Origin of the sequence: Halorubrum halophilum, from assembly GCF_000739595.1 — an archaeon.
Lineage (GTDB): Archaea > Halobacteriota > Halobacteria > Halobacteriales > Haloferacaceae > Halorubrum > Halorubrum halophilum.
In genome coordinates this window covers 55,061-111,447 of the sequence record NZ_BBJP01000036.1, presented here as the reverse complement: position 1 = coordinate 111,447, position 56,387 = coordinate 55,061, and the positions used below count along the sequence as shown (strand labels likewise).

Annotated in this window: 49 protein-coding genes (2 of these 49 running past the window's edge); 16 read left to right on the top strand and 33 right to left on the bottom strand. The window is 68.3% G+C overall.

Translation table 11 applies throughout. The annotated features are described in order from the left end of the window. The 4 genes in view from ACP96_RS12340 to ACP96_RS12325 are tightly spaced (at most 39 nt apart) and all read right to left on the bottom strand, a layout consistent with a single transcriptional unit that may run on beyond the window. Positions 1–1,308, bottom strand: the 5' portion of a protein-coding gene (locus ACP96_RS12340) for a DUF7846 domain-containing protein (protein ID WP_050033514.1). Its footprint begins 975 nt before the window's first position; the window shows 1,308 of its 2,283 coding nt (coding positions 1–1,308); its start codon is at positions 1,306–1,308; the stop codon falls past the left edge of the window. A gap of 21 nt (positions 1,309–1,329) precedes the next feature. Then, complete coding sequence (locus tag ACP96_RS12335) at positions 1,330–2,475, bottom strand: extracellular solute-binding protein (protein WP_050027108.1); 1,146 nt, start codon at positions 2,473–2,475, stop codon at positions 1,330–1,332. A 39-nt stretch (positions 2,476–2,514) separates the two neighbouring features. Beyond that, the gene (locus ACP96_RS12330; protein WP_050033513.1) at positions 2,515–3,696 is read right to left on the bottom strand and encodes an alpha-1 4-glucan-protein synthase; all 1,182 of its coding nucleotides are present in this window, start codon (positions 3,694–3,696) and stop codon (positions 2,515–2,517) included. Between the two features lie 21 nt (positions 3,697–3,717). Further along, the gene (locus ACP96_RS12325) at positions 3,718–4,911 is read right to left on the bottom strand and encodes a lysylphosphatidylglycerol synthase transmembrane domain-containing protein (protein ID WP_050033512.1); all 1,194 of its coding nucleotides are present in this window, start codon (positions 4,909–4,911) and stop codon (positions 3,718–3,720) included. Positions 4,912–5,170: 259 nt separating this feature from the next. Between ACP96_RS12325 and ACP96_RS12320 the strand changes: the two genes are divergently transcribed. Beyond that, positions 5,171–5,731: a rhomboid family intramembrane serine protease gene (locus ACP96_RS12320; protein ID WP_050033545.1), complete on the top strand. Its 561-nt coding sequence runs from the start codon at positions 5,171–5,173 to the stop codon at positions 5,729–5,731. A gap of 81 nt (positions 5,732–5,812) precedes the next feature. On the opposite strand, the gene rpsJ is transcribed toward ACP96_RS12320, so the two are convergent. From rpsJ to ACP96_RS18720, 5 genes are all read right to left on the bottom strand, one after another. Beyond that, positions 5,813–6,121, bottom strand: a complete 309-nt coding sequence (gene rpsJ, locus ACP96_RS12315; RefSeq protein ID WP_004048854.1) for a 30S ribosomal protein S10 — start codon at positions 6,119–6,121, stop codon at positions 5,813–5,815. A 3-nt stretch (positions 6,122–6,124) separates the two neighbouring features. Further along, positions 6,125–7,390: a translation elongation factor EF-1 subunit alpha gene (gene tuf, locus ACP96_RS12310; RefSeq protein WP_050025883.1), complete on the bottom strand. Its 1,266-nt coding sequence runs from the start codon at positions 7,388–7,390 to the stop codon at positions 6,125–6,127. 207 nt (positions 7,391–7,597) lie between these two features. Further along, positions 7,598–8,584 carry a homoserine dehydrogenase gene (locus ACP96_RS12305; protein ID WP_050033511.1) on the bottom strand — a complete coding sequence of 329 codons (987 nt, stop codon included), beginning with the start codon at positions 8,582–8,584 and terminating at the stop codon, positions 7,598–7,600. Beyond that, on the bottom strand, positions 8,581–9,177 hold the full coding sequence (locus tag ACP96_RS12300; RefSeq protein WP_050033544.1) for an amino acid-binding protein: 597 nt from the start codon (positions 9,175–9,177) through the stop codon (positions 8,581–8,583). The genes ACP96_RS12305 and ACP96_RS12300 overlap by 4 nt, the downstream gene beginning before the upstream one ends. Continuing rightward, the gene (locus ACP96_RS18720) at positions 9,174–9,335 is read right to left on the bottom strand and encodes a hypothetical protein (protein ID WP_154020466.1); all 162 of its coding nucleotides are present in this window, start codon (positions 9,333–9,335) and stop codon (positions 9,174–9,176) included. The genes ACP96_RS12300 and ACP96_RS18720 overlap by 4 nt, the downstream gene beginning before the upstream one ends. Before the next feature lie 277 nt (positions 9,336–9,612). On the opposite strand from ACP96_RS18720, the gene ACP96_RS12295 reads away from it, so the two are divergent. Further along, positions 9,613–10,095, top strand: a complete 483-nt coding sequence (locus ACP96_RS12295) for a DUF3592 domain-containing protein (protein ID WP_050025881.1) — start codon at positions 9,613–9,615, stop codon at positions 10,093–10,095. An 88-nt stretch (positions 10,096–10,183) separates the two neighbouring features. On the opposite strand, the gene ACP96_RS12290 is transcribed toward ACP96_RS12295, so the two are convergent. Beyond that, complete coding sequence (locus ACP96_RS12290) at positions 10,184–12,373, bottom strand: elongation factor EF-2 (protein WP_050033510.1); 2,190 nt, start codon at positions 12,371–12,373, stop codon at positions 10,184–10,186. 186 nt (positions 12,374–12,559) lie between these two features. Here ACP96_RS12290 and ACP96_RS12285 point away from each other — a divergent pair, with 186 nt between their 5' ends. Beyond that, entirely contained in the window at positions 12,560–13,201 is a 642-nt protein-coding gene (locus tag ACP96_RS12285) for a bifunctional 4-hydroxy-2-oxoglutarate aldolase/2-dehydro-3-deoxy-phosphogluconate aldolase (RefSeq protein WP_050033509.1), read from the top strand. 396 nt (positions 13,202–13,597) lie between these two features. Here the strand turns inward: ACP96_RS12285 and ACP96_RS12280 are convergent, their stop codons facing one another. The 4 genes from ACP96_RS12280 to ACP96_RS12265 form a co-directional block, all read right to left on the bottom strand. Then, positions 13,598–17,188, bottom strand: a complete 3,591-nt coding sequence (locus ACP96_RS12280) for a DNA polymerase II large subunit (RefSeq protein ID WP_050033508.1) — start codon at positions 17,186–17,188, stop codon at positions 13,598–13,600. A 16-nt stretch (positions 17,189–17,204) separates the two neighbouring features. Next, positions 17,205–17,624: a PPC domain-containing DNA-binding protein gene (locus tag ACP96_RS12275; protein WP_050033507.1), complete on the bottom strand. Its 420-nt coding sequence runs from the start codon at positions 17,622–17,624 to the stop codon at positions 17,205–17,207. A 223-nt stretch (positions 17,625–17,847) separates the two neighbouring features. Then, positions 17,848–18,225 carry an iron-sulfur cluster biogenesis protein NfuA gene (locus ACP96_RS12270; protein WP_050025877.1) on the bottom strand — a complete coding sequence of 126 codons (378 nt, stop codon included), beginning with the start codon at positions 18,223–18,225 and terminating at the stop codon, positions 17,848–17,850. A gap of 102 nt (positions 18,226–18,327) precedes the next feature. Next, on the bottom strand, positions 18,328–18,657 hold the full coding sequence (locus tag ACP96_RS12265) for a DUF5783 family protein (RefSeq protein WP_050025876.1): 330 nt from the start codon (positions 18,655–18,657) through the stop codon (positions 18,328–18,330). Positions 18,658–18,797: 140 nt separating this feature from the next. Between ACP96_RS12265 and ACP96_RS12260 the strand changes: the two genes are divergently transcribed. After that, entirely contained in the window at positions 18,798–19,757 is a 960-nt protein-coding gene (locus ACP96_RS12260; RefSeq protein ID WP_154020465.1) for a hypothetical protein, read from the top strand. A gap of 19 nt (positions 19,758–19,776) precedes the next feature. On the opposite strand, the gene ACP96_RS12255 is transcribed toward ACP96_RS12260, so the two are convergent. Next, positions 19,777–22,479 (bottom strand): heavy metal translocating P-type ATPase, encoded by a 2,703-nt coding sequence (locus ACP96_RS12255; protein WP_050033505.1) that lies wholly within the window; start codon positions 22,477–22,479, stop codon positions 19,777–19,779. A 497-nt stretch (positions 22,480–22,976) separates the two neighbouring features. Next, entirely contained in the window at positions 22,977–23,576 is a 600-nt protein-coding gene (locus tag ACP96_RS12250) for an AsnC family transcriptional regulator (RefSeq protein WP_050033504.1), read from the bottom strand. Between the two features lie 131 nt (positions 23,577–23,707). On the opposite strand from ACP96_RS12250, the gene ACP96_RS12245 reads away from it, so the two are divergent. Continuing rightward, positions 23,708–23,905: a CopZ family metallochaperone gene (locus ACP96_RS12245; RefSeq protein WP_050033503.1), complete on the top strand. Its 198-nt coding sequence runs from the start codon at positions 23,708–23,710 to the stop codon at positions 23,903–23,905. 29 nt (positions 23,906–23,934) lie between these two features. Here ACP96_RS12245 and lpdA read toward each other — a convergent pair whose 3' ends face one another. The 11 genes from lpdA to ACP96_RS12190 form a co-directional block, all read right to left on the bottom strand. Further along, entirely contained in the window at positions 23,935–25,362 is a 1,428-nt protein-coding gene (gene lpdA, locus ACP96_RS12240; protein ID WP_050033502.1) for a dihydrolipoyl dehydrogenase, read from the bottom strand. Beyond that, positions 25,362–26,972, bottom strand: a complete 1,611-nt coding sequence (locus ACP96_RS12235) for a 2-oxo acid dehydrogenase subunit E2 (protein WP_050033501.1) — start codon at positions 26,970–26,972, stop codon at positions 25,362–25,364. The genes lpdA and ACP96_RS12235 overlap by 1 nt, the downstream gene beginning before the upstream one ends. 2 nt (positions 26,973–26,974) lie before the next feature. After that, a complete protein-coding gene (locus tag ACP96_RS12230) occupies positions 26,975–27,961 on the bottom strand; it encodes an alpha-ketoacid dehydrogenase subunit beta (protein ID WP_050033500.1) in 987 nt (328 codons plus the stop codon). After that, positions 27,962–29,065, bottom strand: coding sequence for a pyruvate dehydrogenase (acetyl-transferring) E1 component subunit alpha (pdhA, locus tag ACP96_RS12225; RefSeq protein ID WP_050033543.1), 1,104 nt, complete (start codon positions 29,063–29,065; stop codon positions 27,962–27,964). Positions 29,066–29,353: 288 nt separating this feature from the next. Continuing rightward, the gene (locus ACP96_RS12220; RefSeq protein WP_004048800.1) at positions 29,354–29,758 is read right to left on the bottom strand and encodes a hypothetical protein; all 405 of its coding nucleotides are present in this window, start codon (positions 29,756–29,758) and stop codon (positions 29,354–29,356) included. Positions 29,759–29,861: 103 nt separating this feature from the next. Next, positions 29,862–30,527, bottom strand: a complete 666-nt coding sequence (locus ACP96_RS12215) for an RPA family protein (RefSeq protein ID WP_050026640.1) — start codon at positions 30,525–30,527, stop codon at positions 29,862–29,864. After that, positions 30,528–31,454 (bottom strand): replication factor A, encoded by a 927-nt coding sequence (locus ACP96_RS12210; protein WP_050026643.1) that lies wholly within the window; start codon positions 31,452–31,454, stop codon positions 30,528–30,530. 346 nt (positions 31,455–31,800) lie between these two features. After that, on the bottom strand, positions 31,801–32,703 hold the full coding sequence (gene azf / locus ACP96_RS12205; protein WP_050033499.1) for an NAD-dependent glucose-6-phosphate dehydrogenase Azf: 903 nt from the start codon (positions 32,701–32,703) through the stop codon (positions 31,801–31,803). A 78-nt stretch (positions 32,704–32,781) separates the two neighbouring features. Continuing rightward, positions 32,782–33,132 (bottom strand): cell division protein SepF, encoded by a 351-nt coding sequence (locus ACP96_RS12200; protein ID WP_004048756.1) that lies wholly within the window; start codon positions 33,130–33,132, stop codon positions 32,782–32,784. 71 nt (positions 33,133–33,203) lie between these two features. Beyond that, positions 33,204–35,972 carry a DNA mismatch repair protein MutS gene (mutS, locus tag ACP96_RS12195; RefSeq protein ID WP_050033498.1) on the bottom strand — a complete coding sequence of 923 codons (2,769 nt, stop codon included), beginning with the start codon at positions 35,970–35,972 and terminating at the stop codon, positions 33,204–33,206. Positions 35,973–36,133: 161 nt separating this feature from the next. After that, positions 36,134–36,547: a hypothetical protein gene (locus ACP96_RS12190; RefSeq protein WP_237561645.1), complete on the bottom strand. Its 414-nt coding sequence runs from the start codon at positions 36,545–36,547 to the stop codon at positions 36,134–36,136. Positions 36,548–36,761: 214 nt separating this feature from the next. On the opposite strand from ACP96_RS12190, the gene ACP96_RS12185 reads away from it, so the two are divergent. After that, complete coding sequence (locus tag ACP96_RS12185) at positions 36,762–37,643, top strand: methyl-accepting chemotaxis protein (RefSeq protein WP_050033497.1); 882 nt, start codon at positions 36,762–36,764, stop codon at positions 37,641–37,643. Between the two features lie 27 nt (positions 37,644–37,670). Here ACP96_RS12185 and ACP96_RS12180 read toward each other — a convergent pair whose 3' ends face one another. Beyond that, the gene (locus ACP96_RS12180; protein WP_050033496.1) at positions 37,671–38,225 is read right to left on the bottom strand and encodes a DUF7344 domain-containing protein; all 555 of its coding nucleotides are present in this window, start codon (positions 38,223–38,225) and stop codon (positions 37,671–37,673) included. A 347-nt stretch (positions 38,226–38,572) separates the two neighbouring features. On the opposite strand from ACP96_RS12180, the gene ACP96_RS12175 reads away from it, so the two are divergent. Further along, positions 38,573–39,463, top strand: coding sequence for a hypothetical protein (locus ACP96_RS12175; RefSeq protein WP_050033541.1), 891 nt, complete (start codon positions 38,573–38,575; stop codon positions 39,461–39,463). 388 nt (positions 39,464–39,851) lie between these two features. On the opposite strand, the gene ACP96_RS12170 is transcribed toward ACP96_RS12175, so the two are convergent. Next, the gene (locus ACP96_RS12170; RefSeq protein WP_050033495.1) at positions 39,852–40,415 is read right to left on the bottom strand and encodes a DUF7344 domain-containing protein; all 564 of its coding nucleotides are present in this window, start codon (positions 40,413–40,415) and stop codon (positions 39,852–39,854) included. Between the two features lie 461 nt (positions 40,416–40,876). Here ACP96_RS12170 and ACP96_RS12165 point away from each other — a divergent pair, with 461 nt between their 5' ends. The 8 genes from ACP96_RS12165 to ACP96_RS12130 all read left to right on the top strand — a co-directional run bounded on the left by ACP96_RS12165 (position 40,877) and on the right by ACP96_RS12130 (position 50,310). Then, complete coding sequence (locus ACP96_RS12165) at positions 40,877–41,728, top strand: SipW-dependent-type signal peptide-containing protein (RefSeq protein WP_050033494.1); 852 nt, start codon at positions 40,877–40,879, stop codon at positions 41,726–41,728. Positions 41,729–41,852: 124 nt separating this feature from the next. Then, a complete protein-coding gene (locus tag ACP96_RS12160; protein WP_050033493.1) occupies positions 41,853–43,544 on the top strand; it encodes a SipW-dependent-type signal peptide-containing protein in 1,692 nt (563 codons plus the stop codon). Between the two features lie 135 nt (positions 43,545–43,679). Beyond that, positions 43,680–45,077: a SipW-dependent-type signal peptide-containing protein gene (locus tag ACP96_RS12155; RefSeq protein ID WP_050033492.1), complete on the top strand. Its 1,398-nt coding sequence runs from the start codon at positions 43,680–43,682 to the stop codon at positions 45,075–45,077. Positions 45,078–45,229: 152 nt separating this feature from the next. Next, the gene (locus ACP96_RS12150) at positions 45,230–45,985 is read left to right on the top strand and encodes a hypothetical protein (RefSeq protein WP_050026155.1); all 756 of its coding nucleotides are present in this window, start codon (positions 45,230–45,232) and stop codon (positions 45,983–45,985) included. Next, positions 45,982–47,511 (top strand): DUF7467 domain-containing protein, encoded by a 1,530-nt coding sequence (locus ACP96_RS12145; protein ID WP_082222522.1) that lies wholly within the window; start codon positions 45,982–45,984, stop codon positions 47,509–47,511. Before ACP96_RS12150 ends, ACP96_RS12145 begins: the two co-directional genes overlap by 4 nt. Then, positions 47,511–48,503, top strand: coding sequence for a signal peptidase I (locus ACP96_RS12140; protein ID WP_050033490.1), 993 nt, complete (start codon positions 47,511–47,513; stop codon positions 48,501–48,503). Before ACP96_RS12145 ends, ACP96_RS12140 begins: the two co-directional genes overlap by 1 nt. After that, a complete protein-coding gene (locus ACP96_RS12135) occupies positions 48,500–49,300 on the top strand; it encodes a hypothetical protein (protein WP_154020464.1) in 801 nt (266 codons plus the stop codon). Before ACP96_RS12140 ends, ACP96_RS12135 begins: the two co-directional genes overlap by 4 nt. Before the next feature lie 212 nt (positions 49,301–49,512). Further along, positions 49,513–50,310: a ZIP family metal transporter gene (locus tag ACP96_RS12130; RefSeq protein ID WP_050033488.1), complete on the top strand. Its 798-nt coding sequence runs from the start codon at positions 49,513–49,515 to the stop codon at positions 50,308–50,310. Positions 50,311–50,978: 668 nt separating this feature from the next. Here the strand turns inward: ACP96_RS12130 and thiD are convergent. Continuing rightward, a complete protein-coding gene (thiD, locus tag ACP96_RS12125) occupies positions 50,979–51,806 on the bottom strand; it encodes a bifunctional hydroxymethylpyrimidine kinase/phosphomethylpyrimidine kinase (protein ID WP_050033487.1) in 828 nt (275 codons plus the stop codon). Positions 51,807–51,891: 85 nt separating this feature from the next. Here thiD and ACP96_RS12120 point away from each other — a divergent pair, with 85 nt between their 5' ends. Then, complete coding sequence (locus tag ACP96_RS12120; RefSeq protein ID WP_050026165.1) at positions 51,892–52,557, top strand: DsbA family oxidoreductase; 666 nt, start codon at positions 51,892–51,894, stop codon at positions 52,555–52,557. 27 nt (positions 52,558–52,584) lie between these two features. Here ACP96_RS12120 and ACP96_RS12115 read toward each other — a convergent pair whose 3' ends face one another. The 3 genes from ACP96_RS12115 to ACP96_RS12105 all read right to left on the bottom strand — a co-directional run. Then, positions 52,585–53,421, bottom strand: coding sequence for a phosphatase PAP2 family protein (locus ACP96_RS12115; protein ID WP_050033486.1), 837 nt, complete (start codon positions 53,419–53,421; stop codon positions 52,585–52,587). Next, positions 53,418–55,430, bottom strand: a complete 2,013-nt coding sequence (locus ACP96_RS12110; RefSeq protein ID WP_050033485.1) for an ABC transporter substrate-binding protein — start codon at positions 55,428–55,430, stop codon at positions 53,418–53,420. Before ACP96_RS12110 ends, ACP96_RS12115 begins: the two co-directional genes overlap by 4 nt. 107 nt (positions 55,431–55,537) lie before the next feature. Then, positions 55,538–56,387: the 3' portion of a hypothetical protein gene (locus tag ACP96_RS12105; RefSeq protein ID WP_050033484.1), read on the bottom strand. Its footprint extends 365 nt past the window's final position; 850 of the gene's 1,215 nt are visible here — the last part of the coding sequence; the start codon falls outside the window, past its right edge; it ends in the stop codon at positions 55,538–55,540.

The window sequence follows — 56,387 nt, the reverse complement described above, 5'->3', positions numbered from 1 at the left end:
GACGCCCCCGAATATCGACAGCGGGACGAGGAGGTCGAAGTGGTAGAACGGCCCGAACCCGGCGACCAGTCCGTCGGTCGGGTCCGAGAAGGTCGCGAGGAGGTTGTTCGATCCCCAGAAGAAGAGGTTCCCGACAACGACTGAGACGACGACGCCGACGAGGAGGACCCCCGCGGTGCGCTCGAACCGGCGGGCGTCCGCGTCGTCCGCGTCCTCCGCGTCGTCCCCGACGCCACCGCCGAGCGCGCGCCGCCCGGACAGCCACCGCCGCGCGGCCAACCCGCCGCCCGCGAGCGCGAGCAGCGTGCCGAGCGGCCCGGCGACGACCCAGCGTGTGACGAGGTACCACAGCGCGTATCCGTTCGAGCGGAGCGCCAGTTCGGGCGTGTACTCCTCGGTGTGTCCCAAAATCCGGCGCTCGCCGAAGCCGGGGCCGTCCATCGGCGCGAACGCCTCGTACGGGAAGGTGAGGGGCGAGCCGGTGACCCGGAGGTTGTACGCGAGGGTGACCCCGACGAAGAGAATACCAAAGAGCGCCGTGAGCCCGTGGCGGCGGATCGGACCGGGGAACGGAAGCGACGGAATCCCGACGTCCCGAACCGCGACGACCACCCGACCGAGCGCGTGCAGGATGAACGGCGCCGCGAACAGCACCGCGGTGAACGGCCGGGCGAAGAAGGCGAGCCCGATCGCGACGCCCGCGAGCCCGGCGAGCGCGAGCGACCGATCGCGGACCCCCCGGAGGTACGCGACCGCGAAACAGAGGTTGAGGAACGTCGTCGGCGCGTACGGGAGGAACACGGAAGAGGTGATGAGCGCCAGCGGGGAGGCCGCGAAGAGGACCGCGGCCGCGAGGCCGACCCGTCGGTCGAACATCGTCCCGCCGAGCAGGGACACGAGCGCCGCGTTGCCGGCGGCGACGACCGCGAGCGTCACCCGCGGCTCGTCGAACAGCCACATCGAGACCGCGTACATCGCGGCGGGGACGGGGTTGTACTTCGGGTAGAGCCGGCCGTCGTCCTCGATGAAGAACCACGGGTGGACGGCGTCGGCCAGCTCGCCCGCGTGGATCTCGAGCTGACCGGAGAGCAGCATCGCGGCCTGCATGAGGTACACCCCCTCGTCGTGGTTGACGGAGTGATACCGGAACAGCGTCGCGGCGATGGCGAAGGTGAGGACACCGGTCGCGACGGCGACGAGGGTGGCCGCGAGCGTGAAACGGTCCGCGCGAGCGATCCGGGCGCGGCCGCGGCTCGCGAGTCGGCGTGCGAACGGGCGCGGGTCAGCGGAGTCCGAACGGGACGACACGGGAGTCGGTGGGGGAAGGACCTAGACCTCGACGCCGGCGTCGCGCATGAGGTCGATGGTCGTTTCGAGGTCGGACAGCTCCGCCAGGTCGATGTCGGGGACGTCGAGTTCGTCGATCGTCGGCAGGTCCCCGACCGGCTCGACGTCGGGGATGAGCGGGTACTCGAACGTCGACCGGGCGAAGTAGTCCTGCGCCTCGGACGACAGCAGGTGGCGGACGAAGTTCTCCGCGAGCGTCGCGTCGCTCGCCGTGTCGACGACCGCGGCGCCGGCGACGTTGAACACCGCGCCGGCGTCGCCGCTGGTGAACGCCGTGCCGATCGACGCCTCGGGGTTGCCGTCGAGGACGCGCTGGATGTAGTAGTGGTTCGTGAACGCCGCGTCGATCTCACCGTCGGCGATCCCTTGACAGGTAGCGAACTCGTTGTTGTACGGAGTGATTCCCGACTCGACGACGGCTTCGAGCCACTCGCGGGTGGCCTCCTCGCCCTCGATGAGCCGCATCGCGGTGACGAACGCCTGACAGGAGCCGTAGGAGGGCGCCCAGCCGAGGTCGCCGTCGAACTCTTCGGGGTACGCCATGATGTCGTCGGGAAGCTCCGATTCGGAGAACGCCTCGGTGTTGTACGGGACGGTGCGCGCGCGGCCCGAGGTGCCGATCCACTGCTCGGTGGTGAACTCCGACCGAACCAGGTCGGTGATCTCCGAGGAGAGCGCCTGCGTGCGCCCCGCGTCGGCCAGCGCCCCCAGCGAGCCCGCATTGACGGAGTAGAACACGTCTGCCGGTGACCCCTCGCCCTCGTTGGCGATCTGATTCACGAGGTCGGTGGCGCCGCCGTATCGGACCGTCAGGTCGAAGTCGTCGTACAGGTCCTCGATGTACCCGACGAGCTCGCCGACGAGGAACTCGCCGCGGCCGGAGTAGACCGTGAGCTCGCCTTCCAAGTCGGGCATCTCGGCCATCGGAGTGCCGCCGGGAGCGTCGCGGCCCTCGCGGCCGGAACCGATCTGTCCGACCGAAGATCCGGCGTCGTCGCCGTCAGTTCCGTTGCCGCTCTCGCCGTCGTTATCCTCTCCCATGCACCCAGCGAAACCGACGACGCCGAGGCCCCCGGTCGCCGCAAGGAACCGTCGGCGGTTCACGTCGTCTGATAGATGTTCGGTCATGTGTTTTAGGCTAACCTAAATGCTTTTAGTGGTGTCGGTTCAGTCGTCCGCGACCGCCGGCGTCCGACGGATCGCGTCGAGACAGTCGAGCCAGTCGCGCATGTACTCGCCGCAGTGGTTGAGGAACGCGCCGTTGTTCCACTCAGAGAAGTCGCCCTCGGCGAGCGCGTCGGCCATCTCGTCGAAGACCGCCGCGTACGAGTCGGCGTCTCCGCCCGCTCCGTCGATCACCTCCCAGACGTGCTCGTTCAGCTCCAGCCCCGCCACCTCGTTCGCGAGGTCGTCGAAGGTCGAGCGCGCGGCCTTGTTGTGTTCACAGAGCGGGCCGCCGTTGTAGATCCGCTTGCCGAGCACGTCGCAGGCCCGTTTGAGGAAGAGGCCCGACCAGATGTCGTCGAAGCGACCCACGTCCCACTCGTTGTCGTCCATCGGCAGCTGGTAGAACGCGGGGATCACCTCTCGGCGGAACGCGAGGTTCATCGAGCAGACGGTGAGGTAGTCGCCGCGAGAGGCGACGAAGTCGCCCCCGAAGTCGTCGGTCGTCGTCCGCGTCTGCGCCTGTCCCTCCAAGTCGCCGTCCATCAGGATCCGGACCGCGTCGAGGTCGGGGACGTTCGTCCACAGCCCCTGCGAGGCGACGACCTCGCCGGCCTCGATCTCGACCGAGTCCGTCTCGACCGTCTCGTCCATCGCCGAGTACGGGTAGCCGCGCGGATAGAGCCCGTGCTCGTCGGCGTTCTGGTAGAGGACGTTGACCCAGTTCTCGTCCGAACTGACACGCTCGATCTCCCCCTCGAACGCGAGGTTCTCCATGTGACGCCCGAAGTAGTCCTCGTCGTCGTGCGGGAGCGTGTCGTCGTCGATAAAGAGGCCGTACTCGAAGTCGTCGTCGGCCCACATGTAGAGGAGCCCGAAACTCGTCTCGGCGTGGCTCGCGGCCGGGACGACGTGGCCGTACTCCGCGATTCCGTTGGCCTCGTACCACTCTTCGCGCCGGCTGCCATCAAATACCTCGCCCGAGACGTCGAGGTCGTCGAGCATCGCGCGCATCTCCTCGACGTCACAGAAGTCCTCGGTGACGAGCACGAAGTGGAGCCGGGAGACGTCAAACCCGTGCTCTCGGGCGTTCGCGACGTACTCGCGGAGGCACTCGTACTCGCGGATCGTGGGGACGATCACGCAGATGTCCCCGCTCGCGTCTACTGCGCGGCGTTTTTCCATACACCGATTTTTTAGGGCGGCCTAAAAACTTGGCGGTCCGCGGTTCGACGATTGGCACTCACCGTCGGCGTTCGTTGACGAATCGTCGGCGACGCTCCCTCCGTCGGTCTGTACCGAGGGGGTCGGCTCACCGTCCCCCGAGGGACCGGCCGTCGGCGAGAGACCGAGCGCGAGCGCCGCGACTCCACCGCCGGCGAGCGTGACGGCGTTCTTCAGCGCGTGGTCGAGGATCGCCGCCGCGAGCGCCGTCTCGACGGGCAGCCCCGTCGCGCTCACGACAAGACCGGTGAACGCCGCCTCGTACAGCCCGATCCCGCCCTGCGAGAGCGGGAGCACCTTCGCGAGGTTGCCGACGCTGACCGCGAGGGTTCCCACGACGAGCAGCGCCGGCGGCCCGACGAACCCCCCGATCCCGCCAGTGAGCGCGGCGAGCACGAGGACGGCGGTGAGAACGTCGAGCGCCCAGACGACGACGCTCCAGAGGAACACCGCACCGAGACGTCGAGGGTCGGCGGCGACGACCCGAACCGACGAGCCGAATCGGACGGCGGCGTCGACGGCCTGCGAGAGACGCGGCCGCGCGATCCGAGCGCGGAGCGCCGGGCCGAACCGCCGGTCGCTCCGAGCGACCGCGACGGCCGCGACCGAGAGGACTGCGGCGCTGACGGCGATACCGGCCGCGGCCGCGAGCGCGGTCGACGGCGCGACGGCGCCGACCGACTCGCCCGATCCGGGCGACCGACCGGTCAGGAGCAGAGCCCCGAGCGCGACGCCCCCGAGGGCGCCGATCGCCACGAGGTCGAACGCGCGCTCGACCGCGAGCGACGCGACCCCCGTCGGGTACGGCACGTCCCGACGCTCCTTGAGCAGGTACGCGCGGACCCCGTCGCCGGCCCGCGCGGGGACGATCAGGTTCGCGGTCTGGCTCGCAAACACCGCCGCCGTGAGGAACCCGATTCGGCAGCGTCGTCCCATCGCCGCGAGCACGTCGGCGTACCGGCGCCCGCGGACCGGCCACGAGAGGAGGTAGACAAGGAGGGCCGCGCCGAGAAGCGCCGGGTCCGCCGCCGTCACCGCCCCGACGACCGCGTCGGCGTCGAGGGTCCGGGCCGTGACGGCGACGCCGACCGCGAGGACGGCGAACGTTCCGACGACCGTGAGCCGCTCCCGCGAGAGGCCGCTTCGGATTCGATCTCGAACGCGACCGCTGGTCATCGGTCCGCCGTCCTTCGACGGCGTTCGAGGGGTCGTTCAGCGAACATACGTTGATTTAGGCCAGCCTAAAGAACAAAAGGCTGGCGGTCCGCATCGCTCCGTCGACGCCGACCCCGAGAACGTCGACGCGGTCGACGACCCGGCCGACCGCGAGCGGTACGTGGCCGAGGCCGAGCGGATGGCGCGGGCACACGACCCGGACGACGCGATCCGACCGCCGCGGTCGGGTTTAACCCGCTCCGGCGCGAACGACCGAGCGATGCGCGCCACGTTCGAGACGCTCGCGGTCGCCCTCCTCGTCGGACTCGCACAGCTCGCGTTGAGCGTCGTCGACCTCGCGGGGATCTTCGCGCTGTCGACGCCGCTCGCCGTCGCGCCGTGGACCCTCTTCACCAGCGTGTACGCGCACGGATCGATCGGTCACCTGCTGGCGAACGCGCTCGCGTTACTCCTCGTCGGCCCCCTCGTCGAGCGTCGGACCACCCGTCTCCGGTTCCACGCGTTCGTGGTCGGGAGCGGCGCGCTCGCCGGGGTCGCGCAAGTGACGCTCGGCGGGCTACTCGGTCCCCCGGCGGCCGTGTTGGGGCTCAGCGGCGCCGTCTTCGCGCTCGGCGGCTACCTCCTCGCGGGCAACGTCGTGAGCGCGACGCTGTTCGATCGCTTGCGGCTCTCCGTGCGGGCGCAGTTCGCGCTGTTCGGGCTGGCAGCCGTCGTCCTCACCGCGACGACCGCGGCGCCCGGCGTCGCGCTGATCGCCCACGCGACCGGGGCGTTCTGCGGGCTCGTCGCCGGACGCGCGCGGCTGCTCGACGTGTCGTAAGGGCAGCGGCTGGAACCGACCGACAGCGTCTCCGCTAGGGATCTCAAAAAACGAAAGGGTGAAAGAAAAACGCCCTAGCGCTCAGTCTTCGAGAACGATCTCGATGCTGACGTCGTTCGGCACTTGGACGCGCATGAGCTGGCGGAGCGCGCGTTCGTCGGCGTCGATGTCGATCAGACGCTTGTGGACGCGCATCTCCCAGTGCTCCCACGTCGCCGTCCCCTCACCGTCCGGGGACTTGCGCGACGGGATCTCGAGCGTCTTCGTCGGCAGCGGGATCGGGCCCGACAGGGCGACCCCCGTCGAGTCCGCGATCTCGCGGACGTCGTCGCAGATGTCGTCGAGGTCCTCGGGGCTCGTGCCGGCGAGGCGGACGCGTGCCTGCTGCATCGATTATCGCTCGTTGACTTCGAGCACCTTGCCGGCCGCGATGGTCTGACCCATGTCGCGGATGGCGAAGCTGCCGAGTTCCGGAATCTCGCCGGACGGCTCGATGCTGAGCGGCTTTTGCGGGCGCACGGTGACGACCGCCGCGTCGCCGGACTTGATGAAGTCCGGGTTCTCCTCGGCGACCTCACCGGACGACGGGTCGATCTTCTGATCGATGGACTCGATCGTACAGGCGACCTGCGCCGTGTGGGCGTGGAAGACGGGCGTGTAGCCGGCGGTGATGACGCTGGGGTGCTGCATGACGACGACCTGCGCCTGGAACGTCTCGGCGACGCTCGGCGGGTCGTCAGCCGGGCCACAGACGTCGCCGCGGCGGATGTCGTCCTTACCGATGCCGCGGACGTTGAACCCGACGTTGTCACCGGGCTCGGCCTTGGGCACTTCCTCGTGGTGCATCTCGACCGTCTTCACTTCGCCGCCCACGTCGGACGGCTGGAAGGAGACGTTGTCGCCGGTGTTGAGGATACCGGTCTCGACGCGTCCCACGGGGACGGTCCCGATACCGGAGATGGTGTAGACATCCTGGATCGGGAGTCGAAGCGGCGCGTCCGTCGGCGGCTCGGACTCCGGCAGGTCGTTGAGCGACTCCAGCAGCGTGTCGCCGTCGTACCACGGGGTGTTCTCGGACGCCTCGGCGACGTTGTCGCCCTCGAACGCCGAGATGGGCACGAACGACGTGTCCTCAGTCGCGAAGCGGACCTGGTTGAGCAGGTCTTCGACCTCGTCGATGACCTGCTTGTAGGAGTCCTCGCTGTAGTCGACGAGGTCCATCTTGTTGACGCCGATGATGAGCTCGTTGATACCCAGCGTGCGGGCCAGGAACACGTGCTCTCGGGTCTGGGGCGCGACACCGTCGTCGGCCGCGACGACGAGCACCGCGTTGTCGGCCTGCGAGGCGCCCGTGATCATGTTCTTCACGAAGTCACGGTGGCCCGGGCAGTCGACGATGGTGAAGTAGTAGTTGTCCGTGTCGAACTCCTGGTGGGCGATGTCGATCGTGACGCCGCGCTCGCGCTCCTCGGCGAGGTTGTCCATCACGTAGGCGAACTCGAAGCCGCCCTTGCCCTTCTCTTCGGCTTCCTCGCGGTGCTGCTCGATTACGTGCTCGGGGACGCTCCCCGTCTCGAAGAGGAGGCGACCCACGAGCGTACTCTTGCCGTGGTCGACGTGGCCGATGATGGCCAGATTCTGGTGCGGTTTGTCACTCATGGGGTAATCACGCGCTAAGGCGCTCTGTGAGTAAGTTTCGGTAGATTCCACTAAAACGGTTTCGATACGGCCTACAGATGATCGCGACGCCGTCGGGCGATTCTCGACAACGCGGGTCACGGCAGCGCGTCACACGACCGAGGTCGCGTGCCGGGTTCCGGTGACACGAATCGGGGACGAGGAGGACCCGTTCCGACGCTCGCGACGCTACTCCAGCCGCCCGACGTCCCCGAGCACCGCGCTCGCGGTCTCCGGGCCGCCCGCCCCGCGCCCGGAGATGTTGAGCCGGCCGGCGTGGGTGGTCTCGATCTGGACGATGTTCTGCGTGCCGGAGACCGCGAGCGTCCCGTTCTCGGGGACGAGCCGCGGCGCGACCCGAACCGTCTCGCCCGTCGCCTCGCCGATGAGCCTGACCGTCCGGCCGTCCTCGGCCGCGAGCCGGAGCGCGGACCCGGGCACGTCGCGGATGCCCGACACGTCGGCGTCGTCGAGCGTGAACTCGCGGGCGTCGGCGGGGTCGTCGGCCGCGCCGAAGGATAGCACGTTGGCGAGGATGACGCACTTGAGCGCCGCGTCGGTGCCGTCCACGTCGAAGGAGGGGTCGGCCTCGGCGACGCCGAGGTCCTGCGCCTCCGCGAGCACGTGGTCGTAGTCGAGGCCCTCGGCGGCCATCCGCGTCAGGATGAAGTTCGCCGTCCCGTTGAGCACGCCCCGGACTGCCGTGACGTGACCAGGCTCGATGTCCTCGACGGTCGACACCGCGGGTATCGCGCCGCCCACCGTCGCCTCAAACCGGATCTCGCCGTCGCTGTCGTTCAGGAGCGAGCGCAGATCGCCGAACCGCTCCGCGACCGGCCCCTTGTTCGCGAGCACGGCGTGGCGGTCGCGCTCCAGCGCGGTCCGGACGTGCGAGAAGCCGGGCTCGGCGTCGCCGAGCGTCGTCGGCGTCGCCTCGACCAGCGCATCGTAGTCGGCCGCAAGCGCGTCCGCGGGGTCGTCGTCGCCGACGATCCCGCGCTCGGTCTTGCGGGCCACCACCGCGTCGGGGTCGACGCCGGCGTCCCGGTCGCCCTTCCCGTCCGCGACGACCGCGCTCGACGAGTCCGCGACCGCGACGACCTCGTGGCCGTACTCGCTCGCGAGGTCGACGACCGAGCGCCCGACCGCGCCCGCGCCGACGACGGCGAGTCTCACGCCTCCACCCCCGTGAGCGGCTCGACCAGACGTAGCTTCTTCTCGTCAGCCAGCTCCCGAACCGCCGCGAGGGCAGCCTCCGTCTCCCCGGCGCGGGCCTCCAGGCGAAGCCGGGCGCTCGACGACTCTTCGGTCCCCTGCGGCGCCGCCAGCGACACGTCGGCGACGGAGGCGGACTCGCAGGCCTCGATCCGCGAGAGGGAGTCCGATAGGTCCGTGTCGATGAGGTGACCGAAGAGCAGGATGGTCACCTCCTCGGCGTACCGCTCCGTCCCCGCCTGCATCACGTTCACGCCCTCGGTCCGAAGGGCCTCGACGATCCCCTCGAAGCGCTCCGGAGTCGCCTCGAAGTCGACCTCGACCGGGATCCGGCCGCGGGGGGTCTTGTTCCCGCGCTCGTGGTAGATCGAGAGGAGGTTCCCCCCGTTGTCGGCGATCGGGTGGAGCGCGGCGAGGAGCTGTCCCGGCTCGTCGGCGAGTTCGAGCCGCACCGTGTGCGTCGACGGCGCCGTCGACGCGTGGCCGCCGCCGTCAGGGGTGACGTCCTCGCCGTCCGCTTCCTCCTCGGGGACCCCGTCGCGGGCGTCGCTCACGCCGCCACCTCCGCGTCGGAAACCGCCGCCGTCGCGGCGAGCGACGTTCCGGAGGTCCCCGTCGGCGGTCCGGTCCGGCACGGTCCTGTCGGCGGCACGGAGCGGTCGCTTGCTGGCTCCATCGCGATGCGCCGAGCAGGAGTCGTGCCCGTCTGCATACCCGAAAGGAGTCGGGGGATCCGGTATAAGCCTTCGGCGATGGCAGGCGTTGCCTCGCTATCGAGCCTGCCAACGCGGCGCACGGAATAGGGCGACTCGCAACCGGCAGCACAGAAGCCGCGACGGTGAACCGGCAGACGGCTGATGGGACAACCGCACAATTATGTGGCGAGGGCGTCTCGCGACGATGTGAAAACCCTCCACGCTGTTCGTCAGCGGTTGCGACGTGAGCGCTCACACGGAACCGACTCTCGCCGCCTCGAGGTGACGTAGCGAATGGGAGACGACGGACTCACGATCAGCGGCCCGAACACGGTCCGGGGTGCGGTCCTCATGCTGATGATCGGGCTCGCGGCGACCGGGTACGGCGCGTACGACTACACCCAGCAGTCGAACGCCGTGGACGACGCCGTCGAGGTCGACGCCACGGTCACCGAACTCGACATCGAGTCGACGTCGACGGGAAGCGAGGCCGGCGTCGACTACCGACCCACCGTCCGGTTCACCTACGAGTACGAGGGGACCGAGTACGCGAGCACGAACGTCTTCCCGTCGGCGATCACGTCGAACTACGACACCGAGTCGGCGGCCCGGTCGGTGATCGAGGGGTACGCCGTCGGCGAATCCGCGACGGCGTACGTCGACCCGTCGGATCCGGACGCCGCGTTCCTGAAGGACCGCACGTCGAACGCGCCGCTCGTCGCGATCGTGATCGGACTGCTCTTCGCGCTCGTCGGCGGGCGGTCGGCGATCAGGTAGTTCGTCGCTGACGGGCTGAAAAGGGCGAAAGAATCGAGAGAGAAACCGCAGAAGCAGCGAGCCGCAAGCCGCGAACCGCGCCGTCGACTTAGAAGTAGTCGATCGACTGCGGCAGTTCCAGCTTCATCCCCTTGCGCTCGCGGATCTCCATGATCTTCTCGCGCTGGAGGTTGTCGACGAGCACGCGGAAGCCCGCGTTCTCGGTGTTCCACGAGGCGCGGCCCTCGGTGGCCGAGCGGATGTCGGAGGAGAACCCGATCATCTCCTCGACGGGCGCGATGCCCTCGACGACCATGAGATCGCCCTCCTGGTACATGTCGTCGACGCGGCCGCGGCGGCCCTGAATCTCGCCGGACGCCGCGCCCATGTGCTCCGAGGGCACGTCGATCCGAACGTCCTGGATCGGCTCCAGCAGGCGGACCTCGCCGTCGATCAGCGAGCGGTGGACCGCGTCGCGGACCGCGGGGATGACCTGTGCGGGACCGCGGTGGATGGTGTCCTCGTGGAGCTTCGCGTCGTGCAGCCGGAACAGCGACCCCTGGACCGGCTCGGCGGCGAGCGGCCCGTCGTCGAGCGCTTCCTGAAGCCCTTCGAGCACCAGCTCCATCGTCTCGTTGAGGTGTTGAATCCCCTTCGTGTCGTCGATGAGGATGTTGGTTCGGTGGATGTGCTCGACGTTCTGGGAGGTGTCCTTGTCCATGCCGGCCTCCTGCAGCGCCTCGCGGCGCTCCAGTTCGGGCATGTCCATCGAGACCTCGCCGAGCTGGATGGCGTCGACGATATCCTGGGCCATCGGCTCGACGGTGATGTAGAACTTGTTGTGGCGGTTCGGCGACTGCCCCTCGACCTCGCGGGAGGCCTCCTGGGGCTGCTCGCGGAAGACCACGATCGGCTCCCCGGTGATGACCGGGATGCCCTGGTTGTCGCGGATCCGCTGGGTGATCACTTCGAGGTGGAGCTCGCCCTGCCCGCTGATGAGGTGCTCGCCCGTGTCCTCGTTGATCTCGATCTGGATCGTCGGGTCCTCCTTGGCGACCTGCTGGAGCGTCTCGATGAGCTTCGGCAGGTCGTCCATGTTCTGCGCCTCGACGGACTTCGTGATGACCGGCTCGGAGATGTGCTCGATCGACTCGAACGGCGTCATCTCCACGGAGGAGACGGTGGAGCCGGCGATGGCGTCACGCAGGCCGGTGACGGACGCGATGTTCCCCGCCGGGACGCGGTCCACTTCCTCGCGCTCGGACCCCATGAAGAGCCCGACGCTCTGGATGCGGTTTTTGCCGGCGGTCCCGGAGACGTACAGCTCCTGACCCTTCTCCAGCGTGCCGGAGAAGACGCGGCCCGTCGCGATCTCGCCCGCGTGCGGGTCCATGGAGATGTCGGTGACCATGAAGACGACCTCGCCGTCCTCGTTGACCATCCGCATCGTGTCGGCCAGCTCGCTCTCCGCGTCGCCGCGCCAGATGCGCGGGACACGGCGGGGCTGGGCGTCGACCGGGTTCGGGAAGTGCTCACAGACCATGTCGAGCACGACGTCCGACAGCGGCGTCCGCTCGTGGAGTTCCTGCCGCTCGTCGTTCTGTTCCAGCTCCATGATGTCGGCGAAGTCCATCCCGGTCCGCTGCATCGACGGCATCGAGACGCCCCACTTGTACAGCGCGGAGCCGAACCCGACCGTGCCGTCCTCGACGGAGACGGTCCAGTCCTCGGGGATGTCGTCCATGTTCTCGGCCATCCCGCGAATGAGCTCGTTGACGTCAGCGATGACGGACATCAGCCGCTCCTGCATCTCCTGGGGTCCCTCCTGGAGCTCGGAGATGAGACGGTCGACCTTGTTGATGAACAGCGCCGGCTTCACGCCCTCGCGGAGCGCCTGCCGGAGCACCGTCTCGGTCTGGGGCATCGCGCCCTCCACGGCGTCGACGACCACCAGCGCGCCGTCGACCGCGCGCATCGCGCGGGTGACGTCGCCCCCGAAGTCGACGTGGCCCGGCGTGTCGATGAGGTTGATGAGGTGGTTGGTATCCTCGTACTCGTGAGTCATCGAAACGTTCGCCGCGTCGATGGTGATGCCGCGCTCCTGCTCGTCCTCCTTCGTGTCCATCGCGAGCTGCTCGCCCGCGGTGTCCTGGGAGATCATGCCGGCACCGGCCAGCAGGTTGTCGGAGAGCGTCGTTTTCCCGTGGTCGACGTGGGCGGCGATGGCGATGTTCCGGATGTTCTCCGGGGAGTCCATCAGCCGCTCACACTCTTGAACGATCTTCTTGCGTCGGCCCATTATACCGCTTGTTACCGACAGCAGGGTCAAAAGGGTAGTGTTTCGTCTCGGCCGTTTCGACCGGATCGACCCGCGATCGCCGCCGTTTTCGTGTCGACCGATCGCACGATCGGGACCGCGCGGTGACGGCTATAGAGTTCGTTCGCATCCGCGCGTATTTAAGTGGCCGCTCGGAAACAGGGGCGTATGAACGAGACGCTCTCACGGATCGTCGACAGCGGCGTCGTCGCGGTGCTGCGCGGAGTCGAGGCCGACCAGCTCATCGGGATCACGGAGGCGCTGCGCGAGGGCGGCGTCACCGCCGTCGAGATCACCGCGGACACGCCCGACGTGGCCGAGAAGCTCGGCGAGGTCGCCGGCTCCTTCGACGGCGAGGTCGTCGTGGGTACCGGCACCGTCCTCGACAGCGAGACCGCCCGGACCACGCTGATGGCCGGCGCGGAGTTCGTCGTCTCGCCGAGCCTCCACGAGGACGTGATCGAGACGTGCAACCGCTACGGCGCCGTCAGCGCGCCCGGCGTGATGACGCCGACCGAGGCGATCCGCGGCTACGAGGCCGGCGCCGACTTCGTGAAGGTGTTCCCGGCCAAGACCGTCGGTCCGGCCCACCTCGGCGCGATGCAGGGGCCGCTCGGACAGATCCCGATGATGCCGACCGGAGGCGTCGGCCCGGACAACGCGGCCGACTACGTCGACGCCGGCGCGTTCGCGGTCGGCGCGGGCGGCGCCCTCGTCGACTACGACGCCGCCGAGCGCGGCGACTACGAAGCGATCACCGAGACCGCCCGCGAGTTCGTGCAAGTGGTCGAGGACGCGCGCGACGACTGAGGCGAGGCAATAGCGACGGTCTATTTATAAATAGAAGGGGCGGCAGCAGCGGTGGCGCGCCTCCGAACGGTCGCCACCGGCGACCGCGAGGAGCCCGCGGGGGAGTCGGCGCGGCGCTTATAAGCGCCGCGCCGACGAGGTTGGGGAGGCGTGAGGTGCGGTCGCGGTGCGGGTAGGGCGGGACTCAAAGGGGCAGTCGCGAGGACGAAGCACACCGACGTAAGCACTGCAAGGAGCGAGCGAAGCGAGCGACTGAAGCGCGCAACGAGGTGCGCGAGTCCTCGCGACTGGGGCTTTGGAGGTGTTCGCCGTTGATCCGTCAGCAGCTACTTATAAACGACCGACGACACCGACCACTACTTAGAAACCCGCAGAAAGCGCCTAACAAACTCGACCTCACATAAAGTCCGCAATACCGGACTGCTTGTTGGTGTCGTCCTCGAAGATCGACTCCAGCGACTGGTCTAACACCTTCAACCGCTGTTTCGTGTAGGGCCGGCAGCCGAACCGGTCGGCGACCTCGATCGCCGTGTCAACGTACTTGCTCACCGACCCCTCGTGGACGGTGAGGTTCACCCGCCCGCCGCACTCCCGGCAGTCGCCCGAGAGCGGCATCCGCCGGTACTTCTCGCCACAGTCGAGACACCGCGTCTTCTGCCGCGAGAACGCGCGGAGGTTCCCGATGATGTCCGGCAGGAAGTGGTACTCGATCACGCGCTCGGCCACGTCCGTCTCGTCGACCGCGCGGAGCTTCCGGGCCAGCTCCAGCTGGGCGCCCATCTTCTCCATCATGTCGCCGAGCGTCTTGTACGCCGACAGATCCGGGCCCATCGCGATGTCCGTCGTGTCGTGGGTGTGGCCGAACCCGTGGTACTCCTCGTCGGTCCCGAGCGTGTCCTCGCCGATCTGGATCAGGTCCTCGATCGACTCCGGATCCGCCATCTCCAGCGTCGCGTCGTAGAACTCCCGCGGGTACTCCCGCGCGATGTCGACGTTGTGCGCCTCGTCGTCGATCTCCGAGGGATCGATCCGCGAGGACATCACGAGGGGCGCGTCCATGCGACCGCCGCGCTGGTCCGGCAAGAACGTCTTCGAGAAGTTGAGAAGTCCGTCCATGAGAAGCATGACGCAATCCTCGTCGCCGTCGCAATTCCGACGCTTAGCGGCGTGAAAGTACGGATGAGCGTACCCGACGGCGGCGGACGTGAATCCTACCACTCTTCCGACAGTAGCCGCACTCGTGTGGGGCGCCATCCCGAAGACGAGCTCGCCGACGAGGTCGTCGCGCTCGTTGACCTCGTAGAAGCGGTCGAGCCCGTAGAACTGTTCGAGGAGGTCGTCGACGAAGTCCGCGGTCTTGAGCATGTGCTCGGCGGCGCCGTCGGAGAGGACGATGTCCTGCACCCGGAGCTCCACGAGCTGGTCGTCGTGGCGCAGCGGCTCGCCGTCGATGTCGGTCTCGTAGCCGATCTCCCGGAGGTGGTCGGCGGTGATGTCGAGTTCTGCGGGCCGGACCGACGTGACGGGGAGGTCGGTCATGTCGTAGCGGACCGTCCCGTCCTTGAACGACGTGACGCCGTTCTTCGCGCGAAGGACCCCTTTCTCGATCGGCTCGGGGGTCTTGTTCCGCGAGGTGAGCCCCTGAACCCCCTTCAGGATCTCGAAGGCGGACTCCCGCTCGCCGACGTTCTCCAGCGCGGAGCGGTACGCGTCGTTGAGATCGACTTCTTGGTAGGTCGCCGCGCGCACCTCCCACTCGCAGCGCGGGCACTCGACGCGGCCGGCCTCGTCGGGCTCGCAGACGGTGCCGCAGTCGCCGCACTCGTAGTGGAGGTCGGTGTGGACCTCGCAGTCCGGGCATCGCGCCCGGTAGGTGTGCTCGTCGCACACGGGACAGACGCGGTCGGAGACCTCCACCTCCAACCGCCCCCGGTGACCCGTGTCGTCCATGACGCTCGCGGCCTCCGCCACGTCGCGCTGGGGGCCACCGGCCTCGTTGATCGGGAAGAGGGTGTGGACCGCCGGCGAGAGGTCGCGGCTCTCCGACTTCTCCGGGCGACCCATCCGGTTGCCGATCCGGGTCGGCGCCCGCTCCCGGACTTCGAAGGGAGCGACCTCGTTGACCGCCTTCACCGCGTTCTCGCCGTCGTCCCACTCGCGGGCCGCCGCGGAGAGGTCGCCCGCGTCCCACGTCTTCCGGAGCCCGTCGTCGACCCCGAGCGACCGTGCGAGCGGGCGCCACGTGGGGATCCGGAGCGCGTCCGGCGTCGCGACGTGCTCGACCAACAGCGACTCCAGGGCGGTCTGGGTCGTCTCGGTACGCTCGATCGCGAGGACGCCCTCAACCACGTCGCCGTCGGCGACCGCGTCGGCGAGCGCCTCGAAGGCGTCGACCGACACGTCGTGCCAGAGGGAGGTGTACTCCGGGTGGAGCGGGCAGTCGTACTCGCGCGCCCACGCGAGCGCCTCGTCGACCTTGGGGTGTTCGAGGTCGACGTGCGGGTCGTCCCGCATGGCCTGCACGTCGGCGCCGGCAGCCTCGAACTCCTGGACCCACCACTCGTAGACGTACGACGCGGGCGCGAGCGGGTGGTTGTTCTCGACGAACTCGCCGTAGTTGACGAGGTACTCGCCCAGATCGAGCACCTTCTCGACGCCGTTCCGGATCGCCTTCGCCTCCTCGGGATCGTCGATCCGTCGGACCTCGCCGTTCGCGAGCCGGACCGTCGGTCCCTCGATGGAGTCGACGGGGACGACCCCGTGGGCCTTCCCCGGCCGCTCCGTCTTGATCTGGGTGCCCGCCGCGAGGAAGTCGTCGACGAGGTGCATCGTCGCGGGATGGACCCCGCCGGTCGCGAATCCGTGGTTGCGCGCGCGACCGTATCGGAGCCGGAACCCGCCCGCTTCGCTCGGATGGGTGAAGACGGGCCGACCCGCGATCAGGTCGCGAAGGAACTTCTGGGAGGACTTCGCTCGGAGCGGGCCGTCGGGCTCGGCTGCTTCCGACTCTGAATCGGTCCCGTCCTCCGAGCCGGCCCCGTCGCTTTCGTCGCCCTCACCGTCACCGTCTGCCTCCGCGTCGCCGTCGTGGTCCCCCTCCGCGTCGGCGTCCTCGTCGGCCTCGTCGCTCGCGCCGCCGCCGTCCTTCCCGATCGTGCCGTCGATCAGGTCCTGGAGCCACGGCCAGTCGACCTCGTCGAGGTCGCGGGTGTACCGCTGTATCTTCGGGGCCTTCAGCGCGATCCCCTCGGCGGCGACGAGGCACATCCCGCCGCGCGCGGAGTTGGTGTCGACGCGCTCCAGGTCGCGGAACCCGGAGACCTCCTCGTCGCCCGTCGCCTCCCCGTCGAGCATGACGGGCATGTGCTGGGCGATGAACTTCGACTCCTTGTCCTTCGGCGTGTACTGGAGCCCCGTCTCCTTGTCGTAGAGGGCGATCTCCTCGGCGTAGCGCTCGACCTCCACGTCTCGGGGCTTGTACTCGTCGATGTCGAGCAGGGATCGAGCGTAGTCGGCGACGAGCACGGACAGCGCCTGCGCCGTCCCGCCCGCGGACCGGATCGGACCGGCGTAGTAGACGTTGACGAACTCGGTGCCGTCGTCGTTCTCCAGCAGCTCCACGCGGTCGATCCCCTCGATCGGCGCGGCGACGACCCCCTCGGTGAGCAGTGCGACCGCGGTCCGAACCGCGCCTTCGACCTTGCCGGCGCGGGAGTCGTAGTCGCCGACGGTCCCCTCGACGAAGTCCGTGACGAGCTCCAGCGCCGCCTCCTCGCGGGACATCTCGCCCTCCAGCTCGCGGACGCGCTCCGCGACCCCGTCGATCCCGAGGATGTTCTCGACGCGGTCCGCCATGTCTCGGGCGATCGGGATTTCGATCTCCGGCTTCGGGTCGTGGCCCTGTTGCTTGGCGGCCTCGGCCACGCCCCACGCCTCGTCCAGCCGGTCTTCGATCCGAGCGAAGTAGCGCTCGTCGTCCGGCCTCATCGCCGCCAGCTCCGACTCAGAGCCATAGGTCGAGGTCGGTGGCCTCGTCGTGAGAGCGCTCCAGCGGCTCCGCGAACGCCCGCAGGTGGCACTCGCCGGCCCAGACGGTCGCGGAGTCGAGGTGTCCCGCGAGCGCCTGCCCGCTCGGTCGCGACAGCACGACGTGCGTGTGCGCGAACACGTCGCCGTCGAGCAGCGAGACGTTGCCGACGCAGGCCGCGACCTCCAGCGGCTCGTCGAACGTCACCGAGCGATACTCACACTCGTCTTGGTCGTAGAACCACACCTCCGCGTCCTGCACGGCCCCGAGCGCCGTGAACCAGCCCGCCTCAACGTCCTCCGCGCGGGCGAGGTCCTCGATCTCCTCGCGCCAGTCGGCGCCCGTCTCGAACCGCGCGACGTACTCCGCCGTCGGCTCGACTTCCCGATGGTGCATAGGAATCGTCCACGACCGCCGAGGGCAAAAAGCCTTCAGTCGCGCTCTGAAGCCAAATTGATATAGCGATATTTGGTTTAATTATACTTAGTGCGGGGTAATCACGCTCACACAGAATCAGTCAGAAACGGGCCAAACATCGGAATATCGAGCGAACAGCTATCGAAAGGTGAAAAACGCAGAGGACAGAGCCGCGAGATCGGGGAAAACCGGGAGAACCGATTCAGAACGGGGCCTGCGGCCCTTCGTCGTCGCTGTCGTCGTCGGTCGTCTCACCGGGGAAGGAGGGGGACATGCCGCCGCTGCTGGTTCCGCCGAGGTCGCCGTCCGCGCCTGCGGCGGCGCCCGTGTCGGCGTGGACCGTCTCGATCTCGGGGATCTCCTTGACCATCCGGGACTTGATCGCCTGGATCGTCATCGGGGAGATACCGCAGCCGGAGCAGGCCCCGCCGAGCTGGATCGTGACCTCGCCGCTCTCGCGGTCGAGGTGGCTGATGGCGGCGCTCCCGCCATGCATCTGGATCTGCGGGAAGTTGCGCCGCAGGAAGTTCGTGATCCGCTCGCGGAGGTCGTTGTCCGCGTCAGTCGTATCCGTGCTCATGTCCGCGGATTGGCGTCCGGGCGGCTTATGCCTTTGGTTCGACGGGACGCGTGCCGCGAAAACCGCCGTATCGGGCGCCGAAGCGGGCGAAGCGCGGCCGGCTCACTCCGGCCGGTCGACGCCCAGCGTCCGGTACAGCTCCGTCTCGATCCGGTCGACGTACTCGTCGAGCGTCTCCTCGAACGTCTCGTCGTCGACGGAGACGGCCCCGCGGATGCGCTCGCGGGGGTTCTCGGGGAGCTCGACGTAGAACTCGCCGTCCTCGTAGAACGGCTCGGACTCGTTGAGCACCGTCTGGTCGATCCCGTGGATCAACTCCGAGTCGTACCGGTCGTTCATCTGGTTGAACGCGTTCTTGTACGCCCGCTGGAGCTCGTTGAAGTAGTTCGCGTACTTGTCCTCGAACTTCTCGGGGTCGAACTCGTCGGCCATACCCGATCCGACGGCGCGGCGGGGAAAAAGCCGGTCGATCGTCGCTCAGGGGACCGGAACCGACGTGCGAAGCGGTCGTAGCCGTCGATCGGGGTGCGAGGCCGGATCGTATAATTAAATCAAATATCGCTATATAAAATATGCATCCGTGTGGAACGCTTGAGGGGGGCCGCCACAAGACCCTTCACGCGCTGGCGGACAGGAGGGACATGCGCCGACGCCCCGTCCTCGCTGGCCTGTCGGCTGCCCTCGGGGCGTTTGCCGGCTGCAGCACGCCGGAAGGTGAATCGAACAAGTCGGCAGACTCGCCGGGACCGGAGATCGATTCAGAGTTCGACGGGATATCGGTCCCGGGACTCCCGTGCGAGTGCGGGGTCACCTGGTACCACGAGTCTGACGAGACGACCCGAGGGTTCGTCCGTCCGAGCACCGAGACGGCGGAGTTGCCCACTCGGATCGAGTTCACGTACTACAACCGATCGGAAGAATCGACCAGTTGCGGTCACTGGAACCTCTACAAACTGCGGGACGACCAGTGGTACCACATCGGCCCAGGTGCTCATGACGGCTTCTGTGAAACCCTCCAAGCAGGTGAGAGCGAGACGTGGGCGATGGCGGCGGCGACCAGCGAGGTGGACGACGGAGGCGACGGAGACGCGGAGCGGTATCCGTACCTCGGTGGAGGCCGCTACGCCGCCGTCGCGGGATACGGGCACGCGACGCCGAGGAGCGCCTCCCTCGTCGAGCTCGACGCCCCGCCGGTCTCCGTCGTGTCGACTGACGACACGACAAGCGAGTCGGACGGGACCACGGTGACCGTCAGGACAGATGGATGGCGGGCGTCGGACGGCGACGACGATCGAGCCACCCTCACGCTGGAGCGAGCGCAGACGGCCGGCCGCATGCTCATCGCCGAGCAGGTGATGCAATGGCGGAACCGCGGCTACCGAAATCTGCTCGCGTTCATGGATAAGGAGGTCGAACAGGTGGTCCTCCACACGGACACGCGAACGGCGGACCAGACAGTTGGCTTCGACAACGAGACGACCCGATTCCGGTACGCCGATCAGGCGTACCGCGTGATGAAAAGCGAGCCGTGATCGGTGCGGTCGACCTCGCTCACCGCAGCCGGCCGAGCAGCCGGTAGTCGCGATCGGGCTCGTACCGTCGGAAGAGTAGGCTGTTGGTGAGCACGCTCACGCTGGACAGCGCCATCGCGCCGGCGGCCAGCGCGGGCTGGAGCAGCCCGAGCGAGGCGAGCGGGATCATCAGCGTGTTGTAGCCGAGCGCCCACACGAGGTTCTGTTTGATCTTCTGGAGCGTCGCGTCCGAGATCCGGATCGCCTTCGCCACGTCGAGCGGGTCGTCGCGCATCAGCGTCACGTCCGCGGCCTCGATGGCCACGTCCGTGCCGCTCCCGATGGCGGTCCCGACGTACGCGACCGCGAGCGCGGGCGCGTCGTTGACGCCGTCACCGACCATCATCGCCTGCCGACCGTCACTCTGAATCGCCTCGACGGCCGCCGACTTGTCCTCGGGGAGGACCTCGGCGCGGACGTTCTCGGGGTCTATTCCGACCTGCTTGGCGACCGCGCGGGCGGTGCGCTCGTTGTCGCCCGTGATCATCATCACGTCGATGCCGCGGTCGCGGAGGGCCGCCACGGCGTCGGCCGCGCTGGGTTTCACGGTGTCCGCGTCGGCGACGATTCCAACGAGCCGGCCCTCGTTCGTGCCGGCGGGCACGCGGGCGACGAGCATCGCCGTCTTCCCCTCGCTCTCCAAGCGTTCCATCTCCTCGGCGGCGGGGGAGGGATCGACATCGTTGTCGCGCAGCAGCTTCCGGTTGCCGACCAGCACCTCGTCGCCGTCGACCGTCGCGCGGACCCCGTGGCCGGGGACGTTCTCGAAGCCGTCCGGCTCGGGGACCTCTAGCCCGCGGCCCTCGGCGCCGTCGACGATGGCGCGGGCGAGCGGGTGTTCGCTGCCGCGTTCGGCGATCGCGGCGAGTCGGAGCACCTCGTCTTCGGCGTCGCGGGCGTCATCGGGAGTCGGGCGGTCGTCGTCGCCCTCCCGTCGCTGCGTCGCACCGCCGTCCGGGGTCGGGCCGCCGTCGGGAAGCGGGTCGCCGTCGCGGTCAAAGGCGACCACGTCGGTCAGTTCCATCTCGCCTTCGGTGAGGGTGCCGGTCTTGTCGAAGACGACGGTGTCGACATCCTTGGCGCGTTCGAGCACGTCGCCGCCCTTGAACAGGACGCCGTATTTGGCGCCGATCGTCGTGCCGACCATCGTCGCGGCGGGCGTCGCCAGCCCGAGCGCGCAGGGACAGGCGATGAGCACGGAGGAGGCGAACACGACGATCGCGAACTCCGAGACCGAGACCGCGCCGCCGGCGACCGCGGGGCCGCCCGCGACGAGCCCCCACAGCGGGAGCGCGTTCACGAACCCGGCAAGCGCCTCCGGGAAGAGGAACCAGACGACGCCCCACAGCAGGGCGTTGACGATGACCGCGGGGACGAAATACGCCGAGATGCGGTCGGCGAGGTTCTGGATGTCGGGCTGGCGCGACTGCGCCTCCTTCACCGTGCGGACGATCTGCTGGAGCGCGGTGTCGGCGCCGACCTTCGTCGCCTCAACCACGAGCAGCCCGTTCTCGTTCACCGTGGAGCCGACGACCTCGTCGCCGGCCTCCTTCTCGACGGGGACCGACTCGCCGGTCACCATCGACTCGTCGACCGCGCTCTGGCCGTCGACGACGACCCCGTCCGTCGGGATCTTCTCGCCCGGGCGGACCTTCATGCGGTCGCCGACGTCGACCTCGTCGAGGGGGACCTCCCGCTCGGTCCCGTCCTCGTCGACGAGGGTGGCCGTGTCGGCCTCCATCTCCAACAGCTTTCGGAGCGCCTCGCCGGCCTGCCCCTTCGATCGGGCCTCCAAGTAGTTGCCGAGCGTGATGAACACGAGGATGAACGCGGCCGTGTCGAAGTAGAGGCTCCCCGCGATCGCGCCCGAGAGCGCCGCGACCGAGTAGACGTACGCGGTCGTGGAGCCGAGCGCGATCAGCACGTCCATGTTGGCGCGCCCGTTCGTCACGAGCGCCTTGTAGGAGTTCTTATAGAACGGTCGCCCCAAGACGATCTGTACCGGCGTCGCGAGCAGGAACTGCACCCAGCCGATCCGGACGCCGAAGAGGGCCTCCGGGAAGAGCTCGCCGCCGAACGCCAGGTGGTCGACCATGAACGCCAGCAGGGGCACCGAGAGGACCGCCCCGAAGAGGGTCAGGCGGAGCTGCCTGCGGATCTCCTCCTCCCGGGCGGCGTCGCGGGCGTCCTGCCCGGAACCACCCGTGCCGGCGCCGTCCCCGGATCCCTCGCCGTTCCCGTCCCCCGCGCCACTCCCGCTCCCCTCGCGGACCGGCGAGTAGCCCGCCGACTCGATCGCGTCGTAGAGGTCGCCGAGCGAGGCGTCGGCGGGGTTGTACCGGACCTGCGCCTCGTCGGTCGCGTAGTTCACGTCGGCGGCGATCACGCCCGGCGTCGATTCGAGGGCCTCCGCGTTGGTCTCCGCGCAGTTCGCACAGGACATGTCCGTGATCGCGACCGTGACGGTCTCGCTGACCGCGCCGTAGCCGGCGGCCTCGATCGCCGAGTAGATCTCGCCGAGCGAGACCTCGTCGGGGTCGTACTCGACCGATCCCTCGTCGGTGGCGTAGTTGGCGTTCGCCGACGCCACCCCGTCGAGGTCGTCGAGGGCGTCCTCGATCGTCGCCGAGCAGTTGGCGCAGGACATCCCCGTGACGTTCAGATGGGCTGTTCTCGTTGGCATGTGTACTACTACGGGCCCCACCCTTAGGCGGTTTTCTGCTTCGAGATCGGGGGTTCGGGTGGGTCGAAATATTCGATTCCAAAGTACCGGTGAGGCGGGGCGTTGGTGAGAGACGAGTGCGAACCAATCGGCGGCCAGTTTAATAGGACAGGCGGTGGCGCGCGCCTCCGAGTGGCCGCCATCGGCGGCCGCGAGGAGCGCGTGCGAGGGAGTCGCGAGCGAAGCGAGCGACGAGGCTGGGGAGGCGTGAGGTGCGGTGCGGTTGCGGTCGGGGTGGGACTCAAAGGGGCAGCCGTGAGAGAGACGCAGGCGACGTAAGGACCGCAGGGAGCGAGCAACGCGAGCGACCGAGGACCGGAGCGAGCGTGCGTCTCTCTCACGGCTGGGGCTTTGGAGGTGTTCATCGTCGATCCGCTGTCAACCACTTATAAGCGAGCATCTGGGGCTTTGGAGACGTTCACCGCCAAAAACGACTTATAACCAAACGACTCGCCGAATTACACCCCCTCCTCCAGTCGCTGGTACCGCTCTCGAAACCGCGACAGGCAGGACGGACAGCAGAAGTGGTACACTTCGCCGTCGATCCGCGCCGTCTCGCCTTCACTATCAACGGTGTTCGAACACTCCGCGCACGTCAGCGCGAACTCCACGCCCTCGATCGAGGGTGTCCACTCGAACTCGTCGACCAGCGTGACGGCGTAGTCCTCGACGGCGACCCCCTCGAACAGCCCGGCCACCCACTCGCGGACGTTACGCCCCTCCACCCGCCCGTACACCCGCAGGTCGCCCTCGGCCGTGACGAAGACGTGCTCGACCGCGTCAGCCTCCCGGACCCGATCCCGCGCCGCGTCGAGCGCCTCGGGACGGTTCGGCGGCAGCTCCGCGTCGATCAGCACCGGAACCCCGGCCTGAAGCTTCGTGCGGTCGACGTCGACCGTGAACCCCTCGATGACGCCGGCCTCCTGCAGCCGCGTGACGCGGTCGGAGACCGCCGGCCCCGACAGCCCGACGCGGTCGCCGATCTCGCTGAACGGGCGCCGAGCATTTTCGGCCAGCAGCGACAGGATCTCCAGGTCCGTCTCGTCGAGGTCGCGCATGCGTCCCGGTACGCACCCGATATATAAGACGGTTGGGCGAACCAGTTCGGATTCCAAAGTCGATCCGCCGATCGAACCGTGTTTCCGAAGCAGAAAACGACAAACGTCCTCCGGCCCTATCGTCACGCGTCATGAGCCAGACGATCACGGTCGAGGGAATGTCGTGCGGACACTGCGAACAGAGCGTCACAGAGGCGCTCGAAGGCGTCGACGGCGTCGAGAGCGCGACTGCGGACCGCGAGAGCGAGTCCGCGACCGTCGAGGGCGACGCCGACCCGGACGCCTTGGTGAGCGCGGTGAACGAGGCGGGCTACGACGCGTCCGCTTAAAAAGACGCAGCAGTCGACTCGGCTCTCGACTACCGGTTCAGCGTGTGAATCGCCTGTCCGCGGGCGTTCTCCGCGGCCTCCATGACCGCCTCCGCGAGCGTGGGGTGCGTGTGGACCGTCGCCGCCACGTCCTCCAGCGTCGCGCCCATCTCGATCGCGAGCGCGACCTCCGCGATCAGCTCCGAGGCCTCCGGGCCGACGATCTGCGCGCCGAGCACGAAGCCGGTCTCGTCGTCGGCGACGAGCCGAACGAACCCCTCGGTGTGGCCGGTCGTCATCGCGCGACCCGAGGCGTTGAACGGCATCTCGCCGACGACCGGGTCGAACCCGTCCGCTTCGGCCTCCGCCTCGGTCAATCCCACCGTCCCAATCTCGGGGTCGGTGAAGACCGCCGCGGGAATCGCCTGCTGGTCCATCGCGGCCGGCTCGCCCGCGATCACCTCGGCGGCGACGATCCCCTCCTTCGAGGCCGCGTGCGCGAGCATCGGGTCGCCAGCCACGTCGCCGACGGCGTGGACATGCTCGACCGCGGTGCGGGTGCGGTCGTCCGTCTGGATGAACCCGCGGTCGTCGGTCTCGATCCCGGCGTTCTCCAGGTCGAGCCCGTCGGTGACCGGCTGGCGGCCGACCGCGACGAGGATCTTGTCGGCGCCGTACGTCGACTCCTCGCCCTCTTCGGTCTCCGTGTGGAGGAGGTAGCCGCCGTCGGCGCCCTCCGACCACTCGCTCGCGCCCTCGCCGAAGCCGAACTCGACGCCGAGTTCCTCGGCGCGCTTGCGGACGATCCGCTTCACGTCGTCCTCGTACGGGTCAAGGATGTCGTCGAGCATCTCGACGACGGTCACGTCGGCGCCGAGCTTCGCGTACGTCGTCGCCAGCTCCATGCCGATGTAGCCGCCGCCGACGATCCCGAGCCGGTCCGGGACCGAGTCCGCGTCGAGCGCGTCCGCGGAGCTCCAGACGTGGTCCTCGGCGAAGTCGAAGCCGGGGATCTGTATCGGCCGCGAGCCGGTCGCGACGATCGCGTGCTCGAACTCGATCGACTCCGAGCCCTGTCCCTCGCCGCCGTGGGCGACGCGCGCGGTGTGCTCGTCGACGAACGAGGCGGTCCCCTCGATCAGGTTCACGCCGTTGGCCTTACAGAGCTTCTCGACGCCACTGGTCAACTGGTCGACCACGCCGTCCTTCCACTCGACCATCTTCCCCATGTCGACGGCGGGGTCCGCGTGGATCCCCATCGACTCGGCGTTGCCGGCCTCGTGGGCGAGCCCCGAGCCCGAGATCAGCGCCTTCGAGGGGATGCAGCCGCGATTCAGGCAGGCGCCGCCGTAGGCGTCCTTCTCGACGAGCGTCGTGTCGAGCCCCTCCTGCGCGGCGCGGATGGCGGCGACGTAGCCGCCCGGTCCCGCGCCGATCACCAGTACCTCCGTTCCGGTTGCGATGTCTCCGACGACCATTATTGAGTCAACAGTAGCAGCGGGTGTTCAAGATGTTCCATCACGGTGTTCGCGAACTCGGCCGCGACCGCGCCGTCGATCACGCGGTGGTCGATCGACAGCGACAGGGGTAGGGTCGGCGCCGCGACGACCTCGCCGTCGCGGGCGACCGGGCGCTCCTCGATGGCGCCCAGCCCGAGGATCGCGGTCTCGGGGTAGTTGATGATCGGCGTCGCGTACTCGCCGCCGATGGCACCGAAGTTGGTGATCGAGAACGTGCCGCCCTTCATCTCCGCCGGCTTGAGCTTCCGCTCGCGGGCGCGAGAGGCGAGGTCCCTGACCTCTGTGGCCAGCTCGAAGAGCCCCTTCTCGTCGACGTCCTCGACGACCGGCACCATCAGCCCGGCGTCGGTCGCGACGGCGATCCCGAGGTTGTAATCGCCCTTCAACACGATCTCCTCGTCGTCCTCGCGGAGCTCGCTGTTGAGGTACGGGTACTCCTTCAGCCCCGCGACGATCGCCTTCATCACGAACGGCATGTAGGTGAGCTTCACGCCCTCCTCCTCGGCCCGGGGTTTCAGCTCCTCGCGGGCCTCCACGAGCGCGTCGACCTCGGCGGTGTCGTGGTGGGTGACGTGCGGGGCGGTGAACTTCGAGCGCTCCATCTGCTTCCCGATGGTACGCCGCACGCCGCGGTAGGGGACGGTCTCGTCGGTCGATCCGGGCGCGCGAGGCGAGGCGTCGACGGATTCCGGCTCGAGAGTCGACCCTTCGAGATCCGCTTCCGACGCTTCCGACTCGGGCGATTCCCCCGACTCCAGCGCCTCCGCGTACGCCCGAACTATCTCGCCGGTGACGAACGCTTCGCCGTCCCGGGTCTCGTCGGTCGGCACGTCGTCGATGTCGACGCCCAGCTCGCGGGCGACCCTCCGGGTCGCCGGGGTCGCGAGCGTCGTCTCGCGGCCAGCGGGTTCGGGGGCGTCGGGCGCGGTTGCGGTCGTCGGCGAGGCTCCGGCGGCCCCGTCGCCGCCGCGCTTTTTCACGGCCGACTTGCGGCCGCCGGATCCCACGTCGGTCGGGGTCGGCGCCGGCGCCTCGTCGGAGTCGGAATCGCCCGCGGCGTCACCGCCGCCCTCCGCGTGTGCTTGCACGTCGGCCTCGCTGATCCGACCGCCGGGACCGCTCCCGTCGACGGCAGCGATGTCGACGCCCAGTTCGCGGGCGAGCCGGCGGGCCGACGGCGGCGCGAAGGTCCGACCGGACGGGGTGGCCGGCTCCGAGTCGGTGTCGGCGTCCGCGTCGATGTCTGCCTCCGACTCAGGCTCGGCAGCGTCCTGCTCCGCCGAGCCCGCCTCGTCCGCTCCGGAGTCGTCTGCCGTCTCACCCTCCTCGCCGACGCGGAACGAGATGATCACGTCGCCGACGGGGACGATGTCGCCCTCCTCGACGAACAGCTCCTCGACGGTCCCGTCGTAGCTCGACGGGACCTCGACGAGCGCCTTGTCGGTCTCGACCTCCGCGACCGGCTGGTCCTCCTCGACGCGGTCGCCGGGCGCGACCAGCCACGAGACGAGCTCTCCCTCGGCGACGCCTTCGCCCACGTCGGGCAGCTTGAACTCTTTAACCGGCATGGTCAGAACTCCACCGCCTCCGTGATACCCTCCTCGATACGCGCCGCGGTCGGGAGGTAGTAGTCCTCCAGCGCGTACAGCGGGTACGGCACGTCGAACCCGGCGACCCGCTTCACGGGCGCCTCCTGATACAGCAGCGACTCCTCTTGGATGATCGCCGTGATCTCGGCCGCGAGCCCGCCCGTCTTCGGGGCCTCGTGGACGACGACGGCGCGCCCGGTGGCCTCGAACGCCTCGACGATCGCCTCGCGGTCGAGCGGGGACACCGTGCGGAGGTCGACGACCTCGCAGTCGATCCCCTCCTCGGCGAGGCTCTCGGCGGCCTCCAGCGTCGGGCGCGTCATGGCGCCGTAGGTGAACACCGCCACGTCGCCGCCCTCGCGGCGGGTGGTCGCCTCCCCGATGGGGACGGTGTACGGTTCCTCGGGCACCTCGCCGCGGAACGCCCGGTAGATGAGCTTCGGTTCGAGGAAAATCACCGGGTCGGGGTCGCGGATCGACGCCGCCAACAGCCCCTTCGCGTCGTACGGCGTCGAGGGGATAACGACCTTCAGCCCGGCCTCGTGGGCGTAGAACGCCTCCTTCGACTCGGAGTGGTGCTCGGGCGCGCGGATGCCCCCGCCGTAGGGGGCGCGGAGGGTCATCGGCAGGTTGAATCGCCCCCGGCTTCGGGTGCGGAAGCGGGCCATGTGGGAGACGATCTGGTCGAATCCGGGGTACATGAACCCGGAGAACTGGATCTCGGGGACGGGTCTGAGTCCCATCGCGGCCATGCCGACGGCGGCACCGACGATCCCCGACTCCGCGAGCGGGGTGTCGACGACGCGGTCGCCGCCGAACTCGTCGAACAGACCTTCGGTCGCGCGGAAGACGCCGCCGTTCTTCCCAACGTCCTGGCCCAACACGAGGACGTCGTCGTCCTCGCGCATCTCGGTGTACAATCCGTCTCGGACCGCCTGTACCACGGTGAGGTTCTGTGTCTCGCTCATTTACTCCTCCAGGAACGCCTCGTCGCCGTGCGCCTCGCGGAACGCCGCGAACTCCTCGTACTGCCGCTCCAGCTCCGGCGGGAGCTCCGCGTACGCGTGCTTGAACATCTCCTCCGGCCTCGGCCGCGCCTCCGACTCGGCCGCCTCGATGGCCTCGGCCACCCGCGTCTCGACGAGAGTCTCGATCTCGGCGACGCGCTCGTCGTCGAGCACGCCCTCGGACCGGAGGTACGCTTCCAGCCGCGGGATCGGGTCCTTGCGCTTCCAGCGCTCGACCTCGTCCTCGTCGCGGTAGACCGTCGGGTCGTCGGCGGTCGTGTGCGCGCCGAAGCGGTACTGGATCGCCTCGATCAGCGTCGGGCGCGGGCGGTCCGTCTCGGGGGCGCGCGCCTTCTCGACGGCCGCCTCCGTGACGCTGTACACCGCGAGCGGGTCCATCCCGTCGACCTGTACCCCGTCGATCCCGTACGCCTCCGCCTTCTGGGCCAGCGTCGCGCTCCGCGTCTGTCGCTCGCGGGGCACGGAGATGGCCCACTGGTTGTTGTTACAGAAGAAGACGGTCGGCGTGTCGAACACGCCCGCGAAGTTGACCCCCTCGTGGAAGTCGCCCTCGCTGGTTGCTCCGTCGCCGAAGTAACAGAGGAACACCTCGTCGGTCCCCCGGAGCTTCGAGGCCCACGACGCGCCGGTGGCGTGGGGAACCTGCGAGGCGATGGGCACCGCGACCGGGAACACGTTCACGTCCTCGGGGGTCGCGTTGCCCGCCTCGTGGCCCATCCAGTAGAGCAGGGTCTGTTTCAGCGGGAGCCCGCGGACGAGGGCGGCGCCGTGCTCGCGGTACGAGGGGACGATCCAGTCGCCCTCGGCGAGCGCGGTCGCGGAGCCGATCTGCGCGCCCTCCTGTCCCGACAGGGGCGGATACGTTCCCATCCGCCCCTGCCGCTGGAGGCTCACGGCCCGCTCGTCGAAGTGCCGCGCCAGCCGCATGTGCCGGTAGATCCCGACGAGCTCCTCGTCGTCGAGGTCGGGTACATCGCCGACGACCTCGCCGTCCTCGTCGAGCACGCGGACCGGATCGTCGTACGCCCTGTCGAACACGCTCACGGTCGAACCCACCTCTTCATACACGAACGGTTCGCCGCCCGGGTATTATGGTTTTCGTAGATAGTTTATTATAGTCAGAAATCGGTGAGTGCGATGAGGAACTGTCCATCAGATTCGGAGAGAACCGGACGCTTTTGAACAATTCGAGGCGTGTCCGGCAATATTTTCGCCGACATCGTCGTTTCGGCGAACAGTACCGAACGATCGAGTAAGTTTCTCCGCGGATGGGAGGCGCGGCTGGGCGGAGAGGGAGACACACCGGAAGGAGTCGAGACCCGTCGCCGGCGGCTACCCGAGTCGGAAGGAGGGCTCGTCGGGCTCGCCGTCGAGGTCTTCGAGCTGGATCACCTCTTCGTCGCCGTCCTCCAGCTGCTCGCGGAGGTAGTTGACGTAGCGTTTGTGCTCCTCGAGCTGCTCGCGGAGGTGGTCGGCTTCGAGCTCCAGTCGCTCGTGCTCGCGCACGAAGCTCTTCGGGACCTCGATCTTCGGGGGGAACGACTCCCCGCTCTCGCCCATGCTGTCGAGCTCCGCCTCCGGGACGACCCGGACCTGTCCGTCGTGGGCAACGAGCGTATCCACGTAGTCCCGGAAGACGGCCGACAGCGAGATGTCTCGCTCCTCGGCGATGTCGCGGAGGGTCTCGAACGCGTCCTCGTTGACGCGGAACGAGATCGTCTTGTTCTTGTTGCCCATTATCGGAGCGATCGTCGCGCAATATACTTAAGCGTTTGTCAGACGATCGCAAGAATGAAAATTGGCTCCCGGTTCGAACCGGGATTGAGTCGCGCAGATCGCGTCAGGGCTCCGGCGTGCCGGCCGAATCCGACCCGTCGGGGGCGGTCTCGTCGCTCGCGGCGTCGGGGGCGTCGTCCCCCGCGAGCTCGTCGCCGTCGCCCTCGTCGAGGTCTTCCAGGGCCGACAGCGCGGCGGCCTTGTACGTCTCGGGGTCGAAGTCGTACTCCTCGCGGGCCATCCGCGCGTACTCGTTCCCCTCGTCGTCGAACGCGGCGACGCGCTCGATCGTTCGCTTGGCCGTCTCGGCGACCCAGCGGTCGCGGGTGTCGGCGTCGACCTCGGTGATCGACTCGGGGCGGACGGAGACGCGGACGGTGCCGTCGTCGGTCTCGTACGTCCGGGGCTTCCCCACGACTGCGACGTACGCCGGGGGCTCCAAGTCCCGGAGTTTGGAAGCGGCTTCCGGCTGGTACTGGCCGGCGTACACGAAGAACGTGCCCGTCGGGTCGACGATGCGGCCGCGCCAGTACTCGCTGTCGTCGCCGACGTCCTCCTTCTCCGTGAGGGTGCCGACGAAGAACACGCGGTTCGACGATTCGCCCGTCGGTAACAGCGCGTAGACGGGGGCGCGCTCGTCGTCGGACTCGGTGAACGTGAAGCCGGCGTCGTTGAACTCGCTCGCGAACACGCGCCGGGCGACCTCTCGGGTGGGTGCGGATTGGCTCATTTAGATCGACCTCGCTTCGATCAGCGCGGCTTCAACGTCGACTTCGCCGGGGTTCTCCATCTCGTCGACCAGGACGTACCGGCCGAAGGTGGGGCCGGTGACGCGGTAGTACCGCCCGAGCACGTCGTCGCCCATCTCCTCGGCGACGACGGTGGTGTCGAGCGCGTCCATCGCCATGTCCTTGGCCTCCTCTAAGCCCATGCCGGTGAGCTCCTCGGTGGCCTCGCGGTCGAAGATGACCTCGGTGACGGTCTCGCCGTCGTCGAGGACGCCCTTGATCCGGAGGTCGAACTCGCCCTCGACCTGCCCGTGCTCGGAGCACCGCCCGTTCTGGAGGACGCGCGTGCAGTCGTCCTCGGGGCAGCGCTTGATCAGCCCGGAGCCGGACTGGATGTCTACGAGGGCGCCTTCGACGGTGTCGGCGTTGTCGCCGACCTCGATCTCCTCGTCGATCTCGGTGATACCGGTGGTCCGGTTGAGCTTCACCGAGTAGCTCCCCTCGTACTCGTCGGTGACGACGTTCGAGAGCTCGTACGCCTGCCCCTCAGTCAGTTCGGGAAGGTCTGAGGTCTCGAAGGCGACGAACTTGATCGTGCCCGACTCGTCGCCGAGGAGCCCGACCTGTGAGATCGAGTCACTGCGGGGCTCCCACAGATCGACCAACTCCACGCGCAGGTCGACCCACTGTTCGTCCTCGTCGATCTCGTCGACGAGCACGGACTCGCTGCCGCCGCGGCCGAGCTCGTCGCGCTCCATCCCGGCGTCTTCGAGGTAGCTGTTGGTCACGCTTCGGCGCGCCTCGTCGAGGGGGACGCGGTACTCGTTGACGAGGTTCTCCAGTCGCTCCTCGATCTCGTCGGCGTCCACATCGAGGTGGTCCGAGAACTGTTCCGCTATCGCTTCCGCTTCCTGTCGCAGTTCGCTCATGGGGTGTCTCCGCCTCCGGTCATGATTCAGTGGGAGGCGTACGTCGGTTGGTTCCTCACGGTATTAAAAATCCCGCAACCGCGGTGAAAGTGGTCGTTTTCGCCCCGTTGAGCGGCCTCTTCCGTCGGTTCCGGGTCGTCGACGCCGACCGCGTCTGACGCTCGTCAGCCACGCGCGGGCGTCGTTTCAAGTGGAACGGTACCACGCGAAGTGCCCGCACGCGGCAAGACGGACCACACAGACACACAGACTCCCGCTATCGGTCGATGAGTCCCTTCAGCGGCCGTTTGAGCTGCGATATGTCCGAAAGAGGGATGACAACGGTGTCAGAGGGGGCTCGCTCCGATCAGGCGCCATCGGTCGGCGTGTCGGGGTCAGTCGGGAAGTTGGGCTCGGCCGGGGGGTCGTCGAGCCCGGAGTCGGGGTCGCCGCCGGCGGTGTCGCCGGTATCGCCGCCCTCGTCGGCCTCGTCTTTCGGCTCTCCTTCGAACGTGTAGTCGGCGGAGTTGTCGGCAGGGTCGTAGCCGAGCGCCTCGCGGGCGCGCTCGATCGAGTAGTAGCGTCGGTCGTTGTTCGAGATGCCGTAGACGATCTCGTAGCCGTAGTCGGCCTGGAGACACCGGTCGAACAGGTGCGCGCAGTCGCGGTGCGAGAGCCACATCGCCTGGCCGCGCTCGTACTCCCGCGGCGGGTGGTCCTTCGTGAGGTTCCCGATGCGGACGCAGACGACGCTCATCCCGTGTTCGTCGTGGTGGAAGCGCCCGAGCGACTCCCCCGCCGCCTTCGAGACGCCGTAGAGGTTCCCGGGACGAGGGAGTTCGGTGCCGTCGAGGCGGTAGCCGTCTTCGGGGCGGTACAGGTCCGGCGTGCGCTCCTCGGTCTCGTACCCGCCGACGGCGTGGTTGGAGGAGGCGAACGCGAACTTCTCGACGCCGGTGTCGACGGCTGCCCGCATCACCACCTGCGTCCCGTCGATGTTGTTCCGGAGCACGGAGTCCCACGGCGCCGTCTTCCGTGGGTCGCCCGCGAGGTGGATCACCGCGCCGACGCCGTCCATCGCCTCCCGAACGGCGTCCGCGTCGGTGATGTCGGCGACGTACCGGTCGGCGTCGGTGACCCCGTTCGGCACCTTCGCCGCCGGGAGCGGCTCCCTGTCGAGGAGTCGCCACTCGTAGTCGTCGCCGATGCCGCGGAGGATGGCCTGCCCCACCCGTCCGCCGGCGCCCGTCAGCAGGACCGGCTCGTCCATTCGGTCGTACGTGGGCGCGAGACGGGCATATATGCCACGGTTCGACCGCGATGCACTGGATCGGTGATCAACCGCCCCTTACAGCTTCTCGCGAGAGATGCTCACGCCGGTCGGCGTGACGACGATCTGGTCGTCGCCCTTCTGGACGATGTCGCCGTCGACCTCTTGCGCGACCTGCCGCAGCTCGTCGATGATGTGTTCGATCGTCCGGTCCGACGTGGAGTGGCGGGTGATGTCCGCGATGACGAAATCCCCGTCGTAGACGGCGTCTTTGATCGGGATCACGTCGCCCTGGTCGCCGATCTCCGCGATGTGTACCTGCATGCCCGTGTCCGCGTGCGCCTCGGCGAAGTCGTCGAGGTCGAGTTCGACGTAATCGTCGACGGAACGGTTTCCGCCGCCGCCGAGGATCTTGCTCATAATACCCATACACACCACACGACGAGGTTAGACATTAGTTCTTACGTCAGACGCAGCGTGTCGAATCTGTCCTCGCGGCCTCAGTCACCGTCGTCGAGCCGTGCCTGCCACTGCTGTACCCGCGACAGCAGCTCCACCGGCGCGGTCGCCGCGACGTCGACGTCGCTCAGTTCCTCGATCACGGCGCGGGTCTCGGGGTCGACGCGGTCGGTCTCTGCGGTCTCGGAGACTGCTCCTTCGGGGGACGACGCCGACTCCGGTCCCGTTCCGTTCCGGTCGTTCCCGGGCTCGGCCGCGTCCGACACCGCCGCGTCGGAACCGCCGCCGCTCTCGCCCGCGAACGACCCGGACGAGAGGTCGAAGACGACCTGTTTCGTGTCGCCGTCTGGGGCTCTTCCTTCGGCGCCCCCGCCTCCGACCCGCCCCCCGCCCTTCGCCTCGATCGCCTTCTCCTCGCGGAGCCGGTCGAGCACCGTCCCGGCGCGGGAAACGACCGGCTCCGGGACGCCCGCGAGGTCGGCGACGTGGACCCCGTACGACCGGTTCGTCGGGCCGTCCCGGACGGTCCGGAGGAACGTCACCTCTCCGTCGCTCTCGTCGACGGCGACGTGGACGTTGGCGACTCGGGGGAGGTGGTCGGCCAGCGTCGTCAGCTCGTGGTAGTGGGTGGCGAAGAGGGTGCGCGCGCGCACCTCGTTGTGGAGGTACTCCGTCGCGGCCCACGCGATCGAGATCCCGTCGTAGGTGGCGGTGCCGCGCCCGACCTCGTCCAGGATGACGAGCGACTCTTCGGTCGCCGAGTGGAGGATGTTCGACAGCTCCTGCATCTCCACCATGAACGTCGATCGCCCCTGCGCCAGCTCGTCGAGCGCGCCCACGCGGGTGTAGATCCCGTCGACGAGCCCCACCGCGGCCGCCCGCGCGGGGACGAACGAGCCCGCCTGCGCGAGCAGTTGGATCAGCGCCGCCTGCCGCATGTACGTCGACTTCCCGCTCATGTTCGGGCCGGTGACGATCAGGAAGCCGCGCTCCTCGTCGAGCCGGAGGTCGTTCGGCACGAAGTCGGTCGTCCGCTCGACGACGGGGTGGCGCCCGGCCTCAACGTCGAGCCGGCGCTCGTCCGTCAGCTCGGGTCGAGTCCAGTCGTTACCGGCCGCGTGGGTCGCCAGCGACGCCAGCGCGTCGATCTCGGCGACCGCGCGCCCCACGTCCTGCAGCAGTTCGGCGTCGGCGGCGACCCGCTCGCGGAGCTCTTCAAACAGCTCGTACTCCAGCTCTCCACGGGCCTCCTCTAAGCGGAGCACCTCGCGTTCCCGCTCTTCTAACTCCTCGGTGACGAACCGCTTCGAGTTCTTCAGCGTCTTGATCTCGCGGTAGTGCTCGGGCGCTTGGTCCGCGACCGACTTGCCGACCTGGATGTAGTACCCGTCCGTCTTGTTGCGGTCGACGGTGACGTGGCTCAGCCCGTACTGCCGCTTCTCGCGCTCTGCGAGCCCGTCAAGCCACTCCTTGACCTCCTCGTGGCGCGCGATCAGCTCGTCGAGCTCGTCGTCGTACCCCTCCCGGAGCAGGCCCCCCTGCGTCTTCGTCTTCGGCGGGTCCTCCGCGAGCGCGTCCGCGAGCTCGTCGCGGAGCGTCGCCGCGCGCTCGCGGTCGATCCGATCGAGGACTGCAGCGACCGGAGAGTCCGCGAGCGCGGTCCCGGACACGGCGTCGGCGAGTTCGGGAACCAGCGCGAGCGAGTTCCGCACCGACAGGAGTTCTCGCGCGCCCGCGCTCCCGCTGGTCGCTCGCGCGGCGAGCCGTTCGAGGTCGTACGCTTCGCCGAGCGTCTCGCGCAGGCGGTCGCGCGCGAGCGCCGCCGACGCGAGCGCCTCCACCGCGTCGAGCCGGCGGGTCAGCTCCGCGCCGTCCCGCCGCGGGCGCGTGATCCACTCCTGGAGCAGTCGGCCGCCGGCGGCGGTGACGGTGTGGTCGACCGTCTCGAACAGCGACCCCTCGCTGTCTCCGCGCATCGTCTCGGTGAGTTCGAGGTTGCGCTGGGTCGTGGCGTCGACGGCGACGTGGTCGCCGTCGCCGTAGGCGGTGAGCCGTGTGATCGACGCCAGCACGCCAGCGCCGGTCTCCTCGACGTAGCCGAGGACCGCGCCCGCCGCGCGTAACGCGAGGTCGGAGTCGATCCCGACGCTGTCGGCGGTCTCCCGGCCGAACTGCTCGCGGACCGCGTGTGTCGCCCGTCCCGGTGCGAACGCCTCCGCGTCGAAGACGGAGACGGACCCCGAGAGGTCCTCGCGGACCGCCCCGAGCAGTTGGTCGTCGTTGCGGACGCGCGGCCCCGGAAGCACCTCCGCGGGGTCGAACCGGTACAGCTCCGCCCGGAGGTCGCCGGCAGTGTCGACCTCGGTGACGAGGAACCGACCCGTGGTCACGTCGGCGAGTGCGAGCCCGTAGGGGCCGTCGGGGGCGTCGGGGGTGTCATCTTTGCGCACGACCGCCGCGAGGTACCGCGCGTCGTCGTCCGCGGTTTCGAGGAGGGTCCCGGGCGTGACGACCCGGGTGATCTCCCGGGCGTGGCCGTCGTCGGTCTCGTACTGGTCGGCGACGGCGACCCGGTAGCCGCGCTCGACGAGCGCCTTCACGTAGGGGGTGAGATCGGAGAGCGGCACGCCCGCCATCGGGTACGACGAACCGTGCGAAGACTTCTGCGAGACGGTCAGATCGAGTTCGTCGGCGACCAGCTCGGCGTCGTCCGCGAAGAACTCGTAGAAGTCGCCGCACTGCATGGCGAGCACGTCCGCGTCGGTCTCCGCCTTGAGATCGAGGAACTCCCCGACGATCCCCGTTGGCATATACCCGTACTCCCGCCGTGCGCGGCTAAAACCCTGCGGGTCCGCGGGCGGACGGCGGAGCGTCGGGCGGCGCGCCGCTGCGAGACGCGAGGCGGCTCGGCGGCGTGAGCGTTCGCCGCGCCGACGAGAAAAGGGGGTGGAGCGTCAGTCGTCGCGTCCCGTTACTGGTCGCGCAGCCACGCCTTCGCCTCCTCGTTGCTCGCGAACGCGCGGAACTCGAAGTCGGGGTCGAGCGAGCTCAGCTGCTCTTCGACCTCCTCCATCTCCATGCTCGCGATCGCGGAGTCGGCGTACACGCCCGCGCCGCGCGTCACTCCCGCGTCGATGAGGTCCGGGACCCACTCCTCGGCGAGCCAGCGCTTGTCGGCGTCGTCGTGTGCGGTCACGCCCGCGGTGTTCACGACGTACTTGTCCGCGCCCCGGTCCGCGATTATCTCCTCCCAGCGGCGAGCGCCCTCGCGGAACGCCTCGCCGGCGGCGTACTCGTCCCACGTGAACACGGGGAGGTCGAGCGCCGCGTCCCATTCGGCCGTGTAGATGTCGGTCTCCTCGATCACCGTTGTCGATGTCGCCATACGTTCGGGTCCCCAACACTTCTTGAAAAAGGTAGCCCGGCGATTATCACTCGGGATATTTCGGGGACCTCGCCCGTCCGATAGAACGTATACGTTCGCCCACTTACGTCCTTCAATTTCCGATTTTACTTCCGGATATTCATATCCCGCGTCAAGTTATCCGTTCTGATATTTTCACCATCAGATTAACCGGCGGCCTGTGGGAGGTGTCCGTATGGCGACCCGATCGGACGGACCCGAGGCGGACGGCCGCACCGAACCGGACATACAGGCGGAGATCGGCGAGACCGTGGAGCAGCTGCTTCGGATCTCGCAGATCGTCTCGAAGGGGTCCAACGAGGTGACCGAACTGACGGAAGAGCAGTCGGCGTCGATGCGGAAGATCTCCGAGGAGGTGTCGAACCTGTCGGCCACCGTCGAGGAGATCGCCGCTAGCGCGGAGGAGGTCGAGGCGGTGAGCGGCCACGCACAGGAGCTGACCGAGGAGGGGTGTACGGTCGCCGAAAACGCGATCGACGCGATGGAGACCGTCGAGTCCGCGAACGACGAGGTCTCCGAGACCGTCTCCCGGCTCGAAGACCGGATCGGGCGGATCGACGAGATCGTCGACGTGATCGACGACATCGCCGACCAGACGAACATGCTCGCGTTGAACGCGTCGATCGAGGCGGCGCGGGCCGGCGAGGCGGGGGACGGCTTCGCGGTCGTCGCCGAGGAGGTGAAGAACCTCGCGGAGGAGTCGCAGCGAAACGCCGAGGACATCGAGGAACTCGTCGACGAGATCAAGGCGGACACCCACGAGACGAGCGAGCGGATCGAAGTGGCGAGCGACGAGGTCCGGACGGGTCTCGACCGCGTCGACGAGACGGTCGACGTCCTCCACGACATCGACGCGGCCGTCACCGAGGCCACGGAGGGCGTCGGCGAAGTGGCCGACGCCACGGACCAACAGGCCGCGTCCACGGAGGAGGTGTCGGCGATGATCGACTCGTCGGCGGACACCGCCGACGACGTCGCGACCGAAGCGGAGCGGATCGTGGCGGCGAACGAGGAGCAGACCGAGAAGATCCGGGAGCTGAACGAACTCGTCGAGTGACCAGCGGGACCGGCCGTCGGGCCGGCGTCACCCCAACCGGTTCCGCCGCGTCGACCTCCGGTGAACGAGCCCGGAGACGCCGAAAAGCACCGCGAACAGGACCGCGTACGCGTAGCCGGAGACCGACGCGAACGGGACCGTCCCGATCCACGCCGCGCCGCCGAGCAACCCGCAGACGACCGCGAGACCGACGTAGTACTCCCCCCAGAGGATCTCGTTTTCGGAGACGACTTCGAGGTACACCTCCAGCTGCCGACTCTCCTCGGTCAGCGAGACGATCCCGCGATCCGACTCGTAGTCGATGAATCCGCTCTCGGCCAGCTTCGGCAGGTGCGACTGGTGGAGCGCGGTGTACACCCGCTTGCGCTGTTTGTACGTCACCTCGGGGATCTCGAGGCCGTTCTCCCACGCCGCCAGCTGCTCGGCGATGTCCCTGACGCGCGCTCCGTCGCCGTGCTGTTTCAGGTAGGTGATCACGTTCCGCCGCCGGCGGTTACTGAGCGCCGTGAACACCTCGTCCCGTGAGGGCTCGTCGGACTCGTCGGTCGTCGCTTTTCCCTCGTTTATGAGATGTGGTGTCATGTCTCAACCTTGTGTTGAATTATCTTACCAATCGATACCAACATACATATCACTATCTATTACTGTTTCGTTGAGAAAATCTGGGATTCGTACCTGTGCGGAACGCCCAAGCCAGCGTTGATACCGAGCCGTATTCGATCCGATCCTCACGCAGGTTCTCAAAAAACCTCATATATTTGAATCCACATCACTGGTTCCGCTTCGTTCGACCGTCGTTCGGGTGTCTGCCTTTTTTGTCCGGATCGTCCCGCTCGCTGTCCGGGTCGTCGTTGTCGCGGTCCCGTGTGATCCCCCGAGACCGGTGGTAGGACGCGCATACATACGCTTCATCGTCGCCGATGACGGGTATGACGACATCACACGACACCCGTCTCGGTCGGCTTCGGCGCCCGGAGTACACCGGCGAGAACCGCTGTCTCCCCTGTACAGTCGTCAACGTCGCGATCGGCGCGGTCGGCGCGGTCGGCGTCGGTGCGCTGGTCGCGGTCGAACTCGGCGCGGTCGTGCTCGTCGTCGCGCTCGCGGCGATCTGGCTGCGCGGCTATCTCGTCCCCGGCACGCCCGAGATCACGAAGCGCTACCTCCCCGGGCGCGCGCTGCGGCTGTTCGGGAAGGGGCGCGACACCGGGCCGCCGGCGGCGATCGACGCGGAGTCGTACCTCTCGTCGGGCGGCGTGTTGGTCGAGACGCCGGACGGGAGCGACCTCGCGTTCGCGCCGTGGTTCGAGTCGGCCTGGCAGACGCACCTCGCCGCGCTGCGCGACGCGACCGAGGGCGCCGCTGCCGCCGAGGACACCGCTTCCGCCGAGACCGCCCCCGACGGCACGCGTCCCGCCTCTTCCGCCGATGTCGGCGCCCTCGCGCGGCTCACCGGCGTCGACGAGGACGAACTCTCGCTGCGCTGGCGCGGCGATGCCGGGTTCGCGCACGCCGACGACGAGCGCATCGGCCACTGGGAGTCCCGGTCGGCGTTCCTCGCGGATGTCGCCGCCGACAGCGCGCTGGCGACCCACCTCAACGACTGGGCGTCGCTCCCGCTCGTCTCCCGGAGCGGCGTGCTCGGCGCGCTGCGGCTGTTCGTCGAGCGGTGTCCGACCTGCGAGGGAACGGTGCAGTTGGAAGAGCGGGTCGTCGAGTCCTGCTGTACGAGCTACGAGGTCGTCGCCGGCCGGTGTACCGCGTGCGACGCGCGCCTGTTCGAACTCGACCTCCCGCCGTCGCTCGCGGGAGAGCGGTAGTACGGATCCGATTTTCAAGCGGTTTGCTGGACGGTGATCGATGCGTCGAACGAGTATTTATAAACGGTCTACGGCGTCGTCGTCGGCTGTTTATAAGTGGTTGATGACGGATCGACGGTGAACACCTCCAAAGGGGCAGCCGCGAGGCGCTTCGCGCCTCTGGAAGCCGGCGGCGTTGCCGCCGGCGACTGCCCCTTCGAGTCCCGCCCCGCACAGCATCGCAACCGCGCCTCACGCCTCCCCAGCCTCGTCGCGGCCCTTATAAGCGGCCGCGACTCCCTCGCGCGGGCGGTTCGCGGCCCGTTGGGTCGCTCACAGGCACGCGCCGACCGCACCGGCTGCGTTTCTTTATAAATAACTCCGAAACGTCGCAAAATCGCTGTTCGCCTCAGTCCCGTCGTCGCAGACCGAGGGCGCCGCTTCCTCCGGCTCGGAGCTGCCGGAGCACGGAGAAGCGGTTGACCCACAGCTGGTAGGCGCTCGCCGCGGCGAACAGCGCGAGCGCGATGCTCGTCAACAGGATCGGGTCGACCGCGGAGACGAGGGGGACGCCGAGCAGCGCCGCGAGCAGGACGCTCAGGGAGACGACGCCGAGCGCGCGGTACAGCTCCGACCACGTGACGCCGGCGCTCGCGACCACCTCGGTGTACAGCGCCACGTCGCGCGCGTGGCGGGACACCTCGACCGTCTGGCTCTCCCGGTCGTACTCGATCACGCCGAGCTCTTCCAGCTTCGGGAGGTGCGTCTGCACGAGCGACGTGTACACGCTCTCGCGACAGCGCTTCGGCGGCGGGCTCTCGCCGGTCTCGCGGCCCGCGATCAGCGCCGACAGCTCGTGGACCGTCACGACGCCGCCGACGCTCCCGAGCTGTTTGAGGGCACGCCGGCGGCGCTCGTTCGCGAGGATGGCGTACACCTGTTCGGCCGGAAGGATATCGGATCGGAGTTTCATTGTGGGTACATCTCGGGAGAGTTCAGGCGTCCGCGCTTCGCGGAGGCCGGTCTTCGGCCTCCAATGGGTCCGATCGGGGTATATGTATGCGCCGAATACGGGAGCGCCGCCCGATCCTACTCCCCGGTTCGATCCGACCAAATCGATAGCCTGCGGCGCGGTAGCTGACACCTACGTCCCCGTTTTCGGCCGCCGATTCTGGCCGCGGCGGTACGGTCGCCGTGTCGTCTGTTTCGCCGTGGTATGCGGTCCGTGTCGTCTGTTTCGCCGTGGTATGCGGTCCGTGTCGTCTGCTTCGCGGCGAGTAGGTCGTCCGGACCGCCGATCGAAGGCCCCGTTCCACCGGGTCGAACCTCGCATTCGACGGTGACGTGGCTGCTCGTAACTAGGTGGGTACCCCTCTCAGGGAGGAGTAACCGATTCCGCTTCCGAACGGCGGCGAAGTCGGGGACCAACCAACCATGAACGCAGACGACAACTCAATCGGACTCTCGCGGCGCAAGATGCTGGCCGGTCTCGGTGCGATCGGCGTGGCCTCCGCGGGTGCGGGACTCGGGACAACGGCGTACTTCAGCGACACGGAAACCTTCCAGGACAACAGCCTCACCGCGGGGACCCTCGACATGAGCGTCACCGCCGAGATCGTCGCGGCCGACGACTACTGGACGGGCCAAGGGGTCGTCGGGCTGTCAGAGACGGCTGACGGGGACATCGTCACCGGCATTCAGGTCGACGACGTGAAACCCGGCGACTGGGCGATCATCTGCTTCGACATCGAGGTCGGCGACAACCCCGGCTACGTGCAGGTGCGCACGGAGAACTTCACCGAGACCGGCGGTGCGAACCCCGGGCCCGAGCAGGATGTCGAGGGCGATGATGACAACGACGCCGACCTCGCCGAGTTCCTCCTCACCACGGTGTGGCAGGACTACGACGACGCGAGCGGCGACAAGACCGGGCTCTCTGGACTTGATCCCGTTTTCAACAACAACTCGAACGCGCTGGGCGGCAGCTACGCGCCCTCGGATGTCGGCGGCGTCGTTGACACCAACACGCACTACACGAACGCGAGTGAGGCCGACGCCACGCTCTCCGACGGCTACATCATCAAGAACAGCGACGGCGCCCCCATCCCGATCAACGATAACGGTGGCGTCTACTCGTTCTGTCTCCTCCTGGAGGTCCCGTTCCAGGTCGGCAACGTGATCCAGGGCGACACGCTCGGGTTCGACCTCGTCTTCGAGACCGAACAGGTCCGCCACAACGACGACCCGTTCAACAACTCGGCGCCGGTCAACACGACCCCGAGCTGATCTCGGTCCGGAGATCCTGAACCGCGCCTGACTCGCTCCGCGGGCCGGGCCGTCGACGACGACGCGCTCCGGTGACCGTGCTGAGCGATCACGAACAACACATCCGACACCACTCATCACGATCATGACAAACAAATCCACCAACATCAATCTCTCCCGGCGCAAGCTCCTCGCCGGACTCGGCGCCGTGGGCGTCGCGTCCGCCGGAGCCGGCCTCGGGACGACCGCGTACTTCAGCGACACCGAGACGTTCCAGGACAATAGCCTCACCGCGGGGACGCTCGACCTGCTCGTCGACTGGCAACAGACCTACGACTACGGTGACGGCCGCGAGTTCGTCAACGCGCACCCCGACCACGACGGCGATGGCGAACAGTCGGTCGAGATCGACGGCGACGAGGTGAAGTACAGCGACTTCCCGGACCTGGAAGACGACGACAGCAACGGCGCGAACATCCCGGAGCTGAACTGTGAGAACATCCCACCGCTCTCGGAAGCGAACTACGGGATCGACCCCGTCACCGAGGAGCCGATGGACTCGCTCATGCAGTTCAGCGACCTGAAACCCGGTGACTCCGGCGAGATCACGTTCTCGCTACATCTCTGTGACAACCCCGGCTACATCTGGATGCAGGGGGAGCTCACCTCGGAGGACGGCGACGTGTCCACCGATCCGGAGCTCGCGGTCGACCCGGACAATCTCCCGGACCTCGCGGACGCCATCCAGGCGACGCTGTGGTACGACGAGGACTGCGACAACGTCTACGATCCGGCCGAGCCGGTCGACATCATGCTGACCCTCGACTTCTCAGGTTCGATGCTGTACCGCACGTTCGGCGGTGTCGTCAGCGAAGACGACATCACCGTCGGCGCCACCACCTACGACGAGACGACGAAGATCGACCTCGTCGAGCTCGGCACCCGGCAGTTCATCGACTACCTACAGGGGCAGAACTCCGACGTGAAAGTCGGCGTCGCGTACTTCGACGGTGACAACGAGATGGGGAGCCCGCGCGTCGGTCTCCTACAGGAGCTTACGGCGGACTTGGACGATGTCGACGCCGCGCTTTCGGGACTCCGCCGGAAGCTCGCGAACGTCGTGAACGGCTCCACCAATGATCCGGACGTGCTGGAGGGCAGCGACGACCCGGACAGCCCCGGCGGTATCGCCACCGGGACGTACATCGGCGAGGGCGTCGACGTGGCACAGGGTGAGCTCGCCTCGACCAGGGCCCGCAGCGGCGTGGCGAAGACGAACATCGTCCTCTCGGACGGCGAGTCGTTCGAGGGCGATGGTGGTTCGTCGTTCTCCTCGCCGACCGGCGCCGCGGACGACGCACGGGCAGGCTCACCGAGTCCCGCGACCGACGTCTACACGATCAACGTCAACGGCAGCGCTAGCACGCTCCAAGCGATGGCCGGCCCGGCCGGCGGATTGGGCGGTGATCCCACGTTCTTCAACGACGTCGACGACCCGCTCAACATCCCGTCGGTGTTCGGGAACCTCGCCGCGCAGGCGGTCGGGGAGAAGGTCATCATGAAGGACACGCTCGGAAACGTCCTCGCCGAACTGAGCAGCGGGAACGGGATTCCCCTCGACGGCAACCGCGCGACGATCTACGAGGAGCTGAACGAATCGGCGGACGACCCGGACCGCGAGGCATTCCGCGGGGACGGCGTCATGCACTGCGTCGCGCTAGAATGGGAGATCCCCTTCGACGACGTCGGTAACGAGATCCAGGGCGACACGCTCGGGTTCGACCTCGGCTTCTACACCGAACAGGAGCGGCACAACGACGGGGCCGGGATGGCCTAATCCGACCGCCCGGCGGGCGGCGGAGCCACGGCTCCCCGTTCGTTCGGTCGCACTGATAGCCCCGTTTGGAGTACGGCGGTTCGACTCCGCCGGCGGGGTCTCCCGCAGTCCCTTCGGACCGCGACAATCACCCTCATGACACGAAAATCCACTGACATCGGTCTGTCCCGGCGACGACTTCTCGGCGGCCTCGGCGCTATCGGCCTCGCCTCTGCCGGAGCCGGCCTCGGAACGACCGCGTACTTCAGCGACGAGGAAACGCTCGCGAACAACGACCTGACGGCCGGAACACTCGATCTCGGCGTTCGGTACGAGTTCGCGGCCGATCAGGGCAGTCGAAACGACGACAACCCGTACGCAGGTAGCAATGGAACCGGCGGCGGGGACTTCGGTATCGTCTGGGGGACCCCAGAGGCTCCTGCGAGCGTCAGATACCAGCTCGACGACGTCAAGCCGGGCGACTCCGGCTGGCTGCGATTCTCTTTCCTCTTAGACGACAACCCCGGCTACGTGTGGGCCTGCGCCCGCCTCACGGGGAACGCGCAAAACGGAGTTGTCGATCCCGAGCGCGCGGCGCTCCTTGACGCCGGCTTCACCCCCGCCGAGATCGATGCTAGCGAGACGGATCCGTGGGGTGGACAGCTTGCGGACGCAATCGCCGCCCGACTGGTCTACCAGAATCCCTTGTCCGGGACGCAGCTCGGTGCCCCGCTCCTCGACGGCTCGCTCCGAGCGGTTCTCGGCGCGCTCGCGAACGGCGTCCCGCTCGACGGGACGGGCGACGACGAGGCCGGACTCGCTCGAGAGTGTTTCGCACCGATGGACTCGCTCACCGCCGGGGCGGCCCTCGCGCTCTACTGGGAACTCCCCTTCGGCGAGGTCGGCAACGAAGTCCAGACGGATTCGGTCGCCTTTGACCTCGACTTCCGCGCGGAGCAGTGCCGCCACAACGACGGCGAGGTGAACCCGTGTATCGAGGCATCTGCGGACGACGGGTACGGTGTCGACCGTCTCGCCCGTCCGCCGGTCTGGTTCGCCCGCGCGCGGAACGGCGCTGGCCAGGTCAACGATCAGCTCCTCGTCGGCAACGCACCGGCAAATACCGGCGACTACGACACGGCTGGCGTCGCGTGGACCGATCCGACGACGGCGGAACTCACGGTGACGCACGACGCGACGACCGGATCCCTCTCGATCGCCATCGACGACGGAGACGGCAGTTCAGCAGCGGTTTCGTACGCGGGTACCCTCGCAGACGTGACTTCGGTGGGAGCGACGAGCAATGCGATCGTCCTCACGGCGAAAGGCGATTCGGGAGTCACTGCCTCGGTGACGGACGTCCGACTGAACGGTTCGGTCCCGTCGGGCGGCGACGCCGTGAGTTCCGTCGACGGCTCTACCGATATCGCTCATCTCCTCATCGACGGTGTCAACGCGTCGGTCGACTGGACGCTGACCGCAAGCGTGACGCTCGTCGGCGCCGGAGGTGGCGGGTCACAGGAGCGCCCTGCGGTCGACGTCAACGTCGCCTGAAACGCCGCCGAGACGGCTGTTGGGCTCGGTAGGACCATCCATCCGCTTGGGCTGGAAGCCGGTGCGATCGGGTATGATGCCCATACATAGGAGAGACGGGAGCGTGTAGCCAACGTGACGAGACGGCCGTTCGGAGCCGACGAAACACACGAATGACGAAACGAGAACACGGAATAACGCGCAGGAAAGTGCTCGCGGGAGCGGGAGCCGTCGGCTTCGCCACTGCGGGACTCGCACGCGGACGCTCGACGGGGAGCTGGAACGAGTACACGAACTACACGTACGCGGAGACGACCGGTCGGCGCCTGCTCGTCGGCTGGCAGGCGACGTACAACGGCGATGTCGTCGTCGACGGGCCGACGGACGAGTCCGAGTTCGCAGACGGCGTCACCGACGTTCGCCTCGTCGATCTCGACGACGTGTTCCCCCGAGACGAGGGGACCGCGAGCGTTGGGTTGCGGGTCGAGGACCCGACCGAGGAGGGCCTTCGAGCGTGGATGCGCGTCGAACCGACCATCGGGGGCGATCCGGCGAGCGCCGAGCTCGCGGACCGACTCCAGGTGGTCGTACGGTACGACACCGGTCTCCTCGGATTGGGCAGCTGTGAGGGCGCGAGCGGAGACTACGCGGAGTACGGCGAAGAGATATACGCCGGAAGCTTCGCCGGGCTCGTCGACGACGACCTCGCGGACGGCGTGCAGATAGACCCCGGCCTGCTCGACAACGGGTGTCTCCGTCCGGGCGAACAGCGCTGTCTGATCTTCGGTTGGAAGTTCCCGCCCGGCGGCGGCAACGCCGGAATGGGTGGGTCCATCGACTTCGACGTGACGTTCGGCGTCGATCCGTGTGGTGCCGGGACGGCGAACCCGTTCCCAGCGACCGGTAACGACACCGGGGGATCGGTATGAGACCTGACCCATCGGAATCTTCCCCGTCCGGCCTAAGCCGTCGTAGTCTCCTCGCCGTCCTCGGCGGTGTGGGCGCGGTCGGCGCCGCGAGCGGTGCCGGGACGTTCGCGTACTTTACCGACGAGGAGTCGTTCCCAGACAACACCCTCGGGGCCGGCAAAGTCGACGTCGTTGTCGACTGTCACGGGTGTCTCACCGACGACGACGGTCGCGTCCGGTTCGATCTCGTCGGGGACGGCTCGTCGGATACACTCGACCGCGGCGACCACGGGACTGAGCGGCTCTCGGTCTCGGTACAGACGAACCCCGCCCGCCTCTGGCTGGGTACCGACTGTCCGCCGGCTCCCGATCCTCTCGGAGACGCGGTCAGGGCGGAGCTGACCGTCGGAACGCGCTCTGTGTCCGGCTCGCTCGCCGGAATCCGCCGGGAGCTCGTCACGGGACTCCGGATCGACGATGCCGACGGCTCGCCGTGTCTCGACCCGTCCGACGACTCGCTAGAGATCGTCCTCGACTGGGAACTCCCCCAGACGACACCACAGAGCGTCGAGGGAGAGTCGACGTCGTTCGATTTCCAGGTGTACGCGGAGCAATGTCGACACGTCCCGGAGACTGACGCGGAGAGGTCGAACCCGTTTGCCGGCGCCGCGCGGTGCCCGGACCCCTGCGTGGTCTGTGCGGACGACACCGATACCAAGGTCGGCTCGCTCACCCTCAAGTACCTCGGTTCGGAGACCGGCGACATCGTCGTCACCGGTCGCGGGGGCCCGCAGGCGAAGGACGGCACCGTCGTGTTCTCCGGCTCGGTTGACGGGGGCGACTCGTTCCTGATCGAGGGCGGGGACGCCGACGACGGCCGCCTTCCGCGCAACCTCTACGTCGACGACTCCGGCGCCACCGGCGTCGCCGGTGCCAAGATCCACACGAGCTGCTCGGTGCCGCTCGCGGTCGGCGACGTCTTCCCGGAACGCGATCCGCGCTACGAGGTCGCGGCCGCGACGACGATCGACGGCGAGCCGATCTGCGCTTCGACCGAAGAGGGAGACGGCGACGATCACCCGGACGAGGATGAGAACGACGAGGACGGAGACGACGACCGGGACGACGGTCCGGACTGCGGCGTCTGCGGCGACGGCAACGGTCGCCTTCGCGACCTCACGTTCCGGTACCTCGGCGACGCGAACGCGACGATCGAGGTCACGACGACGCAGACCGGTCCCAGCACGGGCGCTACCGTTTTCGGCCCGGCGGACCGTGGCGGCGGAGACGTATTCGTCGCCGACGGTGCCGGCGTCGCACAGACTCATGACGGGGGCTTCGACGGTCTCGGGCAGAACACGACCGTCGCGATCGTCGACGGCGGCGACGCGGGCGTGTCGACCGAGGTCGACATCCACACGAGCTGTTCGGACCCAATCGCCGTCGGAAACACGTACGGAACAGACGACGACGGCGGCCCGCTCTACGAGGTCGTCGCCGGTACCACCACGCGAGACGGCCCGCTCTGCGTCCCGGAGGACATCTGATGAACCTACCAGTATCACTCAAAACGACGGCGAACGTGCTTGGACTACTCCTGTTGATCGCGGTCGTTGCGCCGTTCGTGGTGTACGCGATCCCCGGCGTTGTCGGCGCGGAACACGGCTTTGTCGTGCTCACCGCGAGCATGACGCCGGCCATCGCGCCGGGCGATGTCGTCATCGTCGACGAGCGCGACCCGACCGCGATCGCCGAGGGCGACGTGATCACGTTCGTCCGCGGCAACAACGAAGTCCCGGTGACCCACCGCGTTATCGACGTCGTCGCGACCGACGGCGGTCCCGCCTTCGAGACGAAAGGGGACGCGAACGAGGGGCCGGACGCCTCGCTGGTCGCCGGGACGAACGTCATTGGCGTGGTGGCTGTTACCATTCCCTATATCGGGTACGTGATCCAGTTCGCCGGCTCGCCGCTTGGCTTCGCCGCGCTCGTCGTCGTTCCCTTCGGGCTGCTCGTGCTGTCCGAGCTGTGGGTCTTCGTCCGCGACCGCGACGGCGCCGGGACGGTCGGCGCGGCTGGCGCGTCCGACGACGGTACCACACCGACGGACGAGTTCGTGTTCGACGATCCCGAGGTGTCTGCCGCCGCGGACGGGGCTGAGTCCGCTCCGACCGAGGGTCCGGCGATGTCGGCCGCGGGGGGCCACGAGCCAGCGCAAGGGGACGGAACCGAACTGTCCCTTGACACCGTTACCGGCGCCGGTGCAGTGCTGGCCGCGTTCACGCCCTACAGCGTCTACGTCGCGTTTCAGATCCGGACGGCGCTCGCCGTTTCCGTCGCGATCGCGACGAGCGCACTGCTCGTCGGTGCCGTCGGAGTGTGGCTCTCCGGTACCGGCGTACTCGACCGCGACGCGTCCGCTCAGGGCGATGGACGGTCCCCGAACGACCGCACGGACAACGCTGTCTTAGACCCGGTCGACGTCGCGAGCGACGAGAAGTCGATCGCCACCGACGGTTCTGGATCGGAGGACCGATGACCCGGATTGGACGGGTGGGTACGTTCGCCGTCGCCGCGATGCTCGTCTGGAGCGCCGCGTTCGGTGGCGGTTACACGGTCGCGCTGTTCACTGCGACCGAGAACGTCTCCGTGACGGCCACGGCCGCGTCGGAGTTCACGTCTGAGCAGGAGTCCCAGACCGTCTTCGATCCGGAGCTTGGCGTCCCCGAGGAACCGTCACCGGTCAAGCAACCGTCCGGAGACAGTCCGGATCCCACGAATCTGACCGATGGTGGAGCGGAACTGGGAGATGACGACTCACCCGCCCCTCCGAAAGTGCCACCGGTCCCAATGAACGGGACCGACGACGAATCGTCAGATGAGCCCCCGAGATCCGGCGACAATCCACCGGAGGCGCCGGAATCTGACGGCTATCTCGACGAGGAGCCGGAGGAATCCGAGACTCCTCCCGCGGATCCTGACGAGGAACCAGAGGAATCTGAGACCCCCTCCACGGGCCCCGACGGGGAACCGGAGGGATCAGAGACTCCTCCCGCGGCTCCCGACGAGGAACCGGAGGGATCAGAGACTTCTCCCGCGGCTCCCGACGAGGAGCCAGAAGAATCCGGGACTCCCCCTGCGGATCCCGACGACGAACCGGAGGGATCCGAGACTTCTCCCGCGGATCCCGATGTTGACGGTGACGGCACACGGACCGGCACGGACGAGGGCGATAACTCGGACGACGACGCGTCCAGTGAGAACTCCGACGCAGAGTCTCCCGCCGTCGCTCACTCCGGCGGAACCGAGCCGCAACCGGGATCGGGGGTTCCGTAGCGATGGGTTCTCCCGTCAACCCTTGGAGACGGCAAGGCTGTCCGGTCTACGCGTCCTTTCCCTGTCGTAACGTGCGTGCGATCGGGACGAAGCTGGCGGTGTTGCTGCTGTCGGCCGCGCTGCTTCTGTTCGCCCTGATTTTCGGGATCGTCCGCGGACTTGCGTGACTCCTCCACGATCGTTAAGTGGCGACCGAGCGAACTGCCGACCGTATGGTCGCGCTCGACGCGTTCGCGTTCGTCTTCGTCGCGGGGCTGATCACGGCGCTGGCGACCGGGATCGGCGCGCTCCCCTTCTTCTTCTTCGATTCGATCAGCGACCGCGGCAACGTGGCGCTGTGGGGGTTCGCCTCCGGGATCATGCTCGCGGCGTCGCTGTTCGGGCTCGTCGACGAGGGGCTCGCGGAGGGGACGCCCGCGGAGATCGGGATCGGCATGCTCGCGGGCGTGGTCCTCGTCGTCCTCGCCCACGAGGTGCTGATGGACGCCGAGATCGACCCGCAGGAGTACGAGGAGGCCGACTTCAAGAAGCTCGTCCTGATCCTCGGCGTGCTGACGGTCCACAGCTTCCCGGAGGGGATCGCGGTCGGCGTCTCCTTCGCCGACCTCGGACTGGAGGGCGGGACTCAGCTGCTCGGGTTCACGGTTCCGCTTTTGGCGGTGTTCATGACGCTCGCGATCTCGATCCACAACGTCCCGGAGGGGACCGCCATCTCCATCCCGCTGCGGTCGATGGGCGTCTCGAAGTGGAAGATGGTGTGGTGGTCGGTGTTCTCCAGTCTGCCGCAGCCGGTGGGGGCCGTGATCGCGTTCGCGTTCGTCCGCTACGCCCGCGAGTTCCTCCCGTACGGCTTCGGCTTCGCGGCGGGCGCGATGATCTACCTCGTCGTCTCCGAGTTCATTCCCGAGGCGCTCGAAACCGGAGCGGATCTGCCCCGCGGCGGCAAGCCCGTGCTCACCGGCGGAATCGCGCTCGGCGTCCTGTTGATGGTGCCGCTCGCGTATTTATAAGTGATCGGCGCTGTCGAAATCCTCTGTCGGTGATCGCTTTTTACCCTCGATCGCCCGGTACAGACTGAGGGTGATCGATAGCGGGAGTCGATATTGCAAATCGATGGCGGCGATAGCGTATTTAAACAGCCGAGAGCGACGGCGACGACTACTTATAAATACGGTGCGGTGGCGTCGCCGGCGCTTCGCGCCGGCTTCAAGCGAGAGCTTCGCTCTCGCCCTGCGCCCCGGTGAGCGGCCCGCAGGGCCGCGAACCGACGGTGCGAGGGAGTCGGGGGTCCTTCGCTTCGCTCCGGACCCCCGACGAGGCTGGGGAGGCGTGAGGCTGTGCGGTTGCGGTCGGGTGGGTCTCAAAGGGGCAGCCGCTGCGGACGGCGCAGGCGACGTAAGCACCGCAAGGAGTGAGCGGAGCGAACGACTGAGGAGCGCAGCGAGCGTGCGCCGTCCGCAGCGGCTGGGGCTTTGGAAGTGTTCACCACACAGCCGTCTGGCAGTTATAAACAGCCGACAGCAACACCACTCGATCACTTATAAACGACCGATCAACCGCACTGATACACACACTCCCGCTATCGGTCAAAACGTACGCTTCACCGACCGGCTGTTTCCGACGCGAGTCTCTCCGAAGAAACAGATTCGACGGTGCCGGTCGATCGGGAGCCGACCGCTCAGTTCTCGCCCAGCACCGTCGGGTTGACCGCACCCGGACCTTCGCCCACGTCGTAGCCGCGCCGGACCGCCTCAGTCATCTCCTCGACCGCGGTGCCGGCGGCATCCCGGAGCGGCTCCCCTCTCGCCAGCCGCGCCGCGATCGCGCTCGACAGCACGCAGCCGGAGCCGTGTGTCGCGTCGGTCGCGATACGGGGGTTCTCGAGCCGGAGCGCGGTCGCCTCTCCCTCCCCCTCCCCGATCACGAGCGTGTCGGTCACAAGCTCGCCGTCGCCGATGTGACCGCCCTTCACGAGCGCGGCGTCGGCGCCCATGGCGACCAACTCCCGTCCCGCGCGCTCGGCGTCGGCCGGCGTGTCGACCGGCCCGTCGACCAATACTTCGGCCTCGTCGGCGTTTGGGGTGACGAGCGCCGCCGCCTCGATCAGCCCCTCGTACGCCTCCTCCGCGTCGGGCGACAGCAGGCGGTCGCCGGTCGCCGCGACCATCACCGGATCCACCACGACCGGGGCCGAGTCGGTCGCGACCAGTCCGGTCACCGTCTCGACCGTCTCGGCCGTGGCGAGCATTCCGGTCTTGACCGCGCCCACGTCGAAGTCGTCGAAGACGGCGTCGCACTGGCTCGCGACGTGCGCCGGCGGCACGGCGTGCACGTCGCGGACGCCGCGGGTGTTCTGGGCCGTCGTCGCCGTCACGACCGAGGTGCCGAAGACGCCGTGCGCGGTCATCGCCTTCAGGTCGGCCTGTATGCCCGCCCCGCCGCCGCTGTCGCTGCCGGCGATCGAGAGCGCGACGGGCGGCGAGACGGGGTCGCGTGCGGTTGTCATATACGGGTTGTACTACCAAGTTATCCTAAACCGTGGCGATCGCCGCCGCCGAACGGCCTTTGCCCCTCGCGGCCGAATCGGAGGTATGTCGAACACCGACGCCGCGGACGCCGCGGACGAGCCGACCCCCGACGCGACCGAGTCGATCACGGTCTACTCCGACTACGTCTGCCCGTTCTGCTACCTGGGCCGGCAGTCGCTCGCACAGTATCAGGAGACGCGCGAGGAGCCGCTCGCGATCGACTGGCACCCCTTCGACCTCCGGGCGGGCCAGCGCGGTCCGGACGGCGAGATCGACGACTCCGTGGACAACGGGAAAGACGAGGAGTACTACGAGCAGGCCCGCGAGAACGTCCGGCGGTTACAGGAGAAGTACGACGCCGAGATGGCGCAGGAACTTCGGAGCGACGTGGACTCGCTCCCGGCGCAGATCGTTTCGGTGCACGTCCGAGAGACCGCGCCCGACTCGTGGCTCGCGTTCGACGAGGCGATATTCGCGGCGCTGTGGCAGGACGGCCGCGACATCGGGGACAGAGAGGTGCTCGTCGACATCGCCGAGAGCGTGGACGGCCTCGATCCCGAAATCGTCGAGGAGGCGCTCGAAGACGAGGACCTCCGCGACCGCGTCACCGACCTGTTCACCGCGGCGCGGGAGCGCGGGGTCACCGGGGTCCCGACCTTCGCGTACGACGGCCACGCCGCGCGCGGCGCGGTTCCGCCGGAGCAGCTCGAACGGCTCGTCGAGGGGTAGCTACCGCCGCTTTCGACCGAGACCCGTTCACTCCTCGCTGTCGACGCCGTTTTCTCCCTCTCTCCCCCCGTCCTCGTCGACGATCCGATACGACAGGTACACCGCGCCGAGCGCCAGCGCGGTCCCGCCGATCACGTCGGTGAGCCAGTGGATCCCGAGGTACATCGTCGCGATCACCACGCTCGTCGCGAGCCACGCGGCGATCGGCGTCCACAGCGGGTACTCCCGCCGGGTCAGGACCGCGAACGTCCCGATGGTCACCGACAGCGACGTGTGCAGCGAGGGGAAGACGTTCGTCGGCTCGTTCACCTCGCCCGTCAGCGCCATGAACTCCGGGTTGTGGGTGAAAAGCAGCGAGGTCACCATCTCGGGCATGACGTTGCGCGGGCCATGCGCGAGGACGATCGTGTAGAGCACGAGGCCGATCGCGTAGTTGAGCGCGTACGCGACGATGAGCCGCTTCACGGTCGTCGTCCGCGGGAGGGCCAGGTACGCGAGGAACGGGAACGCGAGCAGGAACACGTACCCGTACACGTACACCGCCGAGAAGTACATCGTCAGCCGCGGGGAGCCGAACGTCGCCTGCACCCACGCGACGAAGTTGCCCTCCAACGCGTAGATTGCCCACGTCAGTGGAAGCCCGAACAGCTCCGAGACCGTCTGGAGGGAGCTCCGACCGATCGCGCTCGCTATCAACACGACCACCAGCGCGGCGAGGGGCTTCCGGATCTCCCACAGCCGGTCGCGCAGGTCGTTCCAGAGCGCGTACAGCCGCCGCGGACCGACGATGGCGACGCTCGCGACGAGCAGGGCGGAGCCCACCCACAGCGCGAGCGACCCCACGACCGACAGGAGCGGGCTCATGTGTCCGGCGCGAGCAGCCGCCCCTCCTCATCGAACCGGTACCCGGCCTCGCGGAGCCGGTCGCGGGCGGTCTCGGCGTCGAGCGATCCGGACTCACTGACGAACGGGTGGACGGGGTCGGTCTCGCGGTCCTCCCACCGGAGGTCCGACGGTACCCACTCGGGGGTGGCGGCGAGCGGCGAGACGGCGGCTTCGGCGTACCCGTTGAACGCGGTGTCGACGAGAGTCCGCTTGTCGATCAGCGACGCGAGCACTCCGCGGAACCGGGGGTTCGACAGCGGCGCTCGTCGGGTGTTGTAACCGACGTGGTAGAACCCGCCGGACTGGCCCGTGACGAGCCGCGCGTCGGCCTCGCGTCCGATTCGGGGGATGGAGTCCGGACCGAGGTTCGAGACGGTCGCGTCCGCGAACCCGTCGCCGACCGCCTGTACCGCTGCGATGTCCGACCCCATCACCTCGATCTCCAGCCGGTCGAACGCCGGCTTCCCGCGGAACCGCTCGGGGATCCCCGCGAGCGGGTCCGCCTCGTCGTCGGTCGAGTCGTCGCCGTCTGTCCCGCCGGTCGAGCCGTCGGCCGCACGAGTCAGGAAGTGGTCCGGGTTGCGCTCGAAGGCGACCGACTCCTCCGGGGAGGCCTCGACGAACCGTACCGGGCCGCTCCCGATCGGGTTCTCGTTGTTCGTCACCACGGCCTCCGTCGTCTCCGCGTCGAACTCGAAGCCGCCGATCGTCGCCACGCCGGTCCGTTCCTCCCAGACGTGCTTCGGGAGGATCGGGACTTGGAGCGCGCGCACGCCGACCGCATCGGTAACCCCGTCGAGCGTTAGCCTGACCGTCGCCTCGTCGACGGCGGTCGCCTCGTCGACGGCGGACACCCGACCGCGGAACGTCGGCGTCGGCACCGGCGACTCGGTCGTTCCCATCGCGGTATCGCGGAGGAACTCGTACGTGAACGCGACGTCGTCGGCCGTCACCGGTTCCCCGTCGTGCCAGTCAGCCTCCCGAAGCGAGATCTCGATCCCCGAATCGCCGACGCGCCCCCAGTCGGCCGCGAGCCACGGGATCACCTCCCCGTCGTCGACCAGCGCGAGCCGGTCGTACAGCAGGGAGGTGAAGGTGCCGTAGTGCCGGTACTCGGCGGCGATCGGGTTCCAGTTCTGCGTGATGCGCTCGTCGGTCGTCACGAGCCGGAGGGTCGCGGCGTCGCTCGCACCGTCGTCGTCGGCGAGCGGGGTGTCGTCGATCAGCCCGTCCCCGGTCTCGTTGTCGGCGGTCTCGTTGCCGTCGGCGGTCTCGTTGCCGTCGGCGGTCTCGTTGCCGTCGGCGGTCCGGTTGGCGCCGTCGCCGTCCGTCCCGTTCCCGCCTTCGGTCTCGCCCCCGCCGGCGCCCCCTCCGTCGACGCGCTCCAACCCGAGCAACCCCCCGACCGACAGCGGTTGCCGGTTCGTCCAGTTCTCGAAGCGGTCCTCGCGGACCGCCGTGAGTGGGTCTGGAAACGCGACGACCGTGAACGGCTGCAGTTCGCCGAGGGTCCGCTGGAGGTCCGCCACCGCCTCGCGTCGCTCGTCGCCGTCCATCCGGCGCTGGCTCGCGAGCAGCTCGTCGGTGCCGTTGATGTCGGTGAACCCGAACGGGTTCTGCCACCCCGACTCCGCGACGAACTGCGAGTGGGTGAACCCGTACATCGCGTCCGGGTCGAACGGTTCCGCTTCCCGGAACTGCCCGACGTACACGTCGAAGTTGTGGTTGATGAGCACCTTCCGCCGGAGGTCGGTGAGCCCGAGTGTGTTGATCCGGGCGTCGATGCCCACCGCGTCCAGGTTCTCGGCGAGGTGTCTCGCGATCCGGATCGCGTTGGGATCTCTGTCGGCGGGCGGGGCGTTGATCTCTAGGGTCAACTGCGAGGACCGGTCGCGTCCGGCGATGTTCCGCGTGCGACCGAGACAGCCGGCGCTCAGGGCCGCGAACCCGCCCGCGAGCACCCCGCGCCGGCTGGCCTGCCGCGTCATGTGTTCGTCGCTGTTTCGCCCCCCGCGTATATCTCTTCTGTGGTGTCGTCGTCGGATCGAACCCCCGATACGCCCGTCGATCCGGGCGAATCGACCGCGAGAGCCTCTCAGATCACGTCTGCGAGCGGGAGTGCCAGCCCGACCGCCCACGCCGCCAGCCCCGCGGCGAGCACCGGGCGGTCAGCGGCGGCGCGCCCCATCGCGACGACGCCGAGCGCGGCGAGCAGGGCGACCCGGTGGACGAGGAGGTCGGGCGGCACCGCCACGCCGAGCGCGGCGAAGTCGATCACGAACCCCGCGCCCAGCCCGACGACGACCCCAAGAAGCGCCGCGCTCGGGTCCGACTCGGGCGCCCGCGCGACGACGAGTGCCGGGATTCCGACCGCGATGACGAGGTACAGCGGGGCGGCGATGAGCTTCGGTCCGACTCCGGGGTACGCGGCCTCCAGCGCGACTCCGGCCACCCGGACACCGACGATGACGGCCGCGAGCGCGGCGCCGAGCACCGCGGCGTCCGCGTGTCGAACCGCCTCTCGCCGACCGCGGCGAGCGAACTCGACCGCCGCGGCTCGGGTTCGTCGCCGGAGTAGCGCGCCGGACAGCGTCGCCAGCGCCGCCAGCTCGACCACCGAGACCCAGCCGTCGCTCCACCCGCCCTCGATGCCGCGGTACTCGCGGCTGACCTCAGCGTCGACCGCGCCGTGGATGAACTCGTCTTCGAGCCGGACCGACGGGTCGTCGATGCCCGGCACCGTGTGGCGGAGCCGGAACCAGTCGTAGTACTCCTCGTGGGCCTGCACCGCGGTGTAGGCGCCGTCGGGCGACTCGTACGCCCGGAGGTGGTCGCGCACGCCGAGGTACGCGCCGTCGTGGAGCTCGAACGTCTCCCCCAGCCAGACGCCGCCGTCCGGGCCCTCCACGTAGCTGTAGCGGTCGGAGCTGTGCGCGTCCGCCCAG

What these genes read in the sequence shown, in the direction of transcription:
- tuf (WP_050025883.1), bottom strand. Translation starts at nt 7,390, where the DNA reads ATGAGTGACAAACCGCACCAGAATCTGGCCATCATCGGCCACGTCGAC.
- ACP96_RS12295 (WP_050025881.1), top strand. Translation starts at nt 9,613, where the DNA reads ATGGGAGACGACGGACTCACGATCAGCGGCCCGAACACGGTCCGGGGT.
- lpdA (WP_050033502.1), bottom strand. Translation starts at nt 25,362, where the DNA reads ATGGTCGTCGGAGACATCGCAACCGGAACGGAGGTACTGGTGATCGGC.
- ACP96_RS12275 (WP_050033507.1), bottom strand. Translation starts at nt 17,624, where the DNA reads ATGCACCATCGGGAAGTCGAGCCGACGGCGGAGTACGTCGCGCGGTTC.
- ACP96_RS12260 (WP_154020465.1), top strand. Translation starts at nt 18,798, where the DNA reads ATGCATCCGTGTGGAACGCTTGAGGGGGGCCGCCACAAGACCCTTCAC.
- ACP96_RS12265 (WP_050025876.1), bottom strand. Translation starts at nt 18,657, where the DNA reads ATGGCCGACGAGTTCGACCCCGAGAAGTTCGAGGACAAGTACGCGAAC.
- ACP96_RS12280 (WP_050033508.1), bottom strand. Translation starts at nt 17,188, where the DNA reads ATGAGGCCGGACGACGAGCGCTACTTCGCTCGGATCGAAGACCGGCTG.
- ACP96_RS12145 (WP_082222522.1), top strand. Translation starts at nt 45,982, where the DNA reads ATGAGACCTGACCCATCGGAATCTTCCCCGTCCGGCCTAAGCCGTCGT.
- ACP96_RS12130 (WP_050033488.1), top strand. Translation starts at nt 49,513, where the DNA reads ATGGTCGCGCTCGACGCGTTCGCGTTCGTCTTCGTCGCGGGGCTGATC.
- ACP96_RS18720 (WP_154020466.1), bottom strand. Translation starts at nt 9,335, where the DNA reads ATGCAGACGGGCACGACTCCTGCTCGGCGCATCGCGATGGAGCCAGCA.
- ACP96_RS12200 (WP_004048756.1), bottom strand. Translation starts at nt 33,132, where the DNA reads ATGGGTATTATGAGCAAGATCCTCGGCGGCGGCGGAAACCGTTCCGTC.
- ACP96_RS12135 (WP_154020464.1), top strand. Translation starts at nt 48,500, where the DNA reads ATGACCCGGATTGGACGGGTGGGTACGTTCGCCGTCGCCGCGATGCTC.
- ACP96_RS12115 (WP_050033486.1), bottom strand. Translation starts at nt 53,421, where the DNA reads ATGAGCCCGCTCCTGTCGGTCGTGGGGTCGCTCGCGCTGTGGGTGGGC.
- ACP96_RS12325 (WP_050033512.1), bottom strand. Translation starts at nt 4,911, where the DNA reads ATGACCAGCGGTCGCGTTCGAGATCGAATCCGAAGCGGCCTCTCGCGG.
- ACP96_RS12255 (WP_050033505.1), bottom strand. Translation starts at nt 22,479, where the DNA reads ATGCCAACGAGAACAGCCCATCTGAACGTCACGGGGATGTCCTGCGCC.
- ACP96_RS12110 (WP_050033485.1), bottom strand. Translation starts at nt 55,430, where the DNA reads ATGACGCGGCAGGCCAGCCGGCGCGGGGTGCTCGCGGGCGGGTTCGCG.
- ACP96_RS12230 (WP_050033500.1), bottom strand. Translation starts at nt 27,961, where the DNA reads ATGAGCGAGACACAGAACCTCACCGTGGTACAGGCGGTCCGAGACGGA.
- azf (WP_050033499.1), bottom strand. Translation starts at nt 32,703, where the DNA reads ATGGACGAGCCGGTCCTGCTGACGGGCGCCGGCGGACGGGTGGGGCAG.
- ACP96_RS12290 (WP_050033510.1), bottom strand. Translation starts at nt 12,373, where the DNA reads ATGGGCCGACGCAAGAAGATCGTTCAAGAGTGTGAGCGGCTGATGGAC.
- ACP96_RS12330 (WP_050033513.1), bottom strand. Translation starts at nt 3,696, where the DNA reads ATGGAAAAACGCCGCGCAGTAGACGCGAGCGGGGACATCTGCGTGATC.
- ACP96_RS12120 (WP_050026165.1), top strand. Translation starts at nt 51,892, where the DNA reads ATGTCGAACACCGACGCCGCGGACGCCGCGGACGAGCCGACCCCCGAC.
- ACP96_RS12150 (WP_050026155.1), top strand. Translation starts at nt 45,230, where the DNA reads ATGACGAAACGAGAACACGGAATAACGCGCAGGAAAGTGCTCGCGGGA.
- rpsJ (WP_004048854.1), bottom strand. Translation starts at nt 6,121, where the DNA reads ATGCAGCAGGCACGCGTCCGCCTCGCCGGCACGAGCCCCGAGGACCTC.
- ACP96_RS12210 (WP_050026643.1), bottom strand. Translation starts at nt 31,454, where the DNA reads ATGAGCGAACTGCGACAGGAAGCGGAAGCGATAGCGGAACAGTTCTCG.
- ACP96_RS12270 (WP_050025877.1), bottom strand. Translation starts at nt 18,225, where the DNA reads ATGAGCACGGATACGACTGACGCGGACAACGACCTCCGCGAGCGGATC.
- ACP96_RS12170 (WP_050033495.1), bottom strand. Translation starts at nt 40,415, where the DNA reads ATGAAACTCCGATCCGATATCCTTCCGGCCGAACAGGTGTACGCCATC.
- ACP96_RS12235 (WP_050033501.1), bottom strand. Translation starts at nt 26,972, where the DNA reads ATGCCGGTTAAAGAGTTCAAGCTGCCCGACGTGGGCGAAGGCGTCGCC.
- ACP96_RS12165 (WP_050033494.1), top strand. Translation starts at nt 40,877, where the DNA reads ATGAACGCAGACGACAACTCAATCGGACTCTCGCGGCGCAAGATGCTG.
- ACP96_RS12190 (WP_237561645.1), bottom strand. Translation starts at nt 36,547, where the DNA reads ATGGCGACATCGACAACGGTGATCGAGGAGACCGACATCTACACGGCC.
- ACP96_RS12245 (WP_050033503.1), top strand. Translation starts at nt 23,708, where the DNA reads ATGAGCCAGACGATCACGGTCGAGGGAATGTCGTGCGGACACTGCGAA.
- ACP96_RS12215 (WP_050026640.1), bottom strand. Translation starts at nt 30,527, where the DNA reads ATGAGCCAATCCGCACCCACCCGAGAGGTCGCCCGGCGCGTGTTCGCG.
- ACP96_RS12155 (WP_050033492.1), top strand. Translation starts at nt 43,680, where the DNA reads ATGACACGAAAATCCACTGACATCGGTCTGTCCCGGCGACGACTTCTC.
- ACP96_RS12180 (WP_050033496.1), bottom strand. Translation starts at nt 38,225, where the DNA reads ATGACACCACATCTCATAAACGAGGGAAAAGCGACGACCGACGAGTCC.
- ACP96_RS12220 (WP_004048800.1), bottom strand. Translation starts at nt 29,758, where the DNA reads ATGGGCAACAAGAACAAGACGATCTCGTTCCGCGTCAACGAGGACGCG.
- ACP96_RS12160 (WP_050033493.1), top strand. Translation starts at nt 41,853, where the DNA reads ATGACAAACAAATCCACCAACATCAATCTCTCCCGGCGCAAGCTCCTC.
- thiD (WP_050033487.1), bottom strand. Translation starts at nt 51,806, where the DNA reads ATGACAACCGCACGCGACCCCGTCTCGCCGCCCGTCGCGCTCTCGATC.
- ACP96_RS12140 (WP_050033490.1), top strand. Translation starts at nt 47,511, where the DNA reads ATGAACCTACCAGTATCACTCAAAACGACGGCGAACGTGCTTGGACTA.
- ACP96_RS12175 (WP_050033541.1), top strand. Translation starts at nt 38,573, where the DNA reads ATGACGACATCACACGACACCCGTCTCGGTCGGCTTCGGCGCCCGGAG.
- ACP96_RS12250 (WP_050033504.1), bottom strand. Translation starts at nt 23,576, where the DNA reads ATGCGCGACCTCGACGAGACGGACCTGGAGATCCTGTCGCTGCTGGCC.
- mutS (WP_050033498.1), bottom strand. Translation starts at nt 35,972, where the DNA reads ATGCCAACGGGGATCGTCGGGGAGTTCCTCGATCTCAAGGCGGAGACC.
- ACP96_RS12335 (WP_050027108.1), bottom strand. Translation starts at nt 2,475, where the DNA reads ATGACCGAACATCTATCAGACGACGTGAACCGCCGACGGTTCCTTGCG.
- ACP96_RS12285 (WP_050033509.1), top strand. Translation starts at nt 12,560, where the DNA reads ATGAACGAGACGCTCTCACGGATCGTCGACAGCGGCGTCGTCGCGGTG.
- ACP96_RS12320 (WP_050033545.1), top strand. Translation starts at nt 5,171, where the DNA reads ATGCGCGCCACGTTCGAGACGCTCGCGGTCGCCCTCCTCGTCGGACTC.
- ACP96_RS12185 (WP_050033497.1), top strand. Translation starts at nt 36,762, where the DNA reads ATGGCGACCCGATCGGACGGACCCGAGGCGGACGGCCGCACCGAACCG.